The organism is Acinetobacter gandensis (assembly GCF_001678755.1).
GTDB classification, from domain to species: Bacteria; Pseudomonadota; Gammaproteobacteria; order Pseudomonadales; family Moraxellaceae; genus Acinetobacter; species Acinetobacter gandensis.
The window spans coordinates 227,801-285,471 of sequence record NZ_LZDS01000012.1 but is presented as its reverse complement, the minus strand read 5'-3'; the positions used below and the strand labels follow the sequence as shown (position 1 = coordinate 285,471).

Annotated in this window: 55 protein-coding genes (2 of these 55 running past the window's edge); 29 read left to right on the top strand and 26 right to left on the bottom strand. The window is 41.5% G+C overall.

Annotation, left to right across the window (positions count from 1 at the left end; genetic code table 11):
• The 4 genes from dinB to mdtD all read right to left on the bottom strand — a co-directional run.
• A protein-coding gene (gene dinB / locus A9J31_RS06425; RefSeq protein WP_067763220.1) for a DNA polymerase IV crosses the window boundary here: on the bottom strand, positions 1-365 show its 5' portion. The gene continues 691 nt to the left of window position 1, outside the view; 365 of the gene's 1,056 nt are visible here — the first part of the coding sequence; the start codon lies at positions 363-365; its stop codon lies off the left edge, out of view.
• Positions 366-387: 22 nt separating this feature from the next.
• A complete protein-coding gene (locus tag A9J31_RS06420) occupies positions 388-1,428 on the bottom strand; it encodes an MBL fold metallo-hydrolase (RefSeq protein ID WP_067763218.1) in 1,041 nt (346 codons plus the stop codon).
• Between the two features lie 91 nt (positions 1,429-1,519).
• Entirely contained in the window at positions 1,520-2,302 is a 783-nt protein-coding gene (locus A9J31_RS06415; protein WP_067763216.1) for a glycoside hydrolase family 25 protein, read from the bottom strand.
• Positions 2,303-2,380: 78 nt separating this feature from the next.
• A complete protein-coding gene (gene mdtD / locus A9J31_RS06410; protein ID WP_067763212.1) occupies positions 2,381-3,772 on the bottom strand; it encodes a multidrug transporter subunit MdtD in 1,392 nt (463 codons plus the stop codon).
• Between the two features lie 174 nt (positions 3,773-3,946).
• On the opposite strand from mdtD, the gene A9J31_RS06405 reads away from it, so the two are divergent.
• Positions 3,947-5,848: a choice-of-anchor I family protein gene (locus tag A9J31_RS06405; RefSeq protein WP_067763209.1), complete on the top strand. Its 1,902-nt coding sequence runs from the start codon at positions 3,947-3,949 to the stop codon at positions 5,846-5,848.
• Positions 5,849-6,005: 157 nt separating this feature from the next.
• Positions 6,006-6,980, top strand: coding sequence for a hypothetical protein (locus A9J31_RS06400; RefSeq protein ID WP_067763207.1), 975 nt, complete (start codon positions 6,006-6,008; stop codon positions 6,978-6,980).
• Positions 6,981-7,073: 93 nt separating this feature from the next.
• Here the strand turns inward: A9J31_RS06400 and A9J31_RS06395 are convergent, their stop codons facing one another.
• The gene (locus A9J31_RS06395; RefSeq protein ID WP_067763204.1) at positions 7,074-7,694 is read right to left on the bottom strand and encodes an LOG family protein; all 621 of its coding nucleotides are present in this window, start codon (positions 7,692-7,694) and stop codon (positions 7,074-7,076) included.
• Positions 7,695-8,011: 317 nt separating this feature from the next.
• On the opposite strand from A9J31_RS06395, the gene A9J31_RS06390 reads away from it, so the two are divergent.
• From A9J31_RS06390 to A9J31_RS06365, 6 genes are all read left to right on the top strand, one after another.
• The gene (locus A9J31_RS06390; RefSeq protein WP_067763202.1) at positions 8,012-9,583 is read left to right on the top strand and encodes a TerC family protein; all 1,572 of its coding nucleotides are present in this window, start codon (positions 8,012-8,014) and stop codon (positions 9,581-9,583) included.
• A gap of 82 nt (positions 9,584-9,665) precedes the next feature.
• Positions 9,666-10,133 (top strand): YchJ family protein, encoded by a 468-nt coding sequence (locus A9J31_RS06385; protein ID WP_067763200.1) that lies wholly within the window; start codon positions 9,666-9,668, stop codon positions 10,131-10,133.
• A gap of 59 nt (positions 10,134-10,192) precedes the next feature.
• The gene (locus A9J31_RS06380) at positions 10,193-10,837 is read left to right on the top strand and encodes a trimeric intracellular cation channel family protein (protein WP_067763198.1); all 645 of its coding nucleotides are present in this window, start codon (positions 10,193-10,195) and stop codon (positions 10,835-10,837) included.
• Between the two features lie 150 nt (positions 10,838-10,987).
• Positions 10,988-12,307, top strand: coding sequence for a niacin transporter NiaP (niaP, locus tag A9J31_RS06375; RefSeq protein ID WP_067763196.1), 1,320 nt, complete (start codon positions 10,988-10,990; stop codon positions 12,305-12,307).
• 165 nt (positions 12,308-12,472) lie between these two features.
• The gene (gene parC, locus A9J31_RS06370) at positions 12,473-14,692 is read left to right on the top strand and encodes a DNA topoisomerase IV subunit A (protein WP_067763194.1); all 2,220 of its coding nucleotides are present in this window, start codon (positions 12,473-12,475) and stop codon (positions 14,690-14,692) included.
• Positions 14,693-14,841: 149 nt separating this feature from the next.
• Positions 14,842-16,521, top strand: a complete 1,680-nt coding sequence (locus tag A9J31_RS06365) for a long-chain-fatty-acid--CoA ligase (protein WP_067763192.1) — start codon at positions 14,842-14,844, stop codon at positions 16,519-16,521.
• A 56-nt stretch (positions 16,522-16,577) separates the two neighbouring features.
• On the opposite strand, the gene A9J31_RS06360 is transcribed toward A9J31_RS06365, so the two are convergent.
• Complete coding sequence (locus A9J31_RS06360; RefSeq protein ID WP_067763190.1) at positions 16,578-16,967, bottom strand: hypothetical protein; 390 nt, start codon at positions 16,965-16,967, stop codon at positions 16,578-16,580.
• Positions 16,968-17,075: 108 nt separating this feature from the next.
• Between A9J31_RS06360 and A9J31_RS06355 the strand changes: the two genes are divergently transcribed.
• A complete protein-coding gene (locus A9J31_RS06355) occupies positions 17,076-17,474 on the top strand; it encodes an MAPEG family protein (RefSeq protein WP_067763188.1) in 399 nt (132 codons plus the stop codon).
• Positions 17,475-17,591: 117 nt separating this feature from the next.
• The gene (gene ppa / locus A9J31_RS06350) at positions 17,592-18,128 is read left to right on the top strand and encodes an inorganic diphosphatase (protein ID WP_005233448.1); all 537 of its coding nucleotides are present in this window, start codon (positions 17,592-17,594) and stop codon (positions 18,126-18,128) included.
• A gap of 90 nt (positions 18,129-18,218) precedes the next feature.
• On the opposite strand, the gene A9J31_RS06345 is transcribed toward ppa, so the two are convergent.
• Entirely contained in the window at positions 18,219-19,559 is a 1,341-nt protein-coding gene (locus A9J31_RS06345) for an OprD family outer membrane porin (protein ID WP_067763186.1), read from the bottom strand.
• A 737-nt stretch (positions 19,560-20,296) separates the two neighbouring features.
• On the opposite strand from A9J31_RS06345, the gene A9J31_RS06340 reads away from it, so the two are divergent.
• Positions 20,297-21,064 carry a TorF family putative porin gene (locus A9J31_RS06340; protein WP_067763184.1) on the top strand — a complete coding sequence of 256 codons (768 nt, stop codon included), beginning with the start codon at positions 20,297-20,299 and terminating at the stop codon, positions 21,062-21,064.
• 399 nt (positions 21,065-21,463) lie between these two features.
• Positions 21,464-22,201 (top strand): TorF family putative porin, encoded by a 738-nt coding sequence (locus tag A9J31_RS06330; RefSeq protein WP_067763180.1) that lies wholly within the window; start codon positions 21,464-21,466, stop codon positions 22,199-22,201.
• Positions 22,202-22,244: 43 nt separating this feature from the next.
• On the opposite strand, the gene A9J31_RS06325 is transcribed toward A9J31_RS06330, so the two are convergent.
• On the bottom strand, positions 22,245-23,735 hold the full coding sequence (locus tag A9J31_RS06325) for a YifB family Mg chelatase-like AAA ATPase (protein ID WP_067763178.1): 1,491 nt from the start codon (positions 23,733-23,735) through the stop codon (positions 22,245-22,247).
• A 66-nt stretch (positions 23,736-23,801) separates the two neighbouring features.
• A complete protein-coding gene (locus A9J31_RS06320; protein WP_067763176.1) occupies positions 23,802-24,029 on the bottom strand; it encodes an accessory factor UbiK family protein in 228 nt (75 codons plus the stop codon).
• Between the two features lie 277 nt (positions 24,030-24,306).
• Between A9J31_RS06320 and glnK the strand changes: the two genes are divergently transcribed.
• From glnK to A9J31_RS06285, 7 genes are all read left to right on the top strand, one after another.
• Entirely contained in the window at positions 24,307-24,645 is a 339-nt protein-coding gene (glnK, locus tag A9J31_RS06315) for a P-II family nitrogen regulator (RefSeq protein WP_067763174.1), read from the top strand.
• Positions 24,646-24,707: 62 nt separating this feature from the next.
• Positions 24,708-26,111 (top strand): ammonium transporter, encoded by a 1,404-nt coding sequence (locus A9J31_RS06310; protein WP_067763172.1) that lies wholly within the window; start codon positions 24,708-24,710, stop codon positions 26,109-26,111.
• 133 nt (positions 26,112-26,244) lie between these two features.
• Positions 26,245-26,703 (top strand): transcriptional regulator NrdR, encoded by a 459-nt coding sequence (nrdR, locus tag A9J31_RS06305; RefSeq protein WP_067763170.1) that lies wholly within the window; start codon positions 26,245-26,247, stop codon positions 26,701-26,703.
• 35 nt (positions 26,704-26,738) lie between these two features.
• Positions 26,739-27,839, top strand: coding sequence for a bifunctional diaminohydroxyphosphoribosylaminopyrimidine deaminase/5-amino-6-(5-phosphoribosylamino)uracil reductase RibD (gene ribD / locus A9J31_RS06300; protein WP_067763168.1), 1,101 nt, complete (start codon positions 26,739-26,741; stop codon positions 27,837-27,839).
• Entirely contained in the window at positions 27,836-29,128 is a 1,293-nt protein-coding gene (locus tag A9J31_RS06295; protein WP_067763166.1) for a DNA adenine methylase, read from the top strand. Before ribD ends, A9J31_RS06295 begins: the two co-directional genes overlap by 4 nt.
• A 33-nt stretch (positions 29,129-29,161) precedes the next feature.
• Positions 29,162-29,821, top strand: a complete 660-nt coding sequence (locus A9J31_RS06290) for a riboflavin synthase (protein WP_067763164.1) — start codon at positions 29,162-29,164, stop codon at positions 29,819-29,821.
• Positions 29,822-29,933: 112 nt separating this feature from the next.
• On the top strand, positions 29,934-30,479 hold the full coding sequence (locus A9J31_RS06285; protein WP_067763161.1) for a VTT domain-containing protein: 546 nt from the start codon (positions 29,934-29,936) through the stop codon (positions 30,477-30,479).
• Between the two features lie 54 nt (positions 30,480-30,533).
• Here A9J31_RS06285 and A9J31_RS06280 read toward each other — a convergent pair whose 3' ends face one another.
• The 4 genes from A9J31_RS06280 to A9J31_RS06265 form a co-directional block, all read right to left on the bottom strand.
• A complete protein-coding gene (locus A9J31_RS06280) occupies positions 30,534-30,752 on the bottom strand; it encodes a hypothetical protein (RefSeq protein WP_067763159.1) in 219 nt (72 codons plus the stop codon).
• Between the two features lie 134 nt (positions 30,753-30,886).
• A complete protein-coding gene (gene blhA / locus A9J31_RS06275; RefSeq protein WP_067763157.1) occupies positions 30,887-31,513 on the bottom strand; it encodes a cell division protein BlhA in 627 nt (208 codons plus the stop codon).
• 37 nt (positions 31,514-31,550) lie between these two features.
• Positions 31,551-31,958, bottom strand: a complete 408-nt coding sequence (locus tag A9J31_RS06270; protein WP_067763155.1) for a DNA polymerase III subunit chi — start codon at positions 31,956-31,958, stop codon at positions 31,551-31,553.
• Complete coding sequence (locus A9J31_RS06265) at positions 31,951-33,399, bottom strand: leucyl aminopeptidase (protein WP_067763153.1); 1,449 nt, start codon at positions 33,397-33,399, stop codon at positions 31,951-31,953. Before A9J31_RS06265 ends, A9J31_RS06270 begins: the two co-directional genes overlap by 8 nt.
• A 159-nt stretch (positions 33,400-33,558) precedes the next feature.
• Here A9J31_RS06265 and lptF point away from each other — a divergent pair, with 159 nt between their 5' ends.
• The 4 genes from lptF (at position 33,559) to A9J31_RS06245 (ending at position 38,595) form a co-directional block, all read left to right on the top strand.
• Positions 33,559-34,659: an LPS export ABC transporter permease LptF gene (gene lptF, locus A9J31_RS06260; RefSeq protein ID WP_067763151.1), complete on the top strand. Its 1,101-nt coding sequence runs from the start codon at positions 33,559-33,561 to the stop codon at positions 34,657-34,659.
• 2 nt (positions 34,660-34,661) lie between these two features.
• Positions 34,662-35,732, top strand: coding sequence for an LPS export ABC transporter permease LptG (lptG, locus tag A9J31_RS06255; protein WP_067763149.1), 1,071 nt, complete (start codon positions 34,662-34,664; stop codon positions 35,730-35,732).
• Positions 35,733-35,854: 122 nt separating this feature from the next.
• The gene (gene gpmI, locus A9J31_RS06250) at positions 35,855-37,402 is read left to right on the top strand and encodes a 2,3-bisphosphoglycerate-independent phosphoglycerate mutase (protein ID WP_067763147.1); all 1,548 of its coding nucleotides are present in this window, start codon (positions 35,855-35,857) and stop codon (positions 37,400-37,402) included.
• 17 nt (positions 37,403-37,419) lie between these two features.
• A complete protein-coding gene (locus tag A9J31_RS06245) occupies positions 37,420-38,595 on the top strand; it encodes a S41 family peptidase (protein WP_067763145.1) in 1,176 nt (391 codons plus the stop codon).
• A 19-nt stretch (positions 38,596-38,614) separates the two neighbouring features.
• Here A9J31_RS06245 and A9J31_RS06240 read toward each other — a convergent pair whose 3' ends face one another.
• The 3 genes from A9J31_RS06240 to gacA are packed head-to-tail and all read right to left on the bottom strand — an operon-like array spanning position 38,615 to position 42,306.
• Positions 38,615-40,045: a sigma-54-dependent transcriptional regulator gene (locus A9J31_RS06240; protein WP_067763143.1), complete on the bottom strand. Its 1,431-nt coding sequence runs from the start codon at positions 40,043-40,045 to the stop codon at positions 38,615-38,617.
• Positions 40,046-40,062: 17 nt separating this feature from the next.
• Positions 40,063-41,628, bottom strand: coding sequence for a sensor histidine kinase (locus tag A9J31_RS06235; protein WP_067763141.1), 1,566 nt, complete (start codon positions 41,626-41,628; stop codon positions 40,063-40,065).
• 42 nt (positions 41,629-41,670) lie between these two features.
• Positions 41,671-42,306: a response regulator transcription factor GacA gene (gene gacA / locus A9J31_RS06230; protein ID WP_067763139.1), complete on the bottom strand. Its 636-nt coding sequence runs from the start codon at positions 42,304-42,306 to the stop codon at positions 41,671-41,673.
• Positions 42,307-42,517: 211 nt separating this feature from the next.
• Between gacA and A9J31_RS06225 the strand changes: the two genes are divergently transcribed.
• The gene (locus A9J31_RS06225; RefSeq protein ID WP_167348720.1) at positions 42,518-43,570 is read left to right on the top strand and encodes a serine hydrolase; all 1,053 of its coding nucleotides are present in this window, start codon (positions 42,518-42,520) and stop codon (positions 43,568-43,570) included.
• A gap of 112 nt (positions 43,571-43,682) precedes the next feature.
• Here the strand turns inward: A9J31_RS06225 and thrC are convergent, their stop codons facing one another.
• The 4 genes from thrC to xerD all read right to left on the bottom strand — a co-directional run bounded on the left by thrC (position 43,683) and on the right by xerD (position 48,141).
• Positions 43,683-44,822: a threonine synthase gene (thrC, locus tag A9J31_RS06220; RefSeq protein WP_067763135.1), complete on the bottom strand. Its 1,140-nt coding sequence runs from the start codon at positions 44,820-44,822 to the stop codon at positions 43,683-43,685.
• Positions 44,823-44,879: 57 nt separating this feature from the next.
• The gene (locus A9J31_RS06215; RefSeq protein ID WP_067763268.1) at positions 44,880-46,184 is read right to left on the bottom strand and encodes a homoserine dehydrogenase; all 1,305 of its coding nucleotides are present in this window, start codon (positions 46,182-46,184) and stop codon (positions 44,880-44,882) included.
• 130 nt (positions 46,185-46,314) lie between these two features.
• A complete protein-coding gene (locus A9J31_RS06210) occupies positions 46,315-47,127 on the bottom strand; it encodes a DsbC family protein (protein ID WP_067763132.1) in 813 nt (270 codons plus the stop codon).
• 96 nt (positions 47,128-47,223) lie between these two features.
• Positions 47,224-48,141 (bottom strand): site-specific tyrosine recombinase XerD, encoded by a 918-nt coding sequence (gene xerD / locus A9J31_RS06205; RefSeq protein WP_067763130.1) that lies wholly within the window; start codon positions 48,139-48,141, stop codon positions 47,224-47,226.
• 173 nt (positions 48,142-48,314) lie between these two features.
• On the opposite strand from xerD, the gene A9J31_RS06200 reads away from it, so the two are divergent.
• The 5 genes from A9J31_RS06200 to ftsW all read left to right on the top strand — a co-directional run bounded on the left by A9J31_RS06200 (position 48,315) and on the right by ftsW (position 53,468).
• Entirely contained in the window at positions 48,315-48,578 is a 264-nt protein-coding gene (locus tag A9J31_RS06200) for a FeoA family protein (RefSeq protein WP_067763128.1), read from the top strand.
• On the top strand, positions 48,575-50,437 hold the full coding sequence (feoB, locus tag A9J31_RS06195; protein ID WP_067763126.1) for a ferrous iron transporter B: 1,863 nt from the start codon (positions 48,575-48,577) through the stop codon (positions 50,435-50,437). Before A9J31_RS06200 ends, feoB begins: the two co-directional genes overlap by 4 nt.
• Positions 50,438-50,479: 42 nt before the next feature.
• Positions 50,480-50,731 (top strand): DUF6587 family protein, encoded by a 252-nt coding sequence (locus tag A9J31_RS06190; protein ID WP_067763265.1) that lies wholly within the window; start codon positions 50,480-50,482, stop codon positions 50,729-50,731.
• Between the two features lie 173 nt (positions 50,732-50,904).
• On the top strand, positions 50,905-52,251 hold the full coding sequence (gene murD / locus A9J31_RS06185; RefSeq protein WP_067763124.1) for a UDP-N-acetylmuramoyl-L-alanine--D-glutamate ligase: 1,347 nt from the start codon (positions 50,905-50,907) through the stop codon (positions 52,249-52,251).
• Between the two features lie 20 nt (positions 52,252-52,271).
• A complete protein-coding gene (gene ftsW / locus A9J31_RS06180; RefSeq protein WP_067763122.1) occupies positions 52,272-53,468 on the top strand; it encodes a putative lipid II flippase FtsW in 1,197 nt (398 codons plus the stop codon).
• Here the strand turns inward: ftsW and A9J31_RS06175 are convergent.
• From A9J31_RS06175 to thiC, 6 genes are all read right to left on the bottom strand, one after another.
• Positions 53,457-53,717, bottom strand: a complete 261-nt coding sequence (locus A9J31_RS06175; RefSeq protein WP_067763120.1) for a zinc ribbon domain-containing protein — start codon at positions 53,715-53,717, stop codon at positions 53,457-53,459. The genes ftsW and A9J31_RS06175 overlap by 12 nt on opposite strands.
• A 91-nt stretch (positions 53,718-53,808) precedes the next feature.
• Complete coding sequence (gene gluQRS, locus A9J31_RS06170) at positions 53,809-54,741, bottom strand: tRNA glutamyl-Q(34) synthetase GluQRS (protein WP_067763118.1); 933 nt, start codon at positions 54,739-54,741, stop codon at positions 53,809-53,811.
• Between the two features lie 2 nt (positions 54,742-54,743).
• Positions 54,744-55,271, bottom strand: coding sequence for an RNA polymerase-binding protein DksA (gene dksA / locus A9J31_RS06165; protein WP_067763116.1), 528 nt, complete (start codon positions 55,269-55,271; stop codon positions 54,744-54,746).
• A 209-nt stretch (positions 55,272-55,480) separates the two neighbouring features.
• Entirely contained in the window at positions 55,481-56,284 is an 804-nt protein-coding gene (gene cpdA, locus A9J31_RS06160; RefSeq protein WP_067763114.1) for a 3',5'-cyclic-AMP phosphodiesterase, read from the bottom strand.
• A gap of 10 nt (positions 56,285-56,294) precedes the next feature.
• Entirely contained in the window at positions 56,295-56,915 is a 621-nt protein-coding gene (locus tag A9J31_RS06155; protein ID WP_067763112.1) for an NUDIX domain-containing protein, read from the bottom strand.
• Positions 56,916-56,991: 76 nt separating this feature from the next.
• Positions 56,992-57,671, bottom strand: partial view of a phosphomethylpyrimidine synthase ThiC gene (gene thiC, locus A9J31_RS06150; protein ID WP_067763110.1) — the final stretch only. It continues 1,216 nt past the right edge of the window; 680 of the gene's 1,896 nt are visible here — the last part of the coding sequence; its start codon lies off the right edge, out of view — the gene reads right to left on this strand; the stop codon is at positions 56,992-56,994.

Here is a 57,671-nt window from a genome sequence, read left to right as displayed (position 1 = left end):
GCAACTTCTGTGGCACTCGGCACATGTTGAAAGTTTTCAGTGACATCCAAATAGGCTTCATCTAATGAAAGCGGTTCAATCGTATGTGTGTAACGGCGAAAAATTTGATGAATTTGAGCAGACACAGCCCGATATTTTTCAAAATTGGGTTCAATTACCACCACCTGTGGGCAGATTTTGCGTGCCTGTGACATCGACATTGCAGAACGCAAACCAAATTCACGTGCAGGGTAAGATGCTGCACAAATCACTGCACGTGGATGATGTGAGGACACCACCACAGGGAGGTGTTTCAAATCAGGCCGGTCACGTAGTTCGACTGACGCAAAAAAAGCATCCATATCGATATGTATGATTTTCCTCATGCTCACTTTATGTTTGGTTTAACTAACACAATTGAGTATCGCATAGACTGATCTTGCTCAATAGCTCGTGCTTCAGCCCAAACGACACAGGTTGACTCAGTAAAACGACTTGTACATGTTGTTGTTCTGCTGCTTGAATTAATCGATTTAAACTCTTTGGCGTGTTATCGGCGAAGCGAGGTAAAAACTCAAGTTCCGGTTCAATTGGAGTAAAAAAGTTATCCCAATGTATTGGAATCACTGTTTTGGGTTGTAGCGTTGCCAAGGTTTCCTTTAAATAATTTTGTTGAAATTGTTCAGATTGCTTGGAAAGTTGCGCAATGCCTAAAAACAAGGTATCGACTTTTAAATGTTGAAATTGCTTTGGTATTGCTCCGGTACTGGCTTTGACCAAACTCACATGTTCGCCATGTTGAATTAAATAATCAAAGGAGCCACCTTCTTTAAAACTGGGAAAACGGGTCGGTAACGTTAGCGGTGTAGTAATTTCTTCTCCAAGATCATTATTTACCACTGTAGGAGGTGTGTGTTGAGACGGAATAGCAGTGACTGTGAATGCACCAAACTTCATCGGCTGCCAAGCTTGAACCCGTTGTAATTGTGTCTCGGGGATATTGGCGCCACGGGCGATATTGAGTGTACTGTTAGAGCCCACAATTTTGGCCTGACTCAGTTGATGTGCGAGAAATGGGACATCTAGCGCATGATCATAATGTGAATGTGTGACCAGAATGGCTTGCGTACGTTTTAAATTGTGTGATTGGATGATCTGATCCACTTTGGACGCATCACTGTCAATTTTTTTTAAAAAGGTTGTTGCCAAAGATGGGCGACTAAAGAAACCATCCACTAAAACCTGCTGCTTGCCATCATCAAATAATAATGTCGAAACACCGAAAAATTTAACCTGATAATGAGGCATTTTATGGTCTTGATGCGCTTGATAGATCCAAGGCTGAAAGGTTTTGAGTTGCCCTGATGGTTGAACCAAATACAGCAGTGCAAGGCTTAAACTCACGATGATACTCAAGATGCAATAAGCCCATATTTTTCTTTTCCCCATATTGAATCGTCCTTAATTTTCTATTTTTTCTTCATTTTAGTGCTAATTTTTATGCTTTTATCTGCAGCCGTTTATTTAAACCGTCAGAATGTTATTTTTCAGTTTGAATGGCATGCTCCAGACCATTGGCTTTTAAAAAGCTATTCCATTGGCTTTGTGAACCATAAAACACATTTAAGTCGACCGTTGTTGGGATGCCGCTGATCTCACCTTGATTGGTATGTTGCCAAAACAACCATTTTGGATTGTTTTTTAAATCTGGCAAGCTCTTATATTCGCGTACCCACAACGGTGTTTTTTGAAACTCACCAGCCAAGACAATGTTATAAAATGATTTTGAGGTATAAAAAATAGGTTGCTTACCATAGTGCCGATGTAACCGGTCATGCATGTCGTTAATTTCTTTGAGTAGTTGTTCTTTGCTATAGGTATTGATGCAGTTACTATCATATTCTAAGTCAATGACTGGGGGCAGGGCATCGGCTTTATTGGGGACAGAGTCAATAAAATTGTCGGCTTGAATTTTACCATCGCGACATAAGCGATAAAAATGATAGGCGCCAACAAGAAACCCTCTTTCACGTGCTTTTAGCCAATTTTCTTGAAACTTGGTGTCTTTAAAATCACCGCCTTCTGTAGCTTTTAAATAGACAAATTGATAGCGTTGCGGAGAGATCTTTGACCATTGAATCTCTTTTTGATGATGGGAAACATCAAAACCTTTGACAGGATATTCCTCAGCAGATGCAGGTCGATGAGGCATTAGCGCGAGATAACTGAGACCTGCAATCACCACGACACCCACACCGCCAATCACTGGACTGTATTTTTTCAAATCAAATTTTTTATGTTTGGCTTTGGTTTTCTTAGGCATGGAAATGTGTCCGGAACTCAGTTTTGATCATAACGCGCACCTACCTGTGTTGTCATCTAGATCGCTTCAAAGAGCAGCTTAGACGGCTACATCTTTTGGAATTTGCCAGAAAATTGCAGCAGTAATTAAATTGATACAGCCCAATAAAATCAGCGTGGTATGGAAAGCAGAGACCATCTGATCTGCACCGTAGTAAGCAGTAAATAGGTTCACCAAAGTACCTGCAAGCGCTACACCAATACTCATTGAAACCATCATAATCATGGATAAAAAACTATTGCCGCTGCTGGCATCTTGTTGCGGTAAGTCTTTCAACGTCAGCGTATTCATCGAAACAAATTGGAGGGAATTTAAGATACCAAAAATAAAGAAATGTAGAGCTCGTAACCACGTTGGCGTTTCCGCAGTAGATAAAGCAAAACTACAGATACAGGCACCCACTAAAAAGGTATTAACCAACAGGACTTTGCGATAACCAAAGCGCTGAATGATTTGGCGAATAATCGGCTTGGAGGCCAATGACCCGAGCACAGTCGGGATCATCAATAAACCGGTAATGAACGGTTCGAAGCCAAAAGCCACTTGCAGCATGAGTGGAATTAAAAAAGGCATGGCATTGCCACCGAGACGGGCAAAGAAATTGCCAACAATGCCAATGGCATAAATTTTATTCTTAAATAGTTTACTTCTAAATAGGGCATTGGCATGGGTGTGCGCATGAAAAGCATAAATGGTACATGCCGCTATGCCAGCAAAAATTAAGCTTAAACTCCACCAGAGCGGCAGGTGAGGGCTGGCAAAATTTTCAATGCCGAGAGATAAGCCCACCATGGCGACCACCAGTAGAATAAAGCCCCAGAAGTCAAAACGCTGCACACTTGGTTCGGTAACATTAGGCATGGCTTTAAAAGTAATGAGCACACCAAGAAGTCCCATCGGGATATTAATCAGGAAGATCCAGTGCCAACTTGCGACTTCGACCATCCAACCGCCGAGTGTCGGTCCAATCAAAGGCCCCATTAAACCCGCCAGACTCATCAGGCTCATCGCTGATAAAAACTGCGTGCGTGGTATGACTTTAAGCATGGCCAATCGCCCAACGGGTAAGAGCAGCGCCCCGCCAATACCCTGTATTACACGATAAAACAGCAGTTCATTCAGGCTATTGGCCATGCCGCAGCCCAATGACGCGAGGGTAAAAATAATAATGGCACTGAAATAGGTATTTCGTACCCCAAAACGATCGGCCAACCAACCACTTAAAGGAATACATGCTGCAACGGACAACACATAGGCCACCACCACACTGTGCATTTGTAGCGGATCTTCGCCTAAGCTACGTGCCATTGCTGGAATTGCAGTGTTGACAATGGTGGTGTCGAGCCCTTGCATGAAAAAACCAATGGACACCAGCAAAACCAAGAGTCTGAATTCGGGTTGTAAAGCCTGATGAGTTGGCGTGCTATTCATATATTTATAAAGTGAAGGTTTTGAAATAGTTTAAAGGAATATTCAGTTCGGGTTGTAGTAAAAGCTTTTCATCATTGCATTGATCCCTTGCAAGAAAACTGTAATGAAAGCTTCATGATGATGCAATCTAGTGTTTATAAATTGTTCATATTTTTATAAAAGATGAACTAAAACATGAAAATACAATTTTCAGCATTGATGTTGGCAATGCTTTCGGTGGGATTGGTCGCATGTAATGATAGCAATGATGATAACAAAGTCGTCGCTCCCCCTATAGTGGAAGAAACCACGCCAGATAGCATTGAACTAATGAAAATTGGGCATTATGAATCTGGAGTATTTGGAGCAAGTGCGGCAGAAATTCCTGCTTATGATGCAAGTAGTCAGCGTCTATTTGTGGTAAATGCTCAAAAAGGCATGGTGGATGTTTTGGACTTAAAACAACCTTCAACACCTCAATATTTGCAGTCATTGGATGCGAAAAAATATTTAGCCAATTCTGAAGTAAATAGTGTCGCCGTACACAATGGTATTGTGGCTTTGGCAGTACAGGCTGAGGATAAAACACAAGCAGGGATCGTGGCCTTTTTCAAAGCACAGGATTTAAGCTTTATTAGCCAGGTTAACGTCGGTGCACTGCCTGATATGCTGACCTTTAGTCCCGACGGCAAAAAGGTTTTAGTCGCGAATGAAGGCGAACCGAATGAAGGTTATGCAGTCGACCCTGAAGGTTCTGTGAGTATTATTAATATTCAAGACATCAATAAGCCAACCGTAAAGACAGCAAACTTTCAAGCATGGAATAGCCAAAAACAAAGTTTAATTGATGCGGGGGTACGTATTTTTGGCCCCGATACCAACAGTTATGCAGATCTAGCGACAAAGGGATTGCAAACCACCAGTGTGGCACAAGATTTGGAGCCGGAATATATCGCGATTAGTGCAGATGCTAAAACCGCTTGGGTCAGTTTGCAGGAAAATAATGCCATTGCCGTTTTGGATTTAGTCAAAGATGAATTCATCGATATTTTTCCGATGGGCTATAAAGATCATGGCTTACCTGAAAATGCTCTAGATGCGAGTGATCGCGATTGCTTGGTTGGGGCGATGGATAGTCATGGTCAAAGCATTACAGGCTGCGACAAAGATGCTGGCATGATTAATATCAAGTCTTGGCCTGGGCTGTATGGCATGTATATGCCAGATGCGATTGCTCAATATCAAGTGAACGGTAAGCCTTATTTGGTCACGGCGAATGAAGGTGATGCACGTGAATGGCTTAAAGATGAAGATGCCTATTTTAAAGGAAATGACCTCACTCAAGGCTATGCTGAAGAAATTCGGGTGAAGCATCTATTTAAAAAAGCAGGTTTTGATCTTAAAGGGGATTATGCCGCACATTTACGTCATATCGTGCCGGGTGTAACGGGTGCAAAATTAGATTCAAGCGTATTTAAGCCTTGTGTTACGACAGATGCGAACGAAGTATGTGCAGAGAATTTGATTAAAGATACACAAATTGGTCGTTTAACCATAAGTTGGACACAAGGCTTTAAACGAGATGCTTCAGGTCAGCCTTTACTTGAAGATGGTAAATTGGTGTATGACAAATTGTATGCCTATGGTGGTCGCTCATTCAGTATTGTTGACCCGACGACGCGTCAAATCATCTGGGATTCTGGTAGTGAGTTTGAACGTAAAATTGCGGAGTTATTTCCAAAGCAATTTAATAGCAACCATGAAACCTTTAAATTTGATGATCGTAGTGACAACAAAGGCCCAGAGCCTGAAGGGATTACATTAGGTCAAATTGGTAAAAAAACCTTTGCTTTTATTGGTCTTGAACGTGCTAGCGGTATTATGGTGTATGACATTAGCAACCCTCAGAATGCACAGTTTGTACAGTACTTTAATGACCGTGATATCAACCAAACAGACATCACACAACAAGGTGATTTAGGCCCTGAAGGTCTCATCTTCATTGCAGCCAAAGACTCACCAAATGGTCAGCCCTTATTGGTTGTGGGTAAGGAAGTGAGCGGATCTACAGCTGTTTATCAGATCAAACTAAAATAAATAAAGATTAAATACTTTGTTTTATTTAGATTTTTTATTTTAGTAAACAGAAAAGTACAGCACTAAATTGTATGAACACAAGATAAACTGTCATAATGCGGCCGAGTCCTTCAGTTACTGGAGGACTTTTTTCATTATGGCAAAGGTGTATTGTTTTATGACAATCGAAATTTTGATGGTCATAGGCTTCTGTCTCGCGGCCTATTCAATTGTCGGTAATGATGTACCTCAGACATTAGGTACATTTATTTCATCCAATGCGCATCGTCCATGGTGGGTATTGTGGATTTATGTCAGCAGTATTTTAGCAATTGTTTTGGTCTACGGTTGGTATGCCTCAGGGGTGGGGGACGCCTCTTATGGTCGTTTGGAAACCATTCCATTTCCAAAAGAAGGGGTAACCTGGCTGTATATTGTGCCGCCAATTCTGTTAATTATTTTGACTAAATATGGCATTCCAGTCAGTACGACCTTCTTGGTGCTTACAATTTTCTCGCCGAGTAGCTTGGGGTCGATGTTGACCAAATCCATGATGGGTTATGCGGTGGCATTTGTTGTGGCGATCGTGGTTTATCGCTTCGTCATCAAAGGAATTTCAGTTTATTTCAGTAAAACCCGTGATGAAACACCATCTAATATTTGGATTGGTTTACAGTGGGTGTCGACGGCTTTTCTATGGAGTCAGTGGCTGATTCAAGATTTGGCTAATATCTTTGTGTATGTGCCACGCCAGGTACCTTTAGAGTTTCTGATTTTTGCAATTTTGGTCTTTGTTGTACTGCTTGGCGTGATTTTGTATCAACGTGGCGGCGCGATTCAGGGCATTATTGATACCAAAACCGGTGTGGCAGATATTCGCTCCGCGACCATTATTGATTTTATTTATGCCTTGATTTTATTGGTATTCAAAGAGTGGAGTAACATCCCGATGAGTACGACATGGGTATTCTTGGGCTTATTGGCAGGACGTGAATTTGCGATGTCGATGCACTTACATGAAGTGAATAAATATCGAACTTCACGTAATGTGAGTAAAGATGCCATGAAGTTAATGTTAGGTTTGTTGATGAGTATCTTCTTGGCGACCACATTGCCATGGTTCTATCGTGTGGTGTCCGGTATCGGAAGTTAAGTTGATCGTTAGGTTTAGCTCATATTCCTGATGAAAGAAAAAACGGGGAAATGTCCCCGTTTTTTTATACTTAAAATATTTTGGCTTTAGTCTTTACACTACAAAATGTTTTGGGCAATCCAAGTTTTTCAGCGCACTAAATATTTGTTTAGATGAATTACACACAATGAGTTTAGCACGGTGCTGAGGTGGTAAAAAACCTTCTAGCACAGCATGGTCAAGCTGAGTAATTAAGGCATCATAAAAGCCATTGACGTTATAGAGCATCATTGGTTTTTGATGTTGATTAAGTTGGCCCCAAGTCGCAATTTCTAAAATTTCTTCAAATGTACCTAATCCACCTGGTAGGGCGACAAAAGCACTCGCACGTTCAGCCATCATCGCTTTACGTTCATGCATCGTGCGTACCACATGCAGTTCAGTTAAATCATTATGGGCAATTTCATAGTCCAACATAAACTCTGGAATGACGCCGACAGCTTCACCACCATGCTGCACTACTGCATTGGCGACTTGTCCCATCAAGCCAATACTGGCGCCGCCATAGACCAGTCCAAAACCATTTTCAGCAAGACCTTGGGCTAAAGCGATGGCTTTTTCTTGATAAATTGGATTATTACCGGAACGGGAGCCACAATAGAGTGCAATGAGTGGTTGAGTTGTTTGGGGAGAGGGATTGCTTAATTTTTCTGTCATTTTTAATCCGCTATTCATTCGGTTCAATTTTACCTTAGCATGTTATTTTTTATGACTCTACAGTGGCATGCAAATATGACAGTTTAATGTCTAACAATATCGCATACTGATTTTTCCAGATTGGACTTTGGTAAAAAAAGATGAATTTTTAATGCAACTTGCTATACTAAAAACCTCATTTTTAGCTAAAGAACCGTCATGGGCAGTGGTTGTTGTCACTCGGCACACATACATCTATTAGAAATAACGCCATCTCAAGCGTTGACATTTATTCCTACAATTTGCATTTCACGACACGTTAATGTGCTCACATCCACCCTTAAGGAGATACAGTCATGATCTTTGAGTGGATGTCAGATCCATCAGCATGGGTTGGCTTATTAACGCTGGTTATTTTAGAAATTGTTCTGGGTATTGATAACCTCGTATTCATTGCCATTCTTGCGGAAAAATTACCGCCGGAGAAGCGTAATACTGCTCGTATTGTCGGCCTACTTTTAGCGCTGTGTATGCGTTTGGTGCTGTTGGCTTCAATTGCATGGGTTGTTACCCTTACTAATCCGCTCTTCCATATTTTTGATCACGCCTTTTCAGGTCGAGACCTGATTCTGCTGTTTGGTGGTGTATTCCTGTTATTTAAGGGCACCATGGAACTTCGAGAGCGTCTTGAAAATAAACCAATGCTGAAGGAAGAGAACCCTGTACATGCCACTTTCTGGATGGTGATCGTACAGATTGTGGTATTGGATGCGGTGTTCTCACTGGATAGTGTCATTACTGCTGTCGGTATGGTGAAAGAGCTATCGGTCATGATGGTGGCTGTGATTATTGCAGTCGGTATTATGCTGTGGGCATCTAAACCATTGATGAACTTCGTCAACCGTCATCCGACGGTGGTGATTCTGTGTTTATGCTTCCTGATGATGATTGGTTTCTCATTATTGGTCGAAGGTTTTGGTTTCCATATTCCAAAAGGCTACTTGTATGCGGCGATTGGTTTCTCTGTACTCATCGAGTTCCTCAACCAAACTATGCGTCATAATCAGGAAAAATTAGTGACCACAACCGACTTGCGTTATCGCACAGCGTCCGCAGTGATGCGTATGTTGGGTGGGAAGAATGTGGCTGATCATCCGAATGAAAATGAAGATGTCTTAGCGACACGTGCCTTTGCTGATGAAGTCTTTGATGAAGAAAACGGGGCTTATCACAGTGTGATGGTACAAGGTGTACTTGGCTTGTCTGAGCGCCCTGTGAAGTCAGTAATGACACCGCGGCCTGAGCTTGAGTGGATTGATTTAGATGAAGAACCGGAAGCCATTCGGGCGCAATTGCTTAGTACCACACATTCACGTTTAATTGTGGCGCATGGTGAGTTAGACAACATTGCGGGTGCCGTGTTGACCCATAAAGTCATGAATGACTATATCGAAACTGGCGTGTTAGATTTTGAAAAACATCTACGTGAACCTGTTGTTGTACATGAAAATGCGCAAGTGTTGATGGTGATGGAGCAATTACGTCAAGCCCCATTACAAATGGCGATTGTTCTGAACGAATACGGTTCAATTGAAGGGATTGCCACCCCAATTGATGTATTAGAAGCGATTGCCGGTGAATTTCCCGATGAGGATGAACCGGAAACGGCTGCGGAAAGTTTAGATGATGGTACCTTATTGCTAGATGGCTCGACTGATATTCGTCATGTATCGTTGCTGTTAGGCCGTGATTTGGTCGATGAGTCTGAACAGTACTCAACTTTGTCGGGTTATATCTTATTCCATTTAGGTCGCTTGCCAGCTAATGGCGAAAAGCTCACAGCAGATCAGCATGTCTTTGAAGTTGTTACCATGGACGGACATAAAATTGAAAAAGTGCATGTGATTCCAGTACCCAACCAAGATTAATCTGCTAAAGATTGCTTCAACATTCTGTTGATAGATCCATTAAAATAGTCCGCAATGTCGGGCTATTTTTTTTGGAATATTCATGTCGAATACAGATTGTCCTTGTGGTCAGGGAAACTATATAAACTGCTGTCAGCCATTGCATTTAGGTGTGGTAAAAGCTGCAACAGCTGAACAATTGATGCGTTCTCGTTATAGTGCTTTTGCTCAACACGAAATTGATTATATTGTGCAAACGACAGCCAAAGGCCAACAACAGGCATTGGATGTTGCTGCTATTCGGGATTGGAGTGAGTCGAATCAATGGCTCAAATTAGACGTCGTACAAGCACAGGAAAAGCTTGATAAAAATCATGCACAGGTTGAATTCAAAGCGCATTATCACGATGGTCAGCAAGCACAGGAACATCATGAAATTTCACATTTTGTGAAGCATGCAGGGGCGTGGTATTTTCTTGATCCGACCACAGAGATGAAAATCACCATGAAGCAGCCGTGTATTTGTGGTTCTGAACGAAAATTTAAACAATGTTGTGCGCAATTTTTATAACATTTGAGCAGATTTAGCTTAGAATAGCGCGCATCTTAACCCTCAGTGGAAGAAGGGCGATGTTACTTACAGTTATTTATATTATCGCAATTACGGCAGAAGCAATGACAGGTGCATTGTCGGCGGGTCGGCGGAGTATGGATTGGTTTGGGGTAACACTGATTGCCTGTGTCACGGCACTGGGAGGCGGTTCAGTTCGTGATGTGCTACTCGGGCATTATCCACTGACTTGGGTCAAGCATCCTGAATATTTAATGCTGACCTGTTTTGCTGCATTCGTTACCATCCTGATTGCAAAATGGATGCGTCATCTTCGTAATATCTTCTTGGTACTCGATGCCCTTGGTTTGATTGGCTTTACCATTATTGGCTGTCAAATTGCCTTAGAAATGGGGCATGGCTTTGTAGTTTCTGCGGTTGCTGGCGTACTAACGGGTGTGTCTGGCGGTATTCTACGAGATATTCTCTGTAACGATGTACCTTTGGTTTTCCGTAGAGAACTGTATGCCAGTATCTCTTTTGTTTCCGTGATTTGTTATTGGATCTGCATCGAAATTGGTCTTTCGCTGGAATTGACAGTAATCGCGACACTGATTTTTGGCTTTACCTTGCGTCTGATTGCGATTTACTTTGGCTTAGAAATGCCTAAATTTATCTATAAAGATGAAGATGACCAGTCTGCATCGTCAAAAGACTTATCTTAATTTAATCGGTTGAAGACTGTTTTGTTTTGAGATGTAGATTACTGACATCATGCAAACAGTCTTTCACATCAACTGATTTTAAACGCGTAAAATTATAAATCCTGTTGGGAAAGCAGCGTGCACCCCTTTCACCAGTTCAGAGATCGTAATATGGACTTAGTCTCACGTATTCAACGCTTACCGATTGGTAAGTTCCATTACACCTTACTTTGGGTCATTGGCCTTGGCTGGATGTTTGATGCCATGGACACGGGTCTGATTTCCTTCATCTTGGCGAAGATGGCAGAAGATTGGGCAATGACACCAAATGATAAAAGTTGGGTGGTTTCGATTGGGTTCGTGGGCATGGCCATTGGTGCAGTTTGTTCGGGTGGCTTAGCCGACCGTTTTGGTCGCAAGACTGTATTTGCTGTGACTTTAGTGATTTATAGTTTGGCAACAGCCGCCTGTGCCTTTGCTCCTAACTTAACTTGGCTTTTGGTGTTTCGCTTTATTGTTGGCTTAGGTTTAGGCGGACAGCTTCCTGTTGCGGTGACCTTAGTCAGCGAATATATTCCTGCCCATGTACGTGGACGATTTATTGTATTACTTGAAAGTTTTTGGGGCTTAGGTTGGCTGGTCGCAGCTCTAGTTTCACGTTTTATTATTCCTGATTTTGGTTGGCACGCGGCATTCCTCATTGGCGGGATTCCTGCTTTATATGCCATTGTGATTTGGAAAATGGTGCCTGAGTCTGTGCCTTATTTAATTAACCGGGGTCGCTTTGATGAAGCCCATGCATTGGTGAAAAAAATTGAAGCCAAATGCGGTGTGGAAGTGATTGAAATCTTTGAAGTAAAATCTGTTGCAGAAAAGCATAACATCAGTTTTTCACAACTTTGGTCAGGTGTATTTGCGCGTCGTACCTTAATGTTATGGCTGATTTGGTTTGGTATTGTCTTTTCCTATTACGGCATTTTCACCTGGCTACCAAGCTTATTGGTGAAAGAAGGCTACACCATCGTACAATCTTTTGAATATGTCTTGGTAATGATTCTGGCACAGTTGCCGGGATATATTGCGGCAGCATGGTTGGTGGAAAAACTCGGTCGTAAAGCCACATTGGCAGGTTTTATTGGCATGTGTGCAGTATCGGCTTATTTCTTTGGTCAGTCAGGCAGCGTTACTGAAATTGTGATTTGGGGCTGTTTAATGTCCTTCTTCAACTTGGGTGCATGGGGGGTGTTATATACCTATACCCCAGAACAATACCCAGCCAACATTCGTGCCTTTGGTTCAGGTTGGGCAGGGGCAATTGGTCGTATTGGCGGTATTGCTGCACCGTTCGCAGTAACACATATGATGGATATGGATCACGGTTTTAGCTATGTCTTTATGATGTTTACTGCGGTGTTAATTGCAGTGGCGTTAATTATTTTAGTCTTAGGTGAAGAAACCAAAGGTAAAACACTGGAATCGATTGGTCTGTAAAAGGCTGGTGAATTTTTAGTTGATCATGGTGGATAAAATGGATATTTTTACGCCATAAGACATAATTTGTCGCAGAGTGTGTGTTGATACCCTTGTATTAGTGAACACCTGCGACATAGCATAAGAACCCAAGAAAGAACGAACAATTTAGGATTATAGGTTGTTATGACAAGCCTTGCGCATCATGCGACAGAAAACCGTTCCGTAGCAGAATTTACCGAACAAGCATATCTCAATTACGCAATGTACGTGATCATGGATCGTGCCTTGCCTCATATCAGTGATGGTTTGAAACCCGTACAACGTCGTATTGTGTATGCGATGAGTGAATTAGGATTAAAGCCCACGGGTAAACCGAAAAAATCTGCACGTACTGTGGGTGACGTACTGGGTAAGTACCATCCGCATGGTGACTCTGCGTGTTATGAAGCTATGGTGCTCATGGCACAGCCATTTAGCTATCGCTATCCATTTATTGAAGGTCAAGGCAACTGGGGTTCTCCAGATGACCCAAAATCCTTCGCTGCCATGCGATATACCGAAGCTAAACTTTCAGCTTATAGTGATTTGTTATTGTCAGAGTTAGGCCAAGGCACTTGTGATTGGCAAGACAACTTTGATGGTTCAATGAAAGAGCCGGTCAATCTTCCTGCACGCGTACCTAATATCTTACTCAATGGTACAACCGGTATTGCGGTGGGGATGGCAACGGATATTCCACCTCATAACTTACGTGAAGTGGTGAAAGGCACGATTGCCTTAATTCGTAATCCAAATTTGACCGATGAAAAAGTTGCTGAATATATTCCTGCGCCTGATTCACCGACACGTGCTGAAATTATTACCTCACCTGAAGAGTTGCTAAAAATTCAAACTACAGGTCGTGGCAGTTACCGGACTCGTGCGGTTTATAGCATTGAAAAAAATGAAATTGTGATTACAGAATTGCCGTATCAAGTTTCTGGCTCGAAAGTCATTACCCAAATTGCAGATCAAATGCAGGCAAAAAAATTGCCTTGGGTGACAGATCTACGTGATGAATCGGATCATAAAAACCCAACGCGTTTGGTGATTGTGCTGCGTTCAAATCGTATTGATGCCGAATCTGTAATGAGTCATTTATTTGCCACGACAGATTTAGAATCGAGCTATCGTGTCAATATGAATATGATTGGTGCAGATGGTCGTCCACAAGTAAAATCGATCCGACGTATCTTGTTGGAATGGATTGAGATTCGTAAAGCAACGGTGACACGCCGTCTGAATTACCATTTATCAAAAATTGAAAAACGTTTGCATATTTTGCAAGGTTTGATTATTGCCTTTTTGAATATTGATGAAGTGATTCGTATTATTCGTGAGGAAGATCAGCCGAAGCCAGTGTTGATGTCACATTTTAATATTGATGAGATTCAAGCTGAAGCCATTTTAGAACTCAAGTTACGTCATTTGGCACGACTTGAAGAAATGGAAATGCGTCGTGAGCAAGAAGAACTTGAAGCCAAAGCAGCGATTATTCGTGAGCAATTGGCCAACCCAGAATCTTTAAAAGCACTCATCATTAGTGAATTAAAAGAAGACGCGAAAAAATTTGGTGATGATCGCCGTTCACCTATCGTGCAACGCGCAGAAGCCACTGCGATTAATGAACAGGATATGCTTCCTGCTGACCCTGTCACCGTTGTGTTGTCTGAAGCTGGCTGGATTCGTTCGGCAAAAGGCCATGAAGTTGATGCTGAAAATCTGAATTTCCGTGCAGGTGATCAATACCTGAGTCATGCACAAGGTAAATCAAACCAACGCGTTTATGTACTAGATGATTCTGGTCGTAGTTATGCCTTGGGGATTAGTACTTTGCCTTCAGCGCGAGGACTGGGTGAGCCACTTAGTTCAAAACTTTCACCAGCCAGCGGTGTCGGCTTTAAACAAGTCTTGATTGCAGAGGATGAAACTGAACTTTTAGCCATGAGTGATAAAGGTTATGGTTTCAAAACTCAGGCGAAAAATCTGGATACCAATGCCAAAGCGGGGAAAGCATTCTTAAGTTTATCTGAGGGTGCGGCGGTGATGAATCTTGAAGTCATTGACAATGCAAGTCATCTTGCACTGCTCAGTTCAGCAGGACGTTTGTTGTTGATTGACCTGGCTGAATTACCTGTACTGAATAAAGGTAAAGGTAATAAATTGATACAACTTGAAGCCAAAGATCAAATAGTATCCATGACAACTTTGAACTTAGATGAAATAATTCAAGTGCTTGCAGGTAATCAACAATTAAAGCTAAAAGGGGATGACTTGCAGAAGTATGTGGGCAAGCGTGCTTCAAAAGGCGTGTTGTTGCCACGTGGATATCAAAAAGCAAATAAACTGTTCATTCAAAGATAATACTAGCATCCATGGAACGAAATACGTTATATATGCTGTTATTCGTGAAATGGATGCAATATTGAGCACCAAACAAGTTAAATAAAGACCGCTCAGTATTGAAAAAAACAGTTAGATGATTAAGGATTACGACAGGAGAATTGGGCGTTATGGAAAAGATTTGGTTAGCTGAATACCAAAAGACAGGGATTCCCGAGACTGTAGAATTACCCGCAGAAAATACATCGCTCGTCGATATTTTTGAACGTAATTTTCAGAAGTTTGGCTCACGTGATGCCTTTATCTTTATGGATAAAGTACTTACTTTTAAAGAACTTGACGAGGCGAGCCGTAAGTTTGCAACTTATTTGCAAAGTTTAGGTTTGGCAAAAGGTTCACGTGTGGCGGTAATGATGCCTAACGTTCTTCAATATCCTGTCGTTGCATTGGGTGTATTCCGTGCAGGCCTGGTTTTGGTCAACGTGAACCCACTGTACACATCACGCGAACTTGAGCATCAATTAAATGACTCAGGTACAGAAGCACTTGTAATTATTGAAAACTTTGCATCTGTTTACCAAGCAATTATTGGTAAGACACCAGTTAAACACGTCATCGTAGCTTCTGTTGGGGATATGCTAGGTGCGTTGAAAGGCACATTGGTGAACTTTGTTTTACGTTCAGTACGTAAACAAATTCCAGCTTGGAACATTCCAGGTCATATTCGTTTTAATGCAGCAATGTCAAAAGTCAGTGCAAGCAATTACAAACGTCCAAACTTAACACTGAGCGATACCGCAGTACTTCAATATACTGGTGGTACGACAGGTGTATCGAAAGGTGCAGAACTTACACATCGCAACTTAGTATCGAACATGTTGCAGTGTGATGGTATTTTCCAAAGTAAATTTGGTCAGCAAGATGGTCAACCTGATGACCGTATCTTCTGTGCATTGCCGCTTTATCATATCTTTGCCTTCATGGTATGTGCGCTTTATGGTATGTACAAAGGTCAAGCGAACGTCCTTATTCCAAACCCACGTGACTTACCTGCGGTGATGAAAGAACTGCGTAAATACCAACCTTCATTCTTCCCAGCTGTGAACACACTGTTTAATGCTTTAGTGAACAACGAAGAGTTTAAGCAACTTGATCATAGCAAGCTGAAAATGGCGATGGGTGGCGGTATGGCTGTACTTCCATCTACAGCAGAAGCATGGAAAAAAGTGACAGGGACTAACATTATCGAAGGTTATGGTCTGTCAGAAACTTCACCAGTATCAACTGCCAACCCACCTGCATCAATGGAGTTCAGTGGCACGATTGGTATTCCATTGCCGTTAACTGAAGTTGCGATTCTTGATGATGATGGCAATGAAGTCGCACAAGGTGAGCAAGGTGAAATCTCAATTCGTGGCCCTCAAGTCATGAAAGGCTATTGGAACCGTCCTGATGAAACTGCCAAAGTGATGACAGCAGATGGTTTCTTCCGTACGGGTGACATCGGTGTGATGGATCCACGTGGTTATGTGAAAATCGTTGACCGTAAAAAAGACATGATCTTGGTTTCTGGTTTCAACGTTTACCCTTCAGAAATTGAAGAAGTCATTGCGAAACATCCAAAAGTGTTGGAAGTTGCAGCGATTGGTGTGCCAGATGAAAAATCAGGTGAAGTACCTAAATTGTTTGTGGTGAAAAAAGATCCATCTTTAACCACTGAAGAAGTTTTAGCATTTGCTAAAGAAAACCTAACAGGTTACAAGCGTCCACGTTATGTTGAATTTATGGATGAACTTCCAAAATCAAACGTTGGTAAAATTTTACGTAAAGATTTACGTAAAACGGCTTAATTTAGCTCATATAAAAAAAGCGCCTTTGGGCGCTTTTTTATTTGCTAGTGTGAAAATTATAATTTTCCTTTGTTCATTGACCAGCGATCAAAGTAACGACGCCCAACACCAAATACACCTAAGAAAATAAACATTGCCCCAAATTGACGGCTAAATCCAGATTGATTGTAGCTACCATATGTCAAAATATTGTCGATGAGGCAATATAGCGCAATAACAATGACCCAATGCCACAGCGGAAGTTGTTTGATAGATACAGCATAAAAGGCAATCCACATCATGACAAAGCTGAGTACAGTCGACCAAATATTCAGATTAGCGCAAATAACTGCCAGTAAAAATGCAGTAATTGGAATAACGATTTTTAACACGCGATCGACACGTTGCTGATGGAGTTTTTGCTGTTCAAGCACTTCAAATAATTTGTCTTGATCAGGACTGCTCATAGGGGATCCTTTCATCTGCCGATAGTAAAAACACTATATTTAACAAAATTTATTCACGAAACGCCATGCTATCATAGCAGCTATAAAAATCTTCCTGAGAAAAAACACATGCAAAGCATCAGTGGGATCATCTATCTCATTTTAGGAGCGTGTTTACTACCTTATGCTTTTACCTTTATTGCAAAAAAAGCAGCTGGCTTTAAGTCGAGTGATAATCAGCATCCTCGAGAGGTTTTAGCAAAATCGACTGGGCTTGCGAGCCGTGCTAATGCTGTTCAGCAAAACAGTTTTGAAAGCCTTCCGTTATTTATTGCGGCTATTTTAATGGCTGAATATATGGTGATTCAGCAGCAATTTATCATGACCTTTGGTATTGCCTATTTGGTTTTAAGGGTTATTTATGGCGTATGTTACTTGGCTAACTGGGCAACCTTGCGTTCAATCATTTGGACACTGTCGATGCTGTGTCCAATATGTTTACTGCTGCTGGTGATTAAACTGAGCTAATCTTATTGATGCTCTGATTAAATCATTGGCTGTCGATGTAAAATCACAAAAAAAGCTGTAAAAACGTTATAATTGTGCCGACTTAAAAAGATTTAACCTAGTTTAAAGAGTGATGCTATGAGCTACAGCAATATCCCAGCAGGTAAAGACGCACCGAACGACATCTATGTCATTATTGAAATTCCTGCAAATGCAGCACCAATCAAATACGAAATTGACAAAGATTCAGATGCATTATTCGTAGACCGTTTCATGGGTACAGCAATGTTCTACCCAGCAAACTATGGTTATGTACCGAATACTTTATCTCTAGATGGTGACCCTCTAGACGTATTGGTTGTGACTCCACACCCAGTAGAGCCAGGTTCAGTGATTCGTTGCCGTCCTGTGGGCAAACTGAACATGGAAGACGACGGTGGTGTTGATGCGAAACTGGTTGCAGTTCCACACGACAAACTGACTCCAATCTACAAAGATGTTCAAGAATATACTGACCTTCCTCCATTATTGATCAGCCAAATCGAACACTTCTTCCAACACTACAAAGACTTAGAACCAGGTAAATGGGTTAAGTTAAGTGGTTGGGAAGGTGCTGATGTTGCAAAACAAGAAGTACTAAGCTCAATTGCAGCTTATGCGGAAGCAAACAAATAGTTGCTTTGTTATTTAGGCCATAGTTTTAAGACCTGAATAAAAAAACCTGCACATTGTGCAGGTTTTTTTATGGCTTTAAATTTCTGTAAATTAGAATAATTTTACAGGAATATCTAACCAGATACGCCATTCATTGGTGTCACCAATGTAGTTACCCGCTTGGTAGTTATCACTTGCACGGTAGTATGAGTGACGAAGACGCAAGCTGGCATCTTTAGCAAAGCCAGATTGAGCAGTGTACTTAACCTGGTTAAAGAACTCACGTTCTTGTCCGTCTTTAGCTGAGTTATTTACATTGATGTCCCAGCCATAGACATAGGCAGTAGTCCAGTTTAAACCTGGTAAGCCATGGTTTTTGAAGTTGTAGCTATATTGAAGCTGAACAGATTTTTCATCATTACCAATAAAATCAGAAAGGTATGAGTTTGGTAGGTAGATACTTTGACCGCCGTCAGCATTACTACCGTAATCATAACCAACATTACCGAAGTTTTGTTGGTAGGCTAACATTACGTTATGTACATCTTTGCTATATGTAGATGAGATAGCCCAAATAGTGTTCCGAGTATCTTGTGTCTTTGGATCTGCAACAGTAGAAGAGTATGTTGTACCAGGTTCAAATTCAGTATGGTAGGCACTGAAATCATGAGTCAAAGTACTATCATTCGCTAAGGCATAGCTATAGTTCGCATTGATATAATGACGATCCAGTTTATCCTTAATATCTACACCATAATAAGATGCATTTAAGGCATCATTAAATTTATATTTTGCACCCCAAACAATAGCACGATCAAGTTCGTTACCATCACTGTTGATCTGGTCAGAATATTGGTTCTTCGTGAATTTACCAGCTGTCAGAGACAAGTTTTCAATTTCATTGCTGGTAACCAGCAGGCCTTCAAAGTATTCAGGAACTAGACGAGCAGTATTTGAAGCTAATACAGGAAGATCTAAAACCTGAGTACCATATACAGCGGTCGTATTCGATACACGCGCTTTTACATAAGCACCACCACGAGCCCAGTGATCATAAGTATCGCCAATCCCTTTGGTAGGAATACCTTCATCATTTAAAGCTGTTTCACGTGGAATCATGCCATTACCAGCATGTTTATTGTCACCTAGTTTAAAAGATGCATCACCGATAATACCTGCACCAAAGCCCACAACACCTTTAGTAAAGCCAGAATCTAACTTAAACATAGCAGTTTGAGCAGCTGAGCTTGTATCAGTAACGACTTTACGTTCACCTGTCTGGTTATCAGTGTAATTCTTTTTATCACGACTTAAATAACCGGTACGAAACAGAACTGTACCTTCAGCATCTTCCACAAAGCCTTTAGATTCACTTTGTTCGCTAGCAAAAGCAGTAGAAATAAGAGCAGCGTTTACTAATACTGCAAGTGTTAGTTGTTGAGCTTTAAGCATTGGGAGAGAGCCTCATGCAAATTTGGTTAATATGTAGTGCGATTGTATATTTTTTCTTAAAAAAATCACTATTTTTAATGCGCTTATTACACTAAAGTTATGACTTTTCCCGATATATTGCAATTTAAAAGCTAAGTGAAATTATGTATGTGTTTGTTGTTAAAGGAATAGTTTATAAAACATCAATATATTTATTCTTAAAGAGTTATTTATGGGGTACTTAGCATAAAAAAATATAATAAATGTTAAAAAAAGCAATTTGATTAATATACAACCAATTGATAAGTAAGTTTTTTAAAAAATGACAATTTAAAAATGTTCAAATAGTCAAACTTGGCTGACAAATTGAGTAACTGAATTTAGAAATTTGTCTAAGACGATTGAGATGAAATTTGACTATCAAAGATTAGTTTAACCAATAGGTTTAAGCAAAAAATAATAACTAAAAACCTCATATTCATTTCGTTTGGAACAAGCTGAAATAGAACGTGAAATTTTAAGGAATAAGAACAGTTGCTTATTCTTCTTATATATTTAAGTGCTTAGTAAATTGTATCCAAAATCATAGGTTTGTTTTTTACTATACTGTATAAGTATCATGCTGTTTATTAATTAAAAAATTGATAAAAAGTTTAAATAAACAGCAAAAAAAATCTATACAGCAAGTGAAAAAGCATTAAAATCGGCGCTAATTTTTCACAAAGCCGAATCCGCTCAGGGTTTGATGTAGGCACAACATGAATCAACTCTATAAAAAAACAGTATTAGCAACATTATTTGCTTTGGGTTCAATTTCTGCATTTGCAGCTGATGAAACTCAAGCTAATGGGGCGTGGTCAGGCAGTTTGGGTGTAGTGAATAAATACATTTATCGTGGTAGCGAAGAAAATGATAAGCCTGCTGTACAGGCAGGTTTAGAGTATGGCCATAATAGTGGGTTTTTTGCAGGCTATTGGGGTTCGACATTAAATTATGACCCAACTGATGACACTCAGTCACATGGTTTTGAACATGACTTTTATGTGGGTTATGGCCGTGAATTAAATGAAAACCTGAGTTATAAATCGCAAGTTATGGCGTATGTCTACCAAGGTGGTGGCTCGATTTATAATGAAGATCGCTCTGAAAAGCGCCGTACTACGGGTGTGGAATTTTTAAATGATGTGACATACAAAGATTTAACTGTGGGTATTGGTGTGCTTTTGTCGGATGTAAGCTATGGCAATGCTGGGGATGTATATCTGAACGCAGCATATAGTTATGTACTTCCATATGATGTGTCTTTAAATAGTGCTGTCGGCGTATCAGTTTTTAATGACAGTCGTGACGACAGCTTATTAAGCACAACTGAAGATGTTGTATTTACTGAAGCACGTCTTGGTGTAAGTAAGCCTTTAGCTGATACGGGTATTGAATTTATGTCCGACTATGTTTGGGGTGGTAAAGACCGTGAAGGTGAGCGCCTCGATGATAACGTCGTGGTTGGACTTACTTATTCGTTCTAAGCAAATGATGTTTATTATTTAAAGCTAAAACTAAGATAGAAAAGTGTGCAATCCAATTGTGCACTTTTTTTATGCAATTTTCTGGGCGCTGTTGAAATAATGTACTCAAAAAAGCGCATTTTTAAAATGCTGTTACATATTGGTATGTAGCTTAGAAATTCGACTCAATAAACTAAGTTATTACTTTTTTAATGTGTAGGATGAGGATCTTTATTAATTTTTATTTTTAATAATAACTATAAAAAACAATGCAATAAAAATTTTTTTTGGCTAATTTAAATTTAAAACCATCAGATAAATGACGGGTTTTAAAAATGTTGGCACAGTGATTGCAGATACCTCCATGAGTTAAACGAAATAACCAAAAATACGTCGTAGCACGATGTGGGGGAATCCATAATGAAATTTGCATTTAAAGCTTTATCTCTTGCTGTACTAGGCGCAGCTTCAACGTTCACATTCGCTGAAGCGCCAGCTTCGGAACATACGATTTCTGGAAATATCGGGGTATTATCTAGCTATAACTTACGTGGTATTACCAATGTGCCTGAAAATAAAGATGCGACAATCCAAGGTGGTTTGGATTATAGCCATGCATCAGGCTTCTATGTAGGTTGGTGGGGTTCAACATTAAACTATGGTGATGACCTACCGAATGGTTTTGAAAATGATTTTTATGCGGGCTATAACGGTTCAATTAATGATGATCTTGGTTACACAGCAGGTCTAACTTACTACTATTACTATGATATTGATACAAGTGATGCAAACGGTTTAGAAACAATGCTTGGGCTAAGCTATAAAGATTTTGGCTTAACAGCGCAAACTTTGCTTGAAGATGTTTCATGGGGTAATGCAGGTGATACTTATATCAAAGCATCATATAGCTATGCACTTCCTAAAGACTTCAGTCTAGATACCGCGCTTGGTTTATATGCATATCAAGATTCAGGTGATTTTGAAGATAATTTAGGAACAACAGAAAGCTTTGGTTTCCGTCACTTTGATATTGGTCTAAGCAAGCCTTTAGCAGATACAGGTGTTACCGCAAGCATGAATTACACAGTTGGTGGTTATGACCGTGCGGATGAAAAACAAAAGAATAAAGTCGTATTTGGTTTGAAATACGAATTCTAATTTTAAAGAGCATTAAAAATGGCGACCTTAGGTCGCCATTTTTTTAAGCATTGAGTTGGCTTCGATAGGACAGCGCTTCAGAAACGTGTTGAGCTTTAATGTGTTCACTTTGAGCCAAGTCGGCAATGGTTCTGGCAACACGTAACACCCGATGATAGGCACGCGCAGATAAATTCATTCTCTGCTGGGCTAACTGTAAAATATTCTGTGCAGTAGCATCCAAAACTGCTTGTTGCTCCAATTGCGTCGGCGTCAGTGCCATATTGGATTTTTGCTGACGCTCTATTTGTAATTCATAAGCTTGAATGACACGATGCCTAACCGTACTTGAGTTTTCAACCTCTTGCGAACTTTGTAATTCATGCGCTGCCAGTGGCGGGACATCTATATGTAAATCAATACGATCTAATAATGGACCTGAAATACGGTTTTGATAGCGTTTAATACTTTCGTTACTACATTGGCAGCGGCTATCTTGGTTAAAGGCGTAGCCACAGGGGCAGGGGTTCATCGCCGCAATCAGTTGGAAATTGGCTGGAAAGGTGATTTGCCTTGAAGCTCTAGAAATGACAATTTCTTTAGATTCCAGTGGTTGTCTTAATACTTCCAAAACTTTTCGGTCAAACTCAGGTAACTCATCTAAAAATAACACACCTAAATGTGCCAAGGTTATTTCACCGGGCTTTGGATTCGAGCCACCGCCAACCAGTGCGATCGCAGACGCTGTATGGTGTGGTGCGCGAAATGGCCGCTGGCCAAAATGATGGCTAGCACCTGAAATAGAATAGATACTCGCAACTTCTAAATTTTCTTGCGTATTGAGTGGAGGTAAGATGCTGGCCAAGCGTGAAGCCAAAAGCGTTTTCCCTGTGCCTGGTGGGCCACGAAACAGGATAGAGTGACCACCCGCTGCCGCTATTTCTAATGCACGTCGTGGACGGAGTTGTCCTTTTACATCACTTAAATCTAAGCCAGAGTGATACTGTGGATGCATATTCGATGTTTGATGTGCTGATAAAGGTAAAGCTTGGTTTAAATGATCACAAACTTGTTTTAAATGCTGTGCGGGAAAGACTTGGAAATCTGGTAGTTGAGCGGCTTCATCTGCATTTTGAGCAGGAAGTACAAGGTGATGTGCTGCATGTTGGCAGGCAATGGCGATGCTTAAAATGCCATGAATTGGGCGTAAAAAACCATCAAGTGCCAGCTCACCTATAAATTCGAAGCCGTCCGCAGCATTTTCAGGGAGTTGTCCTGAGGCAATCAAAATTCCCAAGGCGATGGGCAAATCTAAGCGAGAGCCATCTTTGGGTAAGTCCGCAGGAGCTAAGTTGATTGTGAGGCGTTTGGTTGGAAATTGAAAGCCACTGTTGATAATAGCAGAGCGTACTCGGTCTTTACTTTCACGTACAGCTGCTTCGGGTAAACCCACAATAGTCAGTGAAGGGAGTCCTTGACTGACGTGAACTTCAACTTCAATTTGGGGTGCATTTAATCCGAGCAGACCCCGAGTATAGATTTTTGCAAAAGACATCTTATTGTTCCGTTATGGTGCATTATTTTTAATCGTTATGCGTCTTTTGTTGCACTAAAAAGGTGCTTATTTTTTGTTCTGAATTGTTAGTTCGAGTGCTTCGACGTGTTTGAGTAATTCATTTAAACGTAAATTGGCATTATTCAGTGCAGTGCGTTGACGGTCAATTTCATCTTTAGAAACCAAATCCATTTTGCTGACAGCTTCGTTTAATAAGGCTCGCAGATTGTTTTCTAAATCTTTTTTGGGTTGATCGACTTGTTCTAATATCGCTTGTAATAAGGTTTCAATCATAATGTTTGACCATACAGGTGAATCGGTGCCAGCAGTTTAGCATTGCCGCCATAGACTCCCTAGTCCTTTGATTAAAATATGGGTTTAATCGATAAGTAATATCGTAAATCTTCTAGTAAAAACGTCTATTTTTATGACCATACGCAAGAATATCCGTATAAAATAGGTTATAAAGAAATCTCATGCTGGTTTCACTAATTTCCCCCGACTTTAGTAATTCTGGCATGAAAATTGAACATAAAACCTTACAGGTGAAATAAGCCGAAGGAAAACAAACATGAAGCTCGTAACTGCAATTGTAAAACCTTTTAAATTAGACGACGTGCGTGAAGCACTCTCTGAAAATGGTGTTCAAGGGATCACTGTAACTGAAGTTAAAGGCTTCGGTCGCCAGAAAGGTCATACTGAACTTTATCGTGGTGCTGAATACGTTGTTGATTTCTTACCAAAAGTAAAAATCGAAATCGCAATCAGTGACGAAATGGTTGATACCGTAATCGAATCAATTACCCGTGTTGCAAGCACTGGCAAAATTGGTGACGGTAAAATCTTTGTAAGCAATCTGGAACAAGTCATCCGTATCCGTACTGGTGAAACAGGTGCTGATGCCGTTTAACAAATTGGCACGAAGTTTGCTGAGTAGCTAATAACTCAGAAAAATCAGGTCGGGGGATACGAATGAAAAAAATGCTAATTGCGCTCGGCTTGTCCAGTGCACTTTTAGGTGGTTCTGTTGCATGGGCTGAAGAGTCCGCAACAGCGCCAACAGAAGCAGTAGCTGTAGTTGATACTGCTGATACAACAACATTAAGTTCTACAGAAGAAGCTGCGGCCGTTGTTGCTCCAGCTGAAACAGCACCAGCACCTACAGAAGACGAAGCAAAGCTGGATACAGGTGATACAGCGTGGATTCTTGTGTCTACCGCACTTGTATTATTGATGACGATTCCAGGCTTAGCACTATTCTACGGTGGTATGGTTCGTAAGAAAAACGTACTTAGCACGATGGCACACAGTTTTGTAGCCGCTGGTATCGTCAGTCTGACTTGGGTGATCGTGGGTTATTCCCTAGCATTTGGTGAAGGCAATGCTTTCATTGGTAGCTTAGACAAATTTATGTTGTCTGGTATTACCACAGATGCATTATCGGGCACAATTCCTGAAATTCTCTTTGTAATTTTCCAAATGACTTTTGCCATCATTACCGTTGCCATTATTAGCGGTTCGATTGCAGAGCGTATGAAATTCGGTGCTTTTGTCGCATTCATTACGATTTGGAGTGTTATTGTCTATGCACCAATTACTCACTGGGTATGGGGTGGCGGCTGGTTAGGTAACGATGGTGCCTTAGACTTTGCCGGTGGTACAGTTGTCCATATTAACTCGGGTGTTGCTGGTTTAGTGGCTGCCTACATGCTAGGTAAACGTATGGGGTTAGGCCGTGAATCAATGGCGCCACACAATCTTACTTTAACTGTTGTCGGCGCAAGCCTTGTATGGGTTGGTTGGTTTGGTTTCAACGGTGGTTCTGCATTAGGTGCGAACGGCTCAGCAGGTTATGCTTTGGTGGTAACTCAAGTTGCGGCAGCGGCAGCAGCAATCGCATGGTTAATTACTGAAAAAGTAGTACGTGGTAAAGCGTCTGTGTTGGGCGGTGCATCTGGTGCGATTGCGGGTCTCGTTGTGATTACTCCAGCAGCAGGTTTTGTAACTGTTGGCGGTGCGCTAGCAATGGGCTTAATCGGTGGTGTGGTATGTTTCTGGGGTATTACAGCGCTGAAACGTGCTTTGAAAGCAGATGACTCTTTAGATGCCTTTGGTTTGCATGGTGTGGGCGGTATTGTTGGTGCGATCCTAACTGCATTCTTCGCAAGTGAATTTATCATGGGCGACAACGCACCAAGCAACGTATTACACCAATTATGGGTTCAAGTTGAAGGTATCCTTGCAACTGTTGCCTACTCAGCAATCATGACATTCATTATCTTAAAAGTAATTGATCTCGTGATTGGTATCCGTGTTGAAGGTGATGACGAGCGTATGGGTCTTGACTTAAGCCAACATGGCGAACGTGTAGAATAATAAGCAATAATCAATATATTGTGTAAAACAGCCCGAAAGGGCTGTTTTTTTTCCATATCTAGCGTAAAGCTCTACAAAATTAAAAATTTTTGCTACACTCTAAATCCATTCGGATTTGTTCAATTTAACCGCTATGCATTGTCCATTTTGCAACGCTGAAGACAGTAAAGTGATTGATTCTCGCCTTGCTGCTGAAGGCTGTCAGATTCGCCGCCGCCGTGAATGTATTAGTTGCGGTGAACGTTTTACCACTTTTGAAAGTTATGAAGTGGTCATGCCTCGTGTGATTAAGTCGGATTCAAAAAGTGAACCGTTTGATGAGGCAAAACTTCGTCGTTCCTTGATGCATGCTTTGCAAAAGCGTCCAGTGACACAAGAACAAATCGAAACGGTACTCAGCGATATTCAATTACAGATTCGTCGTTTGGGTGAACGCGATGTAAAGTCTCGTACCATTGGTGAAATTGTCATGCAATCTTTGTTTGCTTTAGATCATGTCGCTTATGTACGTTTTGCTTCGGTTTATCAAGATTTCCAAGATGTTGAAGCATTTCGTCGTCAAATCGAACAGATGCAACAGCGTGAACACTAAGCTGTCTAATCCTTGTATGAATAAAGAGTGAAGTCATGTCTGAGTCAAATCTAGTGCGAGAGCAGCATGAATTTTGGATGCGACGTGCGATTCAGCTTGCATATCAAGGTCAGTATTCAACCCGCCCGAATCCCAATGTAGGCTGTGTCATTGTCAAAGATGGACAGCATGTGGGAGAAGGGTTTCATCCCAAAGCTGGTCAACCCCATGCTGAAGTCTTTGCAATGCGTGATGCAGGCGAAGCTGCACGTGGTGCAACAGCCTATGTGACTTTAGAGCCGTGTGCCCATTATGGCCGGACACCGCCTTGTGCCAAAGGCTTAGTTGAAGCTGGGGTAGCGCAAGTGGTGGTTGCCTGTCCAGATCCGAATCCATTGGTGGCAGGCAAAGGTGTACAAATTCTGCGTGATGCAGGAATTGAAGTCATCACAGGGGTTTGCGAAGCAGAAGCACATCAATTAAATTTGGGCTTCCTCAAGGCAATGGCTACAAGTATGCCTCATGTGCGTCTTAAAGTTGCTTCAAGTTTGGATGGCCGTACTGCAATGGCATCCGGTGAGTCGAAATGGATTACCGGTGAATTGGCACGTCAAGACGTTCAGCATTGGCGTGCAATTTCAGGTGCTGTCATCACCGGTATTGAAACGGTTTTGGCTGATGATTGCCAACTCAATGTGCGCCAGCTAGATGGTATAGATGATTTAAGCAAAATTGTTCAGCCGCAAAGAATCGTTCTCGACCGTCAAGGTCGTTTGCCACTCACAGCAAAAATGTTGGAACAGCCTGAAAGTGTTATGGTCATGGGGCCATTTCGTCAGGAACTTGCCGATTTAGGCGTGGTACAATTTGAAATACAACCATTAGCAGAACTGCTAAAAATATTAGTTCAGCAGCATCAAATTTATGATGTGATGGTGGAAGCAGGTGCGACTTTATCCACCGCTTTCTTACAAGAACAATTGGTCGATGAAATGATCAGTTATGTTGCACCGACGCTTTTGGGTCGGTCAGCTCGTGCAATGTTTACTGCGGATTTTAACCGCATGGCAGAGCAGCTTCGATTTAAGTTGAAAGACGTTACTCAATTGGGTGACGACATTCGCTTAAGGTTAATCCCTTCTCAAGAGACGCTATGAATCCAGAGTCTACGGTTTATCACAAACGTCGTCATGCGGCTCGTACCACCGACGAATATCTTTTCCATCAATTGGTTCCTTATTTGGGAAACAAGCGTCGTCTGTTACACCTGATTTTAGAAGCACTTGAGCAAACGGGAACTTTAAAACGTGAAGATGGTCGTGCCCCTATTTTCGCCGACTTTTTTGCTGGTTCCGGTGTTGTTTCACGTTTAGCCCGCCAAAATGGTTATCGTGTGATTGCCAATGACTGGGAACCGTATAGCCATGCTTTAAACAGTGCGATTCTCTCATGTACTGAAGCACCTGCGTTTAAAGAATTAGGTGGCTATCAAAAAGCCATTGATTACTTGAATCGTTTACCCGAAGTCAAAGGTTGGGTAACGCATAATCTATGCCCACGTAATGATGAAATATATGATCCGGCACGTGACCGTTTATTCTTTAAACGTCGCAACGGTATGCGTATTGATGCTATTCGTCAGCAAATTGCTACATGGCAGGCGCAGGGTGCCATTGATGATGTGGAAATGAGCGCGTTACTTGCACCACTGTTGTATTCAGCCAGTTTTGTTAGCAATACCAGTGGTGTATTCAAAAGTTTCCATCATGGTTGGGGCGGTAAAACCCAAGCCGCGTTGGATCGTATTGGCTCGTTATTGTGGTTAACGCCGAGTCGCTTTTGTGAAATTGGCGATCCAAAACGCCCAGCAGCAGAAATGTGGTGTGTGGATGCGCAGCACTTAGCGAATCAAATGAGTGGCTTTGAAGTCGATGTGGCCTATCTTGATCCACCGTATAACCAACATGCGTACAGCAGTAATTATCATGTTTTAAATGCTTTAACCTTATGGGATCAGGTCGATCTTCCAACCCCTGATACCAAAGGCTTTAAGAGCGGTATTGATCGTGCATGGCGTAAAGAACGTCCTAGCCCTTATAATTCTTCAAAGCATGCCAAAGAAGCGTATGAAAAATTATTAGAAACCATTAACGCACGTTATATTCTGACCAGCTATTCAACCGATGGTAATATCAGCGCGACTGATTTGTTACAAGCCAACCTTAAACGTGGTCGTGTGAGTTTATTGACGCAAGATGTGCCGCGTTATCGCGTGAGTAAACAACGTCAGTCTGAGCGTGCACGCGTACTCGAATTTATTGTGATTACTGATACGCACGCAAAATCAGGCCCACCTATTCGTCAGTTGTTGAGTCAACTCCACCATTTTGCAGAATTAGGTGGTGTAGATACCTCAGGCGTGAGCACGCAGCTTGATTTGTGGTAAAAAATCACCGCCCATTTTAATCAGGGATTGAATATGTTTACAGGCATTATCGAAAGTTTAGGCAAGGTTGAAAGCATTCAAAATGTAGGCGGTGATGTTCGCCTGCGAATTCAAACAGATCTTGATATGTCTGATGTACATTTGGGTGATTCAATTGCCACCAATGGCATCTGTCTAACGGTCATTGATTTTGGTAGTAATTGGTATGCTGCGGATGTATCTCGTGAAAGCTTAAATCGAACCACGCTTGAACATTGGAAAGCAGGGCAGCCGGTTAATGTGGAAAAAGCCATGTTACCGACCACGCGTTTCGGCGGTCACATTGTCAGTGGTCATGTCGATGCGGTTGGTGAAATTACTATTGTTCGTTCAGATGCACGTTCGATTTATTTTGAAGTCACAGCACCGGCAGAAATTGCACGTTATCTTGCAGAAAAGGGTTCAGTGACTGTGGATGGCATTAGCCTGACCATCAATCACTTACGTGGCAATGTGTTGAGCTTGAATTTGATTCCACATACGGCACACCGAACCAATATTGCTACATGGAAAGCCGGGACCAAAGTGAATTTAGAAGTGGATGTTTTAGCTCGTTATATTGAACGTTTATTGATGGGCGACAAAGCAGCTGAAACGACACAACAGTCAAAAATTAGTATGGATTTCTTGGCCCAAAATGGTTTCTTAAAATAAGTTTAAAGAAACGAAAACCAAACAGTCTGATTGAAAAATTAGACTGTTTTTTTATTTTTGGTGATAATGTGTCGCGGTATTTCAAATACGATGAATAATCAGACAGGTGACAATGATTGATTTTTTGCTGAATCTAGAGCAGTGGTTGCCATTGTTGCTGGAAAATTATGGTGTGTGGATCTATGCCATTTTATTCCTAGTGATATTCGCTGAAACAGGTTCAGTGTTCATGTTCTTTTTGCCGGGAGATAGTTTGCTTCTCGCGATTGGCGCATTATGTTCAACCACCGATGTTATCCATTTGCACACTATGGGCATTATGTTGTTTGTTGCATCGGTACTCGGCTATAGCGTGAATTACTATACGGGTAGCGTCTTAGGCATTAAATATTTTAATAAGCATACACGCTACTTTAAGCCTGAATATATGGTGAAAACCAATAAATATTTTATGAAGCATGGCGGAAAGACCATTTTAGTGGCGCGCTTTGTTCCTTTTGTTCGTTCATTTGCACCGTTTGCAGCAGGTTCAGCGCATATGAACTTAGCAAGTTTTATGTTTTATAACGTATTGGGCGGTTTTATCTGGATTGGATTACTCTTAGGAATTGGATTTTTCTTAGGTCATACTGTGTCTGCAGTTGCTGATTTGGTCTAAATTACAGTTAATAAATAAAAAAAGCCCAAGTAGGGCTTTTTTATTGCGTAACGATCAGTGTTTGGTCACAGTCACGATATCAAGTGGATGGGGGATTGCCGTTTGAACTGGTAGATTGATAGAAAATTGACCTTTTTCAGATTCACGACTTAAGTACACGGAAATACTGTGAAAATCTGAATGACTCAGCCATAAATCTTTAGCACTAATCTTCCAAGTTTCGCCTACAGCTAAAGCGGATATCTTCTGATTAATCTGTTGGATAATGTCCATGTTTCAGTCCCGTCTGGATGCATGATTATTTTGCTCCCCAAAGTCGATGCCCGCTTCAGGGATATGAACATCATGTTGCAGAAAGATGTCAATTTGATGACAGCTTTGTTAAGGACTGAAAATATGGAGTCCACTTATTCAGTGCTTTGTGTAGAAAAATTTGAATTTTCTAAGATATATTCAATTTCTTCTTGGGCAGCGACTTTTAATTTTTCACGGAACTCGCGCACGGCTTGTTCAATCTGCGTTTCAGCTTCGAGTTCTAAACGCACTCTTACACTTTCGAGTTCAGACAGGATTTGTCCTTCGCTCACAGAAAGGTGTTGTGATAAACCAGCTAAACCTGTTTCAGGGTTTTTGTGATAGCGCGAAGCATAGTGCTGTACATCACGATCTAAATTGACTTGCATCATGGCCAAGGCTTGGGTTTGTGCAGCAAAACGCACTTCTTCATCACGTTTCAATTGTTCTGCATAAGCCTGTTCAGCCGCACGTTTTTCTTCCAACGCTTTTTCTAGGGCCAATTGTTTACGAATGCGAGCATCTTCAATCAGTTGAGCTTTCAAATCTGCATAAGCAGTCTCAATTTTTTCAAATGAAACTTTCTGCTGCTGTTGATCGTGCGTCAACCACTGTTGAATATCTGTGCTGGGATTCAACACATCGCAAATGCGACCGAGGTCATCAATAAAGGTCTGGCGTACAGCTTCAGGCACATTTAACCAACGCTGTTTAAATTCGGGACCTACATTTAATGCCATGGTGCATCTCCTTGTTCTAGCAGTATTGCATTTCGAATTAAAGTTTATGGGTGTTTGGTTGCACGCCTAATTTTCGATAATGCTTATACTTTTCACGGCCAATGATTTTGGCAGCTTCGTTATTTTCAATAATTTCGATAATGTGACTAAAACTTGCGAACTGTTCAAGTGCTTGATCGTTAAAATTAAACACAATCCAATCCGATTGTTCAGGCAGCTGCGCGGATATACACACGGTTGCATCAACTTGGTCGATACCATGTGGAATGAAGCCTGTGGGATCAAAACTCCACAGGCGTTCATCTAATTGTTGCTGCAAGTCTGCATCAGCACAGTACAACCAAATACGTTCAGGTTGACGCAGAATCTTACGGCATAAACGACAAGTACTTTCGACTTGTCGTTCAGGACTTTTTTCAAATAAATAAAAGCTAACTTTAGCCATTCGCTTGTGCACGATTCGCTAAGAATTGCATCAATAAGGGTACTGGACGACCCGTTGCGCCTTTATTTGCACCTGAATTCCATGCTGTACCGGCAATATCTAAATGCGCCCAACGGTATTCACGTGTGAAGCGCTGTAAGAAACATGCAGCAGTTACTGAGCCTGCTTTAGGACCACCAATGTTTGCGATATCTGCAAATGGAGAGTCCAATTGTTCTTGGTAATCTTCAATCACAGGCATGCGCCATACACGGTCAAAACTGTGTTGACCGGCAGCAGTTAACTCTGCAGCAAGTTCATCATCTGGTGTGAACATCCCTGTCAGCACTGATCCAAGCGCTACCACGCATGCACCTGTTAAGGTTGCAATATCAATAACGAGGGCAGGGTTAAAACGTTTAACATAAGTCAACGTGTCACACAGCACTAAACGACCTTCGGCATCAGTATTTAGAATTTCAACCGTTTGACCGCTCATCGTCGTTACAATATCACCCGGACGTGTTGCATGACCTGAAGGCATGTTTTCGGCAGCAGCAATTGCACCGACAACATGAATCGGTAATTTTGCTTCACAGAGTGCGCGAACGGTACCCAATACAGATGCTGAACCACACATGTCGTACTTCATTTCATCCATGCCAGCGCCTGGTTTTAATGAAATACCGCCTGTATCAAAAGTTACACCTTTACCAACCAATACAACTGGTGCTTCTTCGCGGTTCGATAAATATTCAATAGTGATAATGCGGCCTGGACGGTCTGAACCTTTGCTGACAGCAAGGAATGCGCCCATACCTAAGTCAGCCATTTGCTGTTCATCAAGTACGGTCACTTTTAGTTGTTCTGGGAACTCTGCTGCCAATGCTAGAGCTTGTTCAGCTAGATATTCAGGGAAACAAATATTGCCCGGACGGTTACCTAGATCACGTGTATAGCTTTGACCTAATTGAACTGCTTCAATTAAATCTAACTGTGCTGTGCTGAGTGATGTTTTAGCGGCAATTAAATCAATTTGTGTTAAAGCAAATTCATTTTTCTTTGATTTGTATTCATCAAAGGCATATGCAGCTTGAGTTAAGCTGAGTGCAAACAAGTAATGTTGCTCTTGCGGTAATGCAGAGATGTCTACACTAATATGCTGGAATTTTTTTTGTGATGCTTTAATAATGGTTTGTGCAATTTTTGCAAGTTTATTTACTTGTAATTCAGATACTTTGCCTAGACCCAAAAGTGCACTATTACGACAAGCGGCAACGCTACCGACCAGTGCTAAACTTTCATTTAAAGCAGCTTTAAATTGTGTTGCTTCAATATGGGTATCTAAATCATTGATTTGATAAGTAGTTGCTGCATTTTGAACGTGCTCAGAATCTACTAAAATCAACAAATATTGGCTGGCAGCATTCGGTTGGACAGATGTATTTATAGCAAGTTTCATGTGCGGTATTCATGCCTTTTTAAATTTATAAACCATTAAACCATTGAAACATTTATCTGAATAGAGTTTCAATGCGTAACAAGGGTATAGGTTTTATATTTTTAACATTCGGGTAAACTATCGCTAGTTTTTATTTGCCCTATTTTTGGAAGAATTGAATTGATTATTCGGCGTTATCTGGTCAAGCAAGTGGTGTCAACATCACTCGTCGTGATTTCCTTACTGACCTTGATCATGATGGGTGGCCGTTTGATCAAGTACTTTGGGGTTGCGGCTCAGGGTCGCTTAGATGCAAGTATTTTATTTAGCATCATTGGTTATCGTTTGCCTGAATTCTTAACTTTGATTCTTCCATTGGGTTTCTTCATTGGCTTGATGTTGGTATTTGGTCGTTTGTACGTTGACCATGAAATGGCGGTACTGAACAGTAGTGGTGTGAGTCGCAATCGATTAGCACGTTTGTTGGTGCCGATGGCTGTGGTCTTTATGGCGGTTCAAGCCTTCTTAATGTTATGGGCATCGCCATGGGGCATCCGTCAGTACGAAGCCTTGACGACTTCGCAAGCAGTCCGTACAGGCTTTGACCTCGTACGTCCCAAAGAGTTTATTTCTTCTGGCCCCTATACCATCTATGCAGGTGATTTATCTGAAGATCGTAAAAATCTCAAAGATATTTTCTTCTATCAACGCGCAGAAAAAGATGGTAAGCCAGATGTGATTATCTTGGCGAAAGAAGCTACGCGTGTTGAAGTGCCGGATGATAATGCTAATGTGGTGGATTTGGTTGAAGGACGTCGTTATGAAATCTATCCAGGTCAACCACGTTATACACAAGCAGAATTTCAAAGTTATCGTTTACGTTTAGAAAATGATAAAGAAGCGAAATTTGAAAGTACTGAAGTTGAAGCATTAGCGACGACTAAACTTTGGGAAAATCGCCATGACCCTGTCGTTGCAAGTGAATTGGGTTGGCGTATCTTTGTACCGTTTACCATTATTGTGGCATTGATGTTGGCAACGGCATTGTCTGAAGTGAGCCCGCGTCAAGGCCGTTACTTAAAATTATTCCCAGCTTTATTGATCTTCGCCAGCCTAATTGTGGCTTTAATGGCGATTAAAACCCGTATCAGTAAAGATGAAATGGGTATTGCTGCTTATCCACTTGTTTTGGTGATTTATGCAATCGCGGCAGCACTGTTTTCACGTAAACAAAAGTTGGCACCCAAGATTAAGAAACAAATTCAGCGAGTGAGGTCTTAACAATGTTGGCACGTCGTATAGTTGCAAAACATGTGACCAAAACCACTGCTTTAGCCATGTTAGGTGCGACAGCAGTCTTGGCTGGTTTACAGGTGCTTTTTACTTATTTAGGTGAATTGGGCTCGTTGAAAGAAGGCTACAATGCATGGAATGCTTTGCAATATGTATTGTGGAACTCACCAAATTATTTATATGAAATATTACCCATATCCGCTTTGATTGGTGCGGTTTTAGGTCTAGGAACTTTAGCGTCTAACAGTGAATTGATTGTCATGCGTTCTGTGGGCATTAGTCTGTGGCGTATTGTAGGTTGGGTGATTCGTTCAGCGTTAATTCTGGTGGTACTGTCTTTTGCTTTAAGTGAGTGGGTTATTCCACATACCAATGAGCAAGCAAAAAGTGTCAAGAGTCATCGCACTGCGGCTGAATTGGGTGAGGTAAAAGGCTATTGGTCTCGTGAAGGGCAGCGTTTTATTTACATTGATTATGCTAATTCGCAAGGTCAGATCAAAGATGTACAAGTGGTTGATTTTGATGATAACTATCGACTACGTGGCACCTTAGATGCAGAGCAGGGGAACTTCATTAAAGATGGGGCTTGGACGCTGCAAAACAGTATTCAAATGGATATGCTAAATACGGGCGATGCTGTAACAAAACAAAACGCAGAACAGCCTTTATCTTTGGCTTTACAGCCGAAATATGTGCATATGGTGACAATTGATCCTGAAGATTTGTCTCCGAGTCAATTGGTCAGTTTCATGAGCTATATGAATGAGTATAGCCAAGTGCCTAAAACCTACCAATTGGCCTTTTGGCAAAAATTCGGTTCACCATTTGCATTGATTGCCTTGGTGGTGATTGCCTGTTCATTTATTTTTGGGCCATTACGTCAACAATCCATGGGTTTTCGCCTGGTCATTGCATTGTTTGCTGGGCTTGGCTTCTTCTACCTTCAAGATTTCCTCGGCTATGCAAGTTTGGTGTATTCGCCATCTCCAGCATGGTTCGTTTTTGTACCGATTATTCTCATGTTTGCAGTAGGTGGTTATCTGCTGCATCGTGCCCGCTAAGTCGGCACAACATTGGGTAAAACAATGCTGCTGACCAAGATTAACTATGGTCGCAACATAGAGTCTTCACCGAAAGTTCGGTAAGATATGATGATTAATTTATAAACGAAAGAGTATTCATTATGACGGATGCAACTGCTGGCAAAATCCCACACGTATTGGTAATTATGGATGGTGTGGGTCATCGCGAAGCGGTCGAAGATAATGCTTTTTTAGCAGCGAAGCGACCAAACTTAACAGCAATGCAAGAAAAACATCCGCATGGATTAATCTCAGGTTCTGGTGAAGACGTTGGTCTTCCAGATGGACAAATGGGTAACTCAGAAGTAGGCCACATGAACCTTGGCGCAGGTCGTGTACTGTATCAAGACTTCACTCGTATTACCAAAGACATTCGTACAGGTGCTTTTTTTGAACAAGAAGTACTAGTTGATGCTGTTGAAAAAGCCAAAGCAACCAATGGTGCAGTGCATATCATGGGCTTATTGTCTGAAGGTGGTGTTCATTCACATGAAGATCATATCGTCGCTATGGCTGAGCTTGCTTTAAAACGTGGCGCAAAAGTATATTTACACGCATTTTTAGATGGTCGTGATACGCCACCAAAAAGTGCTCAGCCTTCATTAGAAAAATTAGATGCATTATTTGCGCAATATCCAGGTCAAGGTCGTATTGCGACAATGATTGGTCGCTACTTTGCAATGGACCGTGACAATCGTTGGGACCGTGTAGAACAAGCGTATCGTTTACTGACTGAAGGTGAAGCTGCACGTACAGCACAAACTGCTGTTGAAGGTTTAGAGCTGGCTTATGCAGCAGATGAAAAAGATGAATTTGTAACAGCAACACGTATTGGTGAACTTGCAAAAATTCAAGATGGCGACAGTGTTGTCTTCATGAACTTCCGTGCTGACCGTGCACGCGAAATTACCAAAGCTTTTGTGGAAAAAGACTTTGCGGGCTTTGAGCGTAAAGTTGTTCCAAACTTGTCTAAATTTGTGATGTTGACACGTTATCAAGCAACGATTGATGCGCCTGTGGCATACATGCCAGAAGAATTACACAACTCAATTGGTGAATATCTATCTAACTTGGGTAAAACACAATTACGTATTGCTGAAACTGAAAAATATGCACATGTGACATTTTTCTTTAGCGGCGGTCGTGAAGATGAATATCCGGGTGAAAAACGTATTTTAATTCCATCACCAAGTGTTGCAACTTATGACCTAAAACCGGAAATGAGTGCTTATGAAGTGACGGATGAGTTGGTTGCAGCAATTAACTCAGGTGAATTTGATCTATTGGTTGTGAACTTTGCTAATGGTGATATGGTCGGCCATACAGGTGTGTTTGATGCTGCAGTTAAGGCGGTTGAAGCGGTGGATACGTGCTTAGGTCGAGTATACGAAGCGGTGATGGCAAATAAAGGTCACATGTTGGTTACAGCCGATCACGGTAATGTTGAACAAATGCAAGATTACCAAAGTGGTCAGGTGCATACTCAACATACTACTGAACTTGTTCCGTTCATTTATGTTGGTCCTACTTCAGCAACGATTGCAGAAGGCGGTGTATTAGCAGACGTTGCACCAACGCTATTAACGTTGATGAATGTTCCTGTCCCTGCAGAAATGCAAGGTCGTAATTTAATTACACTGGATGCTTAATTAGCAAAGGATTGGGAATGGCTAGAGCACATTGGACGTCTATTGTAAGCGCTACAGCACTACTGCTGTGCTCAAGTCATTTCGCATGGGGAGCCGACAAAGCAAAGTCGGCTTTCGATGAGTTTGATGGAAGTTATGAACAAAGCTATGCCGAAGTACCTGTTGAATCGATTCAACAGTTTGTGCAAATTTATGGCGTGGTTAAAGAAAATTATTTAGTTGAAAAAAATGACGATGCTTTATTTCAGCAAGCCATACAGGGCTTGGTGGGAGGCCTAGACCGTTATTCGCGTTATCTTTCTGCTGAAGACTATAAACAACTATTGCAATATACCGAAGGTGATTTGGCGAGTGTAGATTTTAGTTTACGCTACGATAATCCCTTACAACAGTGGGTCATTTATAATTTAAAAGCTGATGCTGACTCTGCGAAGCAAGGGCTAAAAAATGGCTTAGCTGTATTTAAAATAGATGATCAAGAACTCAAAAAACTTAATCAAGATCAAGTTCGACATTTGCTCGCCGGTGCAATTGGTTCGACTTTAAATTTGCAATTACTCACTTCGAATCAGCCACTGAATATTGTGCGTAATACCAAAATTGAAACGGATATCGAATCCAAACTCTTGAGTAATCAAGTTTTGGTGTTAAGTGTGCATGTTTTTCAGCAAGACACCGCCAATGAGATTAAACGCTTGATTGAAAGTCATGGGCCGCGTGTAAAAGCAGTATTGTTTGATTTAAGAAACAACCCTGGTGGTTTGCTTTCTGCTGCTGTAGAAAGCGCCGATTTATTTTTAAACCAAGGCATTATTGTTTCGACTAGGAGTCGTTCGGAAGGTGACCAAGAGTTTCAGGCACTCCCGAGTTTTGAGTTTCAAAATTTAAAAGTAGGGATTTTAATTAATAACCGTTCTGCATCAGCGGCTGAAGTATTTACTGCGGCAATGAAAGAGCATAAACGTGCTTGGGTGGCGGGTGAAAAAAGTTATGGCAAAGGTGTGGTACAAAAACTTTTTCCACTAAATAACGGTGCAGCGCTGCAAATGACCGTCTCTCAATATTTAACGCCTAATGGCAAAATGATTGAGGGTATTGGCGTACAGCCTGATTTTAATTACCCACTACAACATGACGCGCGTGACGACAATTATATCGAGCATGTTGCAGATTTATTATTAACCCAAAAATAAAAAAAGAATAAGCCGAGGCTTATTCTTCATCTTCGGTATCCAAACCAAATTTTTTCAAGCGGTAACGTAAAGAGCGAAATGACATTCCCAGTTTTTTTGCTGCCAAAGTACGATTCCAATGGGTTAAATTCAGCGCATTGAGTAATATGTCTTTCTCAATATTTTCCAAATAAAGCTCTAAGCCTTCTTCTGGTAATTTTTTAGGCAAGGCTGTGATATCCGCTGAACCTTGTGATGATACATTGGACTCAGGGTTATTTAGGGCCGAGGTATTTAAGGCACTGTTAGGATGGCGTAATGGTGCACTCTGCAAATGTTGTAAATCAATCTGCTCGTCATCACATAAAGTCATGGCGCGTTCAATAATATTGCGCAGTTCACGAACATTACCTGGATAATATTGACTCAATAAAAAATGCTGAGCGCGAGGGGTTAAGGCTTTTGCTGCAATTTCCCATTCATTGCTAATTTTTTGAATAAAATATTTTGCCAATAATAAAATGTCATCACCACGTTCTCTAAGTGCGGGTAGGGCTAAATCCATGACATGAATGCGGAAATATAGATCCTGACGGAAGCGGCCTTGTTGCACTAAAGCATCTAGGTCTTGATGACTGGCACTGATCACACGGAAATCCACATCGATTTCACAGTCTGAACCTACAGGGCGAATCCGCTTTTCTTGTACAGCACGCAATAATTTGACCTGCATGGACAAAGGCAATTCGGCAATTTCATCTAAAAATAAGCTACCGCCATGAGCAGATTGGATCAGACCTTGTTTGTCTTGGATCGCACCACTAAAGCTGCCTTTTTTATGTCCAAAAAGTTCACTTTCCATTAATTCAGATGGAATTGCGCCACAGTTAATGGCAATAAATGGTCCTTCATTACGATTACTGAGACGATGTACTAGATTCGCTACAACTTCTTTGCCTGTACCTGATTCACCGGTAATAAATACTGGTGCTTGTGAACGAGCTAATTTTTTAAGCGTGGTACGTAGTTGTTGAATGGGTAAAGACTGCCCAATCAACATTTTATGTTCAAGACTGTCTTGTTGCGGTTGATTAGAATTAACCGGTTTATTGAGTGCTTTTTGCAACAATTGTTCTAAATGTTTGGTATTGACTGGTTTACTGACAAAGTCAAATGCGCCTGCCTTTAACGCTGCAATGGCAATTTCCATGTTGCCATAGGCAGTCAGTACTGCAACGGGCAGGTTTGGACAGTGTTCATTGATCCAATCCAAAAGTTGCAGCCCATTGCCATCGGGAAGGTTAAGGTCAGTTAAACAGGCATCATACACATGGTTAGATAGTGCTTTTTTTGCATCTTCAATGCGATGAGCAATATGTGTATTGACTCCCATCCGTGACAATGACATTTGCATGAGGGTGCATAAATCTTCCTCATCATCGACTAATAATACCAGTGGTTGAGAATCCACATTTCACCCCAAAAAAATTAAAGAACAGCTTGTTGACTGACAATCCTAAAACACGCTCCCTGTTTTTGTTCTACATAGGAAAGCTGCGCTTGGTTCGCTTCACAGAAGCTATGTGCCAAATATAATCCTAAACCAGTTCCAGTAATTTCGGTACTAAAAAATGGTTGAAACAGTTGTGCTTGGTCTTGTGTTGCCACGCCTTGACCAAAATCACGGACATCAATTTGTACTTTTTTGAGTTCGGAACGTACATTGATTTCAATATAAGGGTGTGTTGGATCATTATGCCGAATGGCATTACGCACTAAATTAATTAAGATTTGGCGAAGCTGAGCTTCATCAAATCGAATACTGAGTTGAGGCTGGATATTCAAACGAATTTGATTTTGAATATCAGATAGATCTTCTTGAATAAATAATGGAATAAATTGTTCTAATTTCAGTACTGCTGGATGTGTTTCTTTGTTACGCACCATGTTTAGCGTATCTTGAATAATACGATCAATTCGTACGGTTTGACGTGAAATCATGCCGCTGAGCATTTTTTGTTGTTCAGTATCACTGCCGGGTAATAAATCATTCGCATGTACAATTGCGGCTAAAGGGTTGCGGATTTCATGGGCAATACTGGCAGAAAGTTGCCCGAGTGCAGCCAGTTTTAATTGTTGAACCTGTTGGTTAAGTTTCTGTGCATCTTCTAGAACCAATAAGGTTAGAACTTGATGTGGTGCAATTAATTTTTGTACCACGACTTGAATGTGATAACGGCTTTGTTGGGATTGGAATTGAAATTTTTCACCACTTTTTAATTCTTCGAATTTAAGTAATTCAAATAAGTCAGGTTGTGTGGTGTAAAGCGGATATTTATCGCTGTGGTATGAGTTTGGCATCCCAAGTAGGTAACAGGCAGCAGGGTTACTCAATACCACATGGCAATTTTCATCGAGGACTAAATAGCCTGTATCAATCTGCTCCAAGATATAGCGGTTAATATTTTGCAGGCGATGTAATTCGAGAGATTGTGAAAAATTTAAATTTTCCATTAACTGGAAGCGGCGAACAGCGACTTGTGCACTGCCGTACACTACACAAAATAAAAAGGCCAATATGGCGCTATTGGTCAAATTTTTAAGTGAAGTAAATTCAAGGATTGAACCTAAAAATAGCTGATAGACCACACAGATCACGGCAACTAAGGTCACAATCAGGGCTTTTTTAGCATCTAGTAGTAAAGAGGCAGCAAAAATGGTGATCACAAAGAGCAAGCTAAGGTGCAGGTTGGGCCCATCTGTTGCTAAGGTCAAAAGACTTAAGGAAATGACATCGACCACAAACAACATAAGCAGTTGATTGGCAATGTAGACTTTTAAGGTCTTGAGCGACATAAACTGAATACTAGTAAGTACTAAGTATGCAGTTAAGACATAAAGATAAAGCCGTGGATAGGCATATTCGGCATTGAGCTGAGGGTAAGTCAGTAAAAAAACCAGCAGCAAACAAGCACTGATGATAAAGCGATATGCGCTGTACCAAAGCCCCAAATGATACTGGTTCAATTCAGTATGAATTGAACGCTCTGTCATGAAATTAACTACGTGTTATTAGAATGTACGTGTGAGTAGCAATTAAGGTTTGATTAAACCGTAGCGGATAGCCAAGTGAGTGAGTTTGACATCACTATCAATATTCAGTTTTTCAAAAATACGATAACGGTATGTATTGACGGTTTTTACACTGACAAAAAGTTTGTCTGAAATTTCCTGTGCACTGATACAGTTGACCACCATCATCGCCACTTGCATTTCACGTTCCGACAAAGCATCAAAAGGGGATTGCTGGGTATCGGATAAATATGAACTAGCCAATTGCTCTGCAATATCGGCACTAAAGTATTTCCCACCTTGCATTACTTTATTTATGGCACGAACCATCTCAGTAACTGGAGCACCTTTGGTGATATAGCCTTTTGCACCCGCTTTTAATAATAATGAAGGGTAGGGTTCTTCCGCTAAGCCGCTCACCGCAACGACTTTGGTTTCAGGTGCTGTTTGTAATAAACGACGCGTGGTTTCTACACCGCCAATGCCAGGCATGTTGACATCTAACAGAACAACATTCGGATGATGTTGACGCACCAAAGTGATGGCATCTTCACCAGATTCAGCTTGTCCAATGACTTGTACTTCAGTGTGGTCTTCGAGCATACGGCAAATACCGGTACGTACCAATTCGTGGTCATCCACCACTAAAACTGTGATCACCTATACTCTCCCTTCAATATAAAACTGTTTTTTTGTTACATAAAGCAAAATAAGCTTGCAATGAAACGACAAAATTAGCAATGCTATTCTTATATGTAATGAAAAACTTCATCCACAATATGTGAGCAAAATATGTTCTTGATTGTGGTAAATGTACGGCATATTGTGGGTAATACGCAAATGTTTAGCATCTTGAGTTGAGTGAGTAATGGTGAAGAAAACAAATAAGTTCCTAATGCACATGTTAGGCATGTCAATTGTATTGGGTATGAGCAGCATCAGCTCTGCTGAAATTGTCATGAATAATGCTGCAAGTCAGCAGTCTAGCCTGAGTTGGTCTTCGGAAGATGCCGAGCAACTTTTAAATGGTGATGTGTCTTCGAGTATTGATGAGCCATCTCCTCAGGGATCAACAAAAGTTACGACATCTGTGCGTAGTAGTAACGGTGTGGTAGCACAATCTGCGCCTTCAAAAACGGTGCGTATTGTTGATACTAATCAATATGCTGGTCAGCCATCAGTTAATGCGCGTGCTGCATTGGTCATGGATGGTCAAACAGGTGAAGTGCTTTACAGTAAAAATAGCAATACGGCACTTCCAATTGCGTCAATTACCAAATTAATGACGGCTGTTGTCATTTCTGACGCACGCTTGAACATGTCTGAGAAAATTACACTACAACAAGCGGATTTTTCTTGCTCTGGTTGTAAAAGTTCGAGTTCAACTTTACGTGCTGGCGACAGCATGAATCGTGCAGAAGCACTGTTATTTGCTTTAATGAAGTCTGAAAATCCAGCTGCATCTGCATTAGCAAGAACCTTCCCAGGTGGCCGTTCTGCCTTTATTTCTGCAATGAATGCGAAAGCACGGTCATTGGGGATGAACTCGACACATTATATGGAATCAACTGGTTTGCATCCTGGCAATGTCGCTTCAGCACGTGATTTAGGTATTTTAGTGAATACTGCATCTCAATATGGCTTGATTCGTCAGTTCTCAACAACACCAAGTTATGACTTTAATTTGGGTTATCGTGTATTAAAATCTAATAATACCAATGCTTTAGTGCGTAATGGTGGTTGGAATATCAATATTTCTAAAACTGGATTTATTAATGAAGCTGGGCGCTGTGTGGTGATGCATACCACTTTAAATAACCGCCCAGCAGTTGTGGTGCTATTGGGAGCAGATTCTTCTGCTGCACGTACTAGCGATGCAACACGTTTAATGAATTGGGCAAGCCAGCTACCAAAACGTATCTAACATGACTTAAGTTTCATAGCAGGATTTGGATTTACTCAACGTCTAAATCTTGTAGTGAAACAAAGCAAATAAAAAGCCCTGCAAATGCAGGGCTTTTTATTCCAATCAAATATTACATATTTGAAAGAATAGAATCACGAACTTGATCCAATGTTGCATCAATTGATAGCATTACTGCATCAGAACATTGTTTGATTGCAGTATCAGGGTCTTTCAAACCATTACCTGTCACAGTACATACAATCACAGAACCTTCAGCAATTTTACCTGCTTTGATATCACGGATTGCACCACCAACAGATGCTGCAGAAGCAGGCTCAACAAATACACCTTCGTACATCGAAAGTAGACGTTGTGCTTCTAAGATTTCAGCATCAGTCAGTTCATCGAACCAACCTTTTGAATCACGTACAACAGCTTTTGCGTGGTTCCAGCTTTGTGGATTACCAATACGGATTGCAGTTGCTACAGTCTCAGGATTTTCAACCGGTGCGCCACGTAAGAACGGTGCAGCACCAGAAGCTTGGTAACCCGCCATGATCGGCAAGCCAGCAGGTTTTGGACCAGTGAAGGCATCAGTTGCAGGGGCATAAACCACTTGCTCAAATTCTTCTTTTGATTGGTTCGCAACTGCTTCAGTATACCCCATCCAGTGAGCAGTGATGTTACCTGCGTTACCTACTGGTAAGCAGTGGTAGTCTGGTGCACGGCCCAATTCATCCACGATTTCGTAAGCAATGGTTTTCTGACCTTGCAAACGGTACGGGTTAATTGAGTTTACAATCGTTACCGGTGCTTTATCTGCAATTTCTTTCACGAGGCGCATACCATCGTCAAAGTTACCGCGAATTTGCATCGTGATCGCACCATACATCATCGCTTGCGCCATTTTACCCATTGCAATTTTGCCTTCAGGGATTAAAACGAACGCTTTCATACCTGCACGTGCAGCATAAGCTGCTGCAGCAGCTGAAGTGTTACCAGTAGATGCACAGATAATGGCTTTAGAGCCTTCTTCAGCAGCTTTTGTTACTGCCATGGTCATACCACGGTCTTTAAATGAACCAGTCGGGTTTAAGCCCTCGTACTTCACATAAATTTCAACATTTTTGCCAATAATGCGCGGAATATTCGCAAGCTTAATCAGTGGGGTATTACCTTCGCCTAAAGAGATTGCTTTAGTGGTGGCAGACACTGGTAAACGGTCGCGATAGCGGTCAACTAAACCAGTATAACGATTGGCATTCGACATGATGATGTTCCAATTGTGTGTAGAGCTTGGCAAGGGGAGAGTGTCCCCTTGACCCGATTAATTATCAAGCGATTCTAAACGAATTCGTACAATTTCGCCATGAATGACGGGCAATGCTTGAATTTGTTGAAGGGCTTCATCCATTTTTGATTCTTTAACTGGATCAGTCAGAATCACGATAGGAATAAGGTCTTTTAAGCGTGGCTGTTGCATGATGGCATCAATACTGATTCCCGCACGGCTTAAAATAGTCGTCACATCAGCAAGAACGCCTGTTTGATCTTCAGCATTAATGCGGATGTAGTATCCAGTGGTCATTTCTTCACGTGGAAGAATGGTCAAATCACTTAAGCTTTCAAAAGCTAATTGCGGAATTGTACCTGAACCATCTTCGGTATAAGAAATGTCACGAACAATATCAACAACGTCAGCAACGACAGCAGATGCTGTTGGTCCAGCACCAGCACCAGCACCGTAATACAGTGTTGGACCAACTGCATTGGCCTGTACTAGTACGGCATTTTTCACACCATTAACATTAGCAATCAGTTGTTCTTCTGGAATCAATGTTGGGTGAACACGAAGCTCAATTCCTGTTGCGGCACGACGAGCAATACCTAGATGCTTAATACGGAAGCCAAGGTCTTCTGCATATTTTACATCTTGTGCTGTGACTTTGCTGATGCCTTCAGTGAACACCTTGTCAAACTGCAATGGAATACCAAATGCAATCGAAGCCAGCAATGTAAGTTTGTGAGCTGCGTCGATGCCTTCAACATCAAAAGTCGGGTCAGCTTCGGCATAACCGAGTTCCTGTGCTTCTTTCAGCACATCGGCAAAGGCACGACCTTTTTCACGCATTTCAGTCAAAATGAAGTTGCCTGTGCCGTTGATGATGCCAGCTAGCCAATCAATTTTGTTTGCAGCCAAACCTTCACGCATGACTTTAATAATTGGAATACCACCAGCAACAGCTGCTTCATAGGCAATTTGTACGTGATGATCATCAGCCAATTTGAACAATTCATTACCGTGTTCAGCTAAAAGTGCTTTGTTGGCAGTCACCACTTGTTTGCCATGAATAATCGCTTCGCGAATCACTTCATAGGCAGGGTGGATGCCACCCATGACTTCAACCACAACATCAACGTCAGGTTGACGAACAATATCTAATAAATCAGCACTTTGTTTTACAGAAGCAGGAAGATCTAAATCAGGACGAGGGCGACGCGTGCCCACATGGGTAATTTCAATTTCACGACCGGTGCGACGTTTAATCTCAGCAGCATTTTCTTTTAGTAGTTTAAGGGCACCACCACCCACAGTACCAAGACCGAGGATTGCCAGACGAACTGGTTTCACGTCACACTCCATTTAATTCATCAATTTCTTAAGTGAGTTTAGATCATAGCTAAAAAAACGCTTGGACTCTAGGGTAGAAATCACTTTATTCCCACCCATAAAAAACATTCATTTAGCCTATAAAAATTAGTTATTTAAGTGCGCTTTCAAGTTCCGCTGCAGACATGTAAGCACCGATATGAACACCTTCAGCATTGTAGATTGCTGGTGTGCCATTTACCCCAATATTTAGCCCCATTTCATACATGCTACGCACAGGGTTTTTGCATGAAGCAGGTGCAATTTGTTGACCAGCAATCGCTTGATCAAATGCAGCATGGCGGTCTTTGCTACACCAAATTGCTTCCATCATTGGCATGTGTTGTTCGCCACGAGGCCAAGCGATGTAACGTACTTCAATACCACGGGCATTGATATCATCCATTTGCTCATGCAATTTGTGGCAATACGGACAGCTCACATCGGTGAATACATAAACCACATGTTTAGTTTTACCCTTGGCTTTATAAACCAGTAAATCTTCAGATTTTAAGTTGTCGAATAATTTTTTATTGGTTTCAGCTTGTAAGTTGTCACCGACATTAAAAAGTTTTTTATCACCTAAACGAACCAAGTCACCTTGGAAGATGTATTTGCCATCGGCAGTGGCATATACAGAAGGCATACCTTCGAAGCTCACCCAAAAAATATTAGGAACTTCAGTGGCTTTCACGCCAATCACTTTGGCATTGATATTGGCTTTTTGAATATTTGACTGCAATGTGTCGATGAGACGTTGTTGAGCATTACGTTCAGACAAGGTTGATGCTTCACCAGTCGCTGGTGTGCTCGCCGTTAATGTTGAGTCTTTCTTTTCGTCGTTATTTGAGTTGGAGCAAGCCATAAGTGCCATACTTGCAGCAAGTGTAGATGCGAGAAAAAATTTTGAACGGGTAAATAACATAAACAACCCTTTTCTTTTAGCTATATCAAACAGGTGAGTAAGCATAGCAAAAAATAAAGGGCGCGATAGAACTTCTTGGTCTGATATTTACAGCCGTTAAGCTCTTGGATGGAAACTTGCGTGAAGTTGTTGCATGCGAACTTGTGCTACATGGGTATAAATTTGCGTGGTCGATAAATCGCTATGGCCCAGCAGCATTTGTACTACACGCAGATCAGCGCCATGATTCAGCAGATGTGTAGCAAAAGCATGACGTAAGGTATGTGGTGAGAGTTCAGTTTGTACACCGGCTTGTAAGGCATAGCGTTTGATAGCGTACCAAAAATTTTGTCGGCTCATCATACCGCCATGTTGGGTGAGGAATAAGGCATCGGTTGAACTTTTATATAGCTGTGGTCGCGCTTGGGCCAAATATTTTTCCACCCAGTCACAAGCGACTTGACCTAAAGGGACGAGACGTTCTTTATTTCCTTTACCAGTTATACGTAAATAGCCTTGTTTTAGATTAATCAATTCCAAACGTAAATTGAGTAGCTCACTGACACGTAATCCGCATGCGTATAAGACTTCAAGCATCGCGCGATCACGTAAGCCAAGTGCGCTGTTGATATCGGGTGCATTAATTAATGCTTCAACATCAGCTTCAGATAAATCTTTGGGTAGGGCACGACCCAGTTTAGGTGTTTTATGTGTTGCAACTGGATTGTCGCTGCGCAATTTTTGTTCACGTAGAAATTTAAAGAATGAACGTAGTGCAGAAAGTGAACGAGCGATAGATCTTGGACTTTTTCCCTGTTTGGTGAGGTTCAACAGCACATCGGCTACATCATCACTGCTCCAGTCTGTCATGCTGTGGCGATGACACTCACTGCATTGAATTAAATCAGATAAATAGGCATTTCTAGTGTGTGGACTGACCGTCTGAGCCACCAAATAATCACGATATCCTTGCAAGAAACTTAAATTTTCTGGAATGGTTACAGGGGCAGGGATACGTGGTTTTTTATTTAACATGTAAAGCTCATTTGGGTGAATTAAACCAATAAATCACAAGGGTTTAATGCAATGTAATTTAAATTTTCTATACTGTCGATCTTTGAAAGCGAAATGCGAATTGAAATCGAATCCGATTTGTTAATTATTCTCATTTGTTTGTATAATGTTCAAAAATTTTTAGGGTTAGTTGCGTGCGATTATCTGATTTGAAAGTGAAACAAAACGCGGTCATTCATAAGGTACATCGTAACCAGAATGGCGACGGATCTCAGACTGATATGGTGGCGAGCCGTTTGGAAACATTAGGTTTTGTTCCCGGAACCAAGGTACAGGTGATTACCAAAGGTATTTTTGGTGGTGATCCTATTTTAATTCAGGTCGGGTTTACCCGTTTCGCACTCCGTAAGATAGAAGCTGAAAAAGTGGAAATAGCAATGGAAGGGGCATCGGTATGAGTGATGCTTTACGTATTGCCCTTGTTGGTAATCCAAACTGTGGTAAAACCTCATTATTTAACCATTTAACTGGTACACGTCAAAAAGTTGCCAACTATGCAGGGGTAACGGTTGAACGTAAAGTGGGGCAATTCACTTTACCTTCGGGCAAAGCTGTCCGTGTTTTGGACTTGCCAGGTACATATAGTTTAGATGCCACCAGTCCGGATGAAGAAATTACCCGTGATGTGGTGCAAGGTAAAATTGCAGAAGAAGGCCATCAAGACGCATTTTTATGTGTAGTGGATGCGACCAACTTAAAATTGCACCTCGGTTTGGTCATGGAAATGATTGAGCTTGGTCGTCCAGTTTTACTTGTGCTGAACATGATGGATGAAGCGCGTCGTCGTGGCATGCAAATTAATACACAAAAACTATCACAACGTTTGGGTATTCCTGTTGTAGAAACGGTTGCTGTACGTAATGCAGGCATCGAAAACCTGATGGGCGCTTTAGACGCACAAACCTACCGAACACCTAATGTTGAACTGAGTGACATTAATCTGTCAGGCAGCAACCATGAAAAAATCGAACAAATTTTAAAAGATGTCGTCGTGTTTGTTGAACACGAAGACAAACGTTCTGACTTCCTCGATAAAATTTTCTTACATCCTGTGTTGGGTCTAATCAGCCTTGCCGTGATGATGTTTATTATTTTCCAAGCGGTATTTGCTTGGGCTGCGCCATTCATGGATGGAATTGAAACCTTCTTTGGCTGGCTAGGCGAAGTGGTGGGTGAGCATATTGCCCATCCATTGCTGAATAGTTTGGTGGTAGACGGGATTATTGCTGGTGCGGGTGGTGTTGTGGTGTTCTTGCCGCAAATTATTATCCTATTCTTCTTCATTTTAGTGCTTGAAGAATCAGGCTATTTACCACGTGCGGCATTCTTGCTTGATAAGTTGATGTTTAAAGCAGGTTTAAGTGGCCGTGCTTTCATTCCATTACTTTCAAGTTTTGCCTGTGCCATTCCGGGCATTATGGCAACGCGTAGTATTAGTGATCCACGCGATCGTTTAACCACAATTTTGGTTGCACCATTAATGACGTGTTCAGCACGTTTACCCGTGTATGCGTTATTAATTTCAGCATTCATTCCAGAACAAACAGTTTGGGGTGTCTTGAATCTACAAGGGCTTGTGCTGTTTGGCCTGTATATGGCTGGTATTGTGAGCGCATTGGCAGTTGCTACTGTAATTAAAATCTTCCAAAAAGATAAATCGCAACATGCTTTATTGATGGAATTACCAAGTTACCGTTTCCCTGACTTGAAGAGTGTTTGGATTGGTTTATTAGACCGTGCCAAAATCTTCTTAAAACGTGTGGGTGGCATCATCTTCGCGTTGTCTATTTTGCTTTGGTTCTTATGTACTTTCCCACAACCACCAGAAGGTGCGACCTTACCTGACATTGATTATTCATTGGCGGGGATGTTGGGTCATTTAATGCAACCAATCTTTGCACCATTAGGCTTTAACTGGCAGATTTGTATTGCATTGATTCCTGCAATGGCTGCACGTGAAGTTGTGGTTGCTGCACTAGGAACGGTATATGCCTTGTCTGCAACAGATGAAGATGCAATGTCGCAAGGCTTAGCAAGCTTAATCAGTAGTGATGGTTCGTTAGGTTGGTCATTGGCAACGGGCTTGTCATTGTTAGTGTGGTTTATTTATGCACCGCATTGTTTGGCAACGCTCGCAACAGTAAAACGTGAAACGGGTTCAATGAAAACAGTTGGGTTCATGACCATCTATTTATTTGGTCTAGCTTATCTGATGTCATTCCTGACGTATCAAATTGCTTCACATTACTTTGGATAATTCAATTTGGGCATGTGGCCTAAATTGTCAGAGGAGATTGAAATGATTGAAATTCTAATAGTCGCTGCTCTCGTGATTTGGAGTGCTGTCGTGGTGTTTAAGAAAGTATTTCCTAAAACATCGAACTCAGTTTTCAACTCCTTGTCCTTATGGTGTGAACGCCAAGGTTGGCATACACTGGCAAAACGTTTGAAGCCTAAAATGGCGATCGGTTGCGCCGGTGGATGTGGTTGCTCTGAGTCTGAGGAACCGGTAGCTAAAAAGGTTGAAGTACAAGCAGTGAAGTGGAAATAATCCTGCGTTGAACTGCTCGTACTAGATTATTTAAAAACCGTCATTTTAATGGCGGTTTTTTTACGAGCGGACACAAAAAAAATGTGAGAAAGTGAAAACATAAAAAGCATTCAAAACAGCAAAGTGCTAACATTTTGTCAGTTTTAAAAACCGACCAAAATAATGGGGCAGAAATGTTAATACAGCGTGGTGGATTGAAGGTTGTTGCCGGATTGGGTATCTCTGGTGTTGCCGCAGTTAATTTTTTACATAGCCATGGCTACCGCGTTGCAGTCACCGATTCACGAGCAAATCCGCCGGGTCATGATCAGATTCCAAGCGATGTACAAACGAGTTTTGGTCAGCTTGACCAAGAATTATTGCTCCAAGCAGAAGAAATTATTATTAGCCCCGGACTTGATCCTAAACTGCCAGAAATTCAAGCAGCTGTAGCAGCGAATATTCCTGTTGTTTCAGAAATTCAAATTTTACGTCGCGCTACAGACAAGCCCATTGTGGCCATTACAGGTTCAAATGCCAAAAGTACCGTAACCACTTTATTTGGTCTTATGGCTGCAGATGCTGGTAAAAAAGTAGCGGTCGGTGGCAACTTAGGTCGTCCTGCACTGGACTTAACCAAAGACGATCCTGAACTTTATGTGCTTGAATTATCGAGTTTTCAATTAGAAACCACTTCAAATTTAGCGGCTGAAGTTGCTGTTGTATTGAATATGAGTGAAGATCATCTTGATCGCCACGGCGATATGATGGGTTACCACACAGCGAAACATCGTATTTTCCAAGCCGTGAAAAAAGTGGTGTATAACCGTGATGACTCTTTAACTCGTCCCTTGGTTCCAGATGCAACCCCAATGCAAAGTTTTGGTTTAAATGCACCTGATATGAATCAGTTTGGTATTTTAAAAGATCAAGACGGTACGATTTGGTTGGCACGTGGACGTGAGCGTTTACTAAAAAGTGCAGATATGTACATTCAAGGTACGCATAATGTGGCGAATGCCTTAGCATGTCTTGCTTTAGGTGAGGCGATAGGTTTACCGCTTGAAAGCATGTTAGACACCTTAAAAACCTTTAAAGGTTTAGAGCACCGCTGTGAATTCGTCAAAGAAATACATGGTGTTCGTTATTATAACGACTCTAAAGGGACAAATATTGGCGCAACACTTGCCGCTATTGATGGTCTCGGTGCTGCAATCGAAGCCAAAGGCGGTAAAGTGGCGATTATTTTAGGTGGTCAAGGCAAAGGGCAGGACTTTACAGCACTGCGTGATGCGCTTTCAAAATATGCCAAAGTTGCTGTTTTGATTGGTGAAGATCGTCCTATTATTGAAAATGCGATTGCGGGCACAACGACTTTAATTCACGCTGAAAGTTTGCAGCAAGCGGTTGAGCTATGTCAGCAAAATTCTATTGAAAATGACGTGGTGTTACTTTCACCTGCATGTGCAAGTTTTGATATGTTTAAAGGTTATAGTGAGCGTGGACACCAATTTGTTGATTGTGTGAATGCACTCGTTTAAAAAACGATAAGGAAAGTTGTATGGCTGGGTTAGCTCAGACGACCATAAATAGAATAAATGAAGTTGTAGAACGTTGGATTCCTCGGCTACCTGCCGAGGTCAACGTACGCAATGTTTTAATCTTTTGTGTCTTGGCATTGTTATGTATTGGTTCAATCATGGTGGCATCCGCGTCGATGCCGTATGCGGAACGGATGCATGAAAATGCTTTCCATTACATCACGCGACACGGCATTTCAATTGCCGCCGCAGCTGCAGCAGCTTACATTGCCTACAAAGTGCCGTTAAATGTATGGTTTAACAATACCTTTTTCTTGTGGATTGTGACCATCGTACTGCTGGCGGCAGTTTTGGCAGTCGGTACGGAGGTAAATGGTTCGAAACGTTGGATTCGTATTGCCGGTTTTACCTTACAGGCATCCGAAGTCGCCAAGGTGATGATGGCCATTTTTACTGCTGATTATGTGGTTCGACGTGCAGAAGAAGTGCGTAATAACATTAAAGGTCTGGTGCGTCTTGCGATTATTATGGCTGCAACAGTTGGCCTAGTCATGGCTGAACCCGATTTGGGTGCCACCGTGGTGATTGCATTAACCATGCTTGGCGTGTTCTTCCTTGCAGGTGCGCCATTGATTCAGTTCGCGATTGCTTTTGGTGCCATCATCATGGCTTTTGTGTTCTTGATTTTATTCGAACCTTACCGTTTAGAACGTTTGATGTCATTCTCTAATCCATGGAATGATCCATTGGGAGCGGGCTATCAGTTATCCAATGCCTTAATGGCGTTTGGTCGCGGTGAATGGGTTGGCGTTGGTTTAGGTCACAGTATCCAAAAAATGTCTTATTTACCTGAGGCACATACCGACTTTATGTTGGCTGTATTGGGTGAAGAATTTGGTTTTTTAGGAATTTTTACCGTATTAACATTGTCATTTGTGATGTTGGTGAGCTGTATTCGTATTGGTCATCGAGCGCTACGCCATCAATACTTACGTGCAGGTTATTTGGCCTATGGCATCAGTATTATTTTCTTATTACAAATCTTGGTGAATGCTGGGATGAATATGGGGATGTTGCCAACCAAAGGTTTGACCTTACCATTTATTAGTTATGGTGGTTCATCACTGATTATCTGTGCGGTCATGGTCAGTCTTATTTTGAAGATTGATGCGACCACCAAAGAAGTGAATCCAAGTAAAGAAGAATCAAGCTTCTAAGTTGGAATTGCGCTGTGGATCAGGCTGTGCATGTTCAAGCACTTGAGCGGGCATTTCTGTTCCACAATGCAAACATTTCACAAAGCTAGCGTTAGCTTTAGACAGTGGAATGAGTGGAATAAAAAATAAAGAAAAGTAATTTCGCTGCTGTTTTAGCTCATAGCTACTTCGACTGCGGCACACAGGGCAATTGAATTGGCTCTTTTCAATGACTTTGGTTTTTGGACCCAATCCAAATATAAAAAACATAGCACACTCCAACAACACGTAATGTTATAGCCATTAAAGCATATTTCTGGCTTGAAGCTATGAATTAGAATGCAGGCCGAAACGTATGCGGTTATTGATAAATTTGCGGTAGTTCCATGCAATGTGGAATTTGGTCGACGCTCCATTGTGCAATGGCTTGTTTGAGCATGATATGTGGCATATCTAAGTCGACAGGCGCTTGGTGTAAGGCTTGTAGGGCTTGTTGTAATAGTTGAGGTGCTTGCTTGAGATCTAAGGCCTGCGCCATGTTTTGCTTAGACAGTTTTTGCCCTTGATCATTCATGGCTAAAGGCAAATGCATATATTCTAATCGTGGATAATTTAGTTTTTGCCCCAACCAAATTTGACGTTCCGTATTATCTAAAAGGTCCGCGCCACGAACCACATGGGTCATCCCTTGCAGAAAATCATCGACAACCACTGCAAGCTGATAATTAATAATGCCATCGCGACGTTTCAGGACAAAATCACCTAAATCATGTAAAAGATTCGAGCAATGTTGGCCTTGCAAACGATCGTTGAAACAAATGGTTTGATCATCAATTTTGATGCGAATGGCTTGATCGATCAAAGGAAGCTTAAGCTCGCGACAAGTTCCTTGATAGATATGATTAGAGCCGAGCATTTTACGTGTGCATTGACAGGCATACACCAGGTCTTGAGCATGTAATTGCTCAATCACTTGCTCATAGATATCGAGGCGATCTTTCTGAAATATGATTTCGGCATCTGGTTCAAACTGAAAGGCATCAATTGAACGTAAGATATGTTCTTCACTGCCGGGAGAAATGCGGGGAATATCGGTGTCTTCAATTCGGACAACCCAACGGCCATCCTGAGCGCGGGCATCGCAGTAACTGGCGACAGCAGTAATTAAGGAACCAAAATGCAAAGGGCCGGTTGGCGATGGTGCAAACCGACCTGAGTAGCGAGTCAGCGAAACATCGTTTGGCTGCTGCGCAAAAGCCAAGCTGAGCTTGGCTGAGGAATCATCAACAGTCACAATTAACCGTTATTTTGCTTCTCTTTGATCTCTGCAAGTGTTTTGCAGTCGATACATAAAGTTGCAGTTGGACGCGCTTCTAAACGTCGTAAACCGATTTCGATACCACAAGTTTCGCAGAAACCATAGTCATCATTTTTGATCGCTTCAATTGATTGTTCAATTTTACGAATCAATTTACGTTCACGGTCACGGGTACGAAGTTCAATCGCAAATTCTTCTTCTTGCGTAGCACGGTCGTTTACGTCAGGAAGTGCAGTATTTTCATCCTGCATAGTATTGAGTGTACGATCAACTTCAGACATCAACTCAGCTTTCCAAGCCAACAAAATTTGGCGGAAATGTTCAAGCTGACCTTCAGACATGTATTCTTCATTTTTTTTAGGCTGATAAGGCTCAATACCAAATAAGCTAGCAGTAGAACCACCTTCAGTCGCCTTTGGCTTTGTTTTGCGCACGCGTTTCGTAGACTTCTCATCTACTACATCAGTTTGTTCGTCTAAGACTTGATTTTGGTTGTCATTCGCCATATAGGGCATTCCTCATCATATGCATATATCTATACGCAAAAAATATGGTGATATGCAAGTTTTTTATCCACCCACCACAGAGATTCCCCCTGCGGGGGTCGTCATCATATAGACTTTTTTTGCTTATTGATAGTCTTTGATGTTTGGATTCTAACTATCACTTTTCCTTTAGATGCCATAAAGTAAAGCAAAAAAATCAAATTGAAAAGTTAATAACCTGAAATTTCGGCATTAATTTGAGCTTGTTTGATTTTGACCCTTAAAACTTCAGTTTTGAACGCGCCAGTATCTTTTAAATGCAGTACCCGATAGCCCGGTAAGCTTTGATCTATGGCAAAATTTTCACTGAACGGCTTAAATTGTACGCTGGTTGATGGCGTTGATAAAAACTGGACACCATGCCATTCATTACATGAATCTTGATGCACATGTCCGCACAAAACAATTTTGACATTAGCGTGTTTAGCAATGACATCCATTAAATGTTCAGCGTTCTTAAGTTTATGCTGATCAATCCAATGTGACTGCATTGCAAACGGATGATGATGGCAGGCAATAATGATGTGCTGTGAAGGATGTTCAGTCAGCAGCTGATCTAATTGTTCAAGTTGTTGAGCAGACACCCAGCCATCCACCTTTCCTTTGACAGCACTGTTGAGCAAAATCATGCTCCATTTACCCAAATGGATAATATGTGCTTGGTTTTGGTTTTGATGAAAAGGGAAATGCTCCGCATCATCGTGATTGCCAGGAATTTGGTAAAACGCGAGTTTTTGTTGCTGCATAAATTGAGTATAACGAGCATAAGTCGTCTGTACCGGCACTTGCGCAAGATCGCCAGTATGCACGAGAGCATCAACATGATTGTGATGTAGCTGAATATGCTGTATCACATCATGAAAGCTTTGTTCTGGATTCATACGAACAAACTCAAGATCTTCCTGATCCATCAAATGTGTGTCCGAGATCTGAATGATCGTCCAGTCGAATTGTTCTGAGTCCCTTAAAGTCATGTCCTTCCCCTTAGACATTCCTTGTAGTATGTAATTGCTGTTGCAGCCATTGCAAGGCCATAATGACAGGTGCGTTCTTTAGCCGACCATTGGTCAATAAAGTTGGAATATCTGCATAAGCTAAAATATGCAGTTGAATATTTTCACCTTCATCTGGCATGCCAAATACTCCACCTTGTTCTGGTAATTCTGCTTCTGCACTATATAGATGAAATAATTCTGCACAAGCGCCAGCCGATGGATAAAAGCTAAAAAGGTGCTGAAGGGTGTTTAATTCACAGCCTGACTCTTCCAAACTTTCACGGCGGATACAGCTTTCAGGCGATTCATCTCCGTCAAGTACACCTGCAATAATTTCCAGTTGCCATGGTGACTCAGCATCATCAATTGCACCAATACGGAATTGTTCAATTAAGGCAAATTTTTGTTGTTGATGGTTATAAATCAATACACCAGCCGCTTCTGGGCGATGAATTAATTCACGTTGAATGGTTGGAATCATCTCTTGGCGGTTGAATAAGCGATGTCGCAATTGAACTTTTTCGACCTGAATGAAGCCTTTAAATACGTGCTCACGTCCTTCAAGGTAATAGTCTTTATTGTTATAGGTGGCCTGTTTAATAATATTCATAAGCTCTAATCAGGATGAAACGTTTTATTTCATCCTAACCGAGATTTTGTTGAATACAAAAGATTTTTTTTAGACTTTAGACTTTATGGTACAACTTTTGACCACGGGCATGATAGGCATCTTTCATGCTTTGATAGCCGGTTTCAATCTCTGTACGTTGTTTCGTGGAAGTCTCTGTATTTTGTTGATTTTTTGCATAATCTCTCACATTTTGAGTGATTTTCATCGAGCAAAACTTAGGGCCACACATTGAACAGAAATGCGCAGATTTATGTGCTTCTTTTGGCATGGTTTCATCATGCATATTTCGTGCAGTGTCAGGGTCTAGGCTTAAGTTAAACTGATCTTCCCAGCGGAATTCGAAGCGTGCTTTGGATAAGGCATTGTCACGGGCCTGTGCACCCGGATGGCCTTTAGCAAGGTCTGCGGCATGAGCTGCAATTTTGTAGGTGATAATGCCATCTTTAACATCCTTTTTATCTGGCAGACCTAAATGCTCTTTTGGCGTTACATAGCAGAGCATTGCTGTACCATACCAGCCAATCATAGCTGCACCAATGGCGGAGGTAATATGGTCATAACCCGGTGCAATATCTGTTGTAAGCGGCCCTAAAGTATAAAAAGGTGCTTCTTGGCAGACTTCAAGTTGAAGATCCATATTTTCCTTGATCATGTGCATAGGTACATGGCCAGGGCCTTCAATCATGACTTGTACATCATGTTTCCAAGCACGGTGGGTCAGTTCGCCTAAAGTAC

Bases quoted from the DNA above. Each gene is read 5' to 3' on its own strand.
- A9J31_RS06320 (WP_067763176.1), bottom strand. From the start codon at position 24,029: ATGATTGAAACCTTATTACAAGCGATATTAGAACAAGTCGATCAACCC.
- ppa (WP_005233448.1), top strand. From the start codon at position 17,592: ATGAGCTACAGCAATATCCCAGCAGGTAAAGACGCACCGAACGACATC.
- A9J31_RS06235 (WP_067763141.1), bottom strand. From the start codon at position 41,628: ATGACAGAGCGTTCAATTCATACTGAATTGAACCAGTATCATTTGGGG.
- A9J31_RS06355 (WP_067763188.1), top strand. From the start codon at position 17,076: ATGCAAAGCATCAGTGGGATCATCTATCTCATTTTAGGAGCGTGTTTA.
- gpmI (WP_067763147.1), top strand. From the start codon at position 35,855: ATGACGGATGCAACTGCTGGCAAAATCCCACACGTATTGGTAATTATG.
- A9J31_RS06175 (WP_067763120.1), bottom strand. From the start codon at position 53,717: ATGTTTTTTATATTTGGATTGGGTCCAAAAACCAAAGTCATTGAAAAG.
- A9J31_RS06280 (WP_067763159.1), bottom strand. From the start codon at position 30,752: ATGGACATTATCCAACAGATTAATCAGAAGATATCCGCTTTAGCTGTA.
- A9J31_RS06155 (WP_067763112.1), bottom strand. From the start codon at position 56,915: ATGAATATTATTAAACAGGCCACCTATAACAATAAAGACTATTACCTT.
- A9J31_RS06290 (WP_067763164.1), top strand. From the start codon at position 29,162: ATGTTTACAGGCATTATCGAAAGTTTAGGCAAGGTTGAAAGCATTCAA.
- A9J31_RS06415 (WP_067763216.1), bottom strand. From the start codon at position 2,302: ATGCCTAAGAAAACCAAAGCCAAACATAAAAAATTTGATTTGAAAAAA.
- A9J31_RS06285 (WP_067763161.1), top strand. From the start codon at position 29,934: ATGATTGATTTTTTGCTGAATCTAGAGCAGTGGTTGCCATTGTTGCTG.
- A9J31_RS06265 (WP_067763153.1), bottom strand. From the start codon at position 33,399: ATGAAACTTGCTATAAATACATCTGTCCAACCGAATGCTGCCAGCCAA.
- A9J31_RS06245 (WP_067763145.1), top strand. From the start codon at position 37,420: ATGGCTAGAGCACATTGGACGTCTATTGTAAGCGCTACAGCACTACTG.
- A9J31_RS06380 (WP_067763198.1), top strand. From the start codon at position 10,193: ATGTTACTTACAGTTATTTATATTATCGCAATTACGGCAGAAGCAATG.
- A9J31_RS06400 (WP_067763207.1), top strand. From the start codon at position 6,006: ATGACAATCGAAATTTTGATGGTCATAGGCTTCTGTCTCGCGGCCTAT.
- A9J31_RS06420 (WP_067763218.1), bottom strand. From the start codon at position 1,428: ATGGGGAAAAGAAAAATATGGGCTTATTGCATCTTGAGTATCATCGTG.
- cpdA (WP_067763114.1), bottom strand. From the start codon at position 56,284: ATGACTTTAAGGGACTCAGAACAATTCGACTGGACGATCATTCAGATC.
- mdtD (WP_067763212.1), bottom strand. From the start codon at position 3,772: ATGAATAGCACGCCAACTCATCAGGCTTTACAACCCGAATTCAGACTC.
- A9J31_RS06270 (WP_067763155.1), bottom strand. From the start codon at position 31,958: ATGGCTAAAGTTAGCTTTTATTTATTTGAAAAAAGTCCTGAACGACAA.
- A9J31_RS06210 (WP_067763132.1), bottom strand. From the start codon at position 47,127: ATGTTATTTACCCGTTCAAAATTTTTTCTCGCATCTACACTTGCTGCA.
- A9J31_RS06190 (WP_067763265.1), top strand. From the start codon at position 50,480: ATGATTGAAATTCTAATAGTCGCTGCTCTCGTGATTTGGAGTGCTGTC.
- A9J31_RS06395 (WP_067763204.1), bottom strand. From the start codon at position 7,694: ATGAATAGCGGATTAAAAATGACAGAAAAATTAAGCAATCCCTCTCCC.
- A9J31_RS06325 (WP_067763178.1), bottom strand. From the start codon at position 23,735: ATGTCTTTTGCAAAAATCTATACTCGGGGTCTGCTCGGATTAAATGCA.
- xerD (WP_067763130.1), bottom strand. From the start codon at position 48,141: ATGTTAAATAAAAAACCACGTATCCCTGCCCCTGTAACCATTCCAGAA.
- ftsW (WP_067763122.1), top strand. From the start codon at position 52,272: ATGGCTGGGTTAGCTCAGACGACCATAAATAGAATAAATGAAGTTGTA.
- feoB (WP_067763126.1), top strand. From the start codon at position 48,575: ATGAGTGATGCTTTACGTATTGCCCTTGTTGGTAATCCAAACTGTGGT.
- blhA (WP_067763157.1), bottom strand. From the start codon at position 31,513: ATGGCATTAAATGTAGGTCCCGAATTTAAACAGCGTTGGTTAAATGTG.
- parC (WP_067763194.1), top strand. From the start codon at position 12,473: ATGACAAGCCTTGCGCATCATGCGACAGAAAACCGTTCCGTAGCAGAA.
- A9J31_RS06295 (WP_067763166.1), top strand. From the start codon at position 27,836: ATGAATCCAGAGTCTACGGTTTATCACAAACGTCGTCATGCGGCTCGT.
- A9J31_RS06345 (WP_067763186.1), bottom strand. From the start codon at position 19,559: ATGCTTAAAGCTCAACAACTAACACTTGCAGTATTAGTAAACGCTGCT.
- niaP (WP_067763196.1), top strand. From the start codon at position 10,988: ATGGACTTAGTCTCACGTATTCAACGCTTACCGATTGGTAAGTTCCAT.
- A9J31_RS06340 (WP_067763184.1), top strand. From the start codon at position 20,297: ATGAATCAACTCTATAAAAAAACAGTATTAGCAACATTATTTGCTTTG.
- A9J31_RS06390 (WP_067763202.1), top strand. From the start codon at position 8,012: ATGATCTTTGAGTGGATGTCAGATCCATCAGCATGGGTTGGCTTATTA.
- A9J31_RS06365 (WP_067763192.1), top strand. From the start codon at position 14,842: ATGGAAAAGATTTGGTTAGCTGAATACCAAAAGACAGGGATTCCCGAG.
- glnK (WP_067763174.1), top strand. From the start codon at position 24,307: ATGAAGCTCGTAACTGCAATTGTAAAACCTTTTAAATTAGACGACGTG.
- A9J31_RS06405 (WP_067763209.1), top strand. From the start codon at position 3,947: ATGAAAATACAATTTTCAGCATTGATGTTGGCAATGCTTTCGGTGGGA.
- thrC (WP_067763135.1), bottom strand. From the start codon at position 44,822: ATGTCGAATGCCAATCGTTATACTGGTTTAGTTGACCGCTATCGCGAC.
- lptG (WP_067763149.1), top strand. From the start codon at position 34,662: ATGTTGGCACGTCGTATAGTTGCAAAACATGTGACCAAAACCACTGCT.
- A9J31_RS06310 (WP_067763172.1), top strand. From the start codon at position 24,708: ATGAAAAAAATGCTAATTGCGCTCGGCTTGTCCAGTGCACTTTTAGGT.
- A9J31_RS06360 (WP_067763190.1), bottom strand. From the start codon at position 16,967: ATGAGCAGTCCTGATCAAGACAAATTATTTGAAGTGCTTGAACAGCAA.
- ribD (WP_067763168.1), top strand. From the start codon at position 26,739: ATGTCTGAGTCAAATCTAGTGCGAGAGCAGCATGAATTTTGGATGCGA.
- nrdR (WP_067763170.1), top strand. From the start codon at position 26,245: ATGCATTGTCCATTTTGCAACGCTGAAGACAGTAAAGTGATTGATTCT.
- dksA (WP_067763116.1), bottom strand. From the start codon at position 55,271: ATGGCGAATGACAACCAAAATCAAGTCTTAGACGAACAAACTGATGTA.
- murD (WP_067763124.1), top strand. From the start codon at position 50,905: ATGTTAATACAGCGTGGTGGATTGAAGGTTGTTGCCGGATTGGGTATC.
- A9J31_RS06385 (WP_067763200.1), top strand. From the start codon at position 9,666: ATGTCGAATACAGATTGTCCTTGTGGTCAGGGAAACTATATAAACTGC.
- A9J31_RS06330 (WP_067763180.1), top strand. From the start codon at position 21,464: ATGAAATTTGCATTTAAAGCTTTATCTCTTGCTGTACTAGGCGCAGCT.